The sequence below is a fragment of the Streptomyces cyaneofuscatus genome (assembly GCF_000718135.1).
Classification (GTDB): domain Bacteria; phylum Actinomycetota; class Actinomycetes; order Streptomycetales; family Streptomycetaceae; genus Streptomyces; species Streptomyces cyaneofuscatus.
Genome location: NZ_JOEM01000007.1, coordinates 113,295 through 168,209, shown reverse-complemented (window position 1 = coordinate 168,209; position 54,915 = coordinate 113,295). Strand labels below are relative to the sequence as shown.

57 protein-coding genes and 1 pseudogene (2 of these 58 running past the window's edge) are annotated in these 54,915 nt (G+C 73.3%); 25 read left to right on the top strand and 33 right to left on the bottom strand.

The annotated features are described in order from the left end of the window. Positions 1–1,485, bottom strand: partial view of a magnesium-translocating P-type ATPase gene (gene mgtA, locus IF17_RS0113300; RefSeq protein WP_425315167.1) — the 5' portion only. The gene continues 1,173 nt to the left of window position 1, outside the view; only the first 1,485 of its 2,658 coding nucleotides appear in the window; it begins with the start codon at positions 1,483–1,485; the stop codon falls past the left edge of the window. Next, complete coding sequence (locus IF17_RS0113295; protein ID WP_018512826.1) at positions 1,478–1,843, bottom strand: ArsR/SmtB family transcription factor; 366 nt, start codon at positions 1,841–1,843, stop codon at positions 1,478–1,480. The genes mgtA and IF17_RS0113295 overlap by 8 nt, the downstream gene beginning before the upstream one ends. Positions 1,844–2,098: 255 nt before the next feature. On the opposite strand from IF17_RS0113295, the gene IF17_RS0113290 reads away from it, so the two are divergent. Continuing rightward, on the top strand, positions 2,099–2,719 hold the full coding sequence (locus IF17_RS0113290) for a GTP-binding protein (protein WP_030565394.1): 621 nt from the start codon (positions 2,099–2,101) through the stop codon (positions 2,717–2,719). A gap of 25 nt (positions 2,720–2,744) precedes the next feature. On the opposite strand, the gene IF17_RS0113285 is transcribed toward IF17_RS0113290, so the two are convergent. Then, positions 2,745–3,173, bottom strand: coding sequence for a PPOX class F420-dependent oxidoreductase (locus IF17_RS0113285; RefSeq protein ID WP_030565392.1), 429 nt, complete (start codon positions 3,171–3,173; stop codon positions 2,745–2,747). Between the two features lie 140 nt (positions 3,174–3,313). Between IF17_RS0113285 and IF17_RS0113280 the strand changes: the two genes are divergently transcribed. The 4 genes from IF17_RS0113280 (at position 3,314) to IF17_RS0113265 (ending at position 6,127) form a co-directional block, all read left to right on the top strand. Next, positions 3,314–3,727 carry a roadblock/LC7 domain-containing protein gene (locus tag IF17_RS0113280; RefSeq protein ID WP_030565389.1) on the top strand — a complete coding sequence of 138 codons (414 nt, stop codon included), beginning with the start codon at positions 3,314–3,316 and terminating at the stop codon, positions 3,725–3,727. A 128-nt stretch (positions 3,728–3,855) separates the two neighbouring features. After that, positions 3,856–4,929: a DUF6397 family protein gene (locus tag IF17_RS0113275; protein WP_030565387.1), complete on the top strand. Its 1,074-nt coding sequence runs from the start codon at positions 3,856–3,858 to the stop codon at positions 4,927–4,929. Between the two features lie 40 nt (positions 4,930–4,969). Then, positions 4,970–5,458 carry a GNAT family N-acetyltransferase gene (locus IF17_RS0113270; protein WP_030565385.1) on the top strand — a complete coding sequence of 163 codons (489 nt, stop codon included), beginning with the start codon at positions 4,970–4,972 and terminating at the stop codon, positions 5,456–5,458. A 120-nt stretch (positions 5,459–5,578) separates the two neighbouring features. After that, positions 5,579–6,127 (top strand): LAETG motif-containing sortase-dependent surface protein, encoded by a 549-nt coding sequence (locus IF17_RS0113265; protein ID WP_425315164.1) that lies wholly within the window; start codon positions 5,579–5,581, stop codon positions 6,125–6,127. Between the two features lie 85 nt (positions 6,128–6,212). On the opposite strand, the gene IF17_RS0113260 is transcribed toward IF17_RS0113265, so the two are convergent. Beyond that, positions 6,213–8,366 carry a SpoIIE family protein phosphatase gene (locus IF17_RS0113260; protein ID WP_030565382.1) on the bottom strand — a complete coding sequence of 718 codons (2,154 nt, stop codon included), beginning with the start codon at positions 8,364–8,366 and terminating at the stop codon, positions 6,213–6,215. A 276-nt stretch (positions 8,367–8,642) separates the two neighbouring features. Here IF17_RS0113260 and IF17_RS0113255 point away from each other — a divergent pair, with 276 nt between their 5' ends. Then, entirely contained in the window at positions 8,643–9,737 is a 1,095-nt protein-coding gene (locus IF17_RS0113255; protein ID WP_030565380.1) for an enoyl-CoA hydratase/isomerase family protein, read from the top strand. Positions 9,738–9,778: 41 nt separating this feature from the next. Here the strand turns inward: IF17_RS0113255 and IF17_RS0113250 are convergent, their stop codons facing one another. From IF17_RS0113250 to IF17_RS0113220, 7 genes are all read right to left on the bottom strand, one after another. Beyond that, complete coding sequence (locus IF17_RS0113250) at positions 9,779–10,006, bottom strand: hypothetical protein (protein WP_015606445.1); 228 nt, start codon at positions 10,004–10,006, stop codon at positions 9,779–9,781. Positions 10,007–10,079: 73 nt separating this feature from the next. Further along, complete coding sequence (locus tag IF17_RS0113245; protein ID WP_030565377.1) at positions 10,080–10,568, bottom strand: hypothetical protein; 489 nt, start codon at positions 10,566–10,568, stop codon at positions 10,080–10,082. Between the two features lie 113 nt (positions 10,569–10,681). Next, positions 10,682–11,197, bottom strand: coding sequence for an SRPBCC family protein (locus IF17_RS0113240; RefSeq protein WP_030565375.1), 516 nt, complete (start codon positions 11,195–11,197; stop codon positions 10,682–10,684). Between the two features lie 140 nt (positions 11,198–11,337). After that, a complete protein-coding gene (locus tag IF17_RS0113235; protein ID WP_030565373.1) occupies positions 11,338–11,931 on the bottom strand; it encodes an Asp23/Gls24 family envelope stress response protein in 594 nt (197 codons plus the stop codon). 33 nt (positions 11,932–11,964) lie between these two features. After that, positions 11,965–13,065, bottom strand: a complete 1,101-nt coding sequence (locus IF17_RS0113230; RefSeq protein WP_244890473.1) for a DUF6286 domain-containing protein — start codon at positions 13,063–13,065, stop codon at positions 11,965–11,967. Next, the gene (locus IF17_RS0113225; RefSeq protein WP_030565369.1) at positions 13,062–13,289 is read right to left on the bottom strand and encodes a hypothetical protein; all 228 of its coding nucleotides are present in this window, start codon (positions 13,287–13,289) and stop codon (positions 13,062–13,064) included. The genes IF17_RS0113230 and IF17_RS0113225 overlap by 4 nt, the downstream gene beginning before the upstream one ends. A 4-nt stretch (positions 13,290–13,293) precedes the next feature. Next, the gene (locus IF17_RS0113220) at positions 13,294–13,818 is read right to left on the bottom strand and encodes an Asp23/Gls24 family envelope stress response protein (protein ID WP_018512813.1); all 525 of its coding nucleotides are present in this window, start codon (positions 13,816–13,818) and stop codon (positions 13,294–13,296) included. A gap of 246 nt (positions 13,819–14,064) precedes the next feature. Between IF17_RS0113220 and IF17_RS0113215 the strand changes: the two genes are divergently transcribed. Genes IF17_RS0113215 through IF17_RS0113205 form a run of 3 tightly spaced genes read left to right on the top strand, consistent with a single transcriptional unit; the run spans position 14,065 to position 15,667 of the window. Then, positions 14,065–14,631: an RNA polymerase sigma factor gene (locus IF17_RS0113215; protein ID WP_030565367.1), complete on the top strand. Its 567-nt coding sequence runs from the start codon at positions 14,065–14,067 to the stop codon at positions 14,629–14,631. Next, a complete protein-coding gene (locus IF17_RS0113210) occupies positions 14,622–15,320 on the top strand; it encodes a hypothetical protein (RefSeq protein WP_030565365.1) in 699 nt (232 codons plus the stop codon). The genes IF17_RS0113215 and IF17_RS0113210 overlap by 10 nt, the downstream gene beginning before the upstream one ends. Continuing rightward, positions 15,320–15,667, top strand: coding sequence for an Asp23/Gls24 family envelope stress response protein (locus IF17_RS0113205; RefSeq protein WP_030565363.1), 348 nt, complete (start codon positions 15,320–15,322; stop codon positions 15,665–15,667). Before IF17_RS0113210 ends, IF17_RS0113205 begins: the two co-directional genes overlap by 1 nt. Positions 15,668–15,772: 105 nt before the next feature. On the opposite strand, the gene IF17_RS0113200 is transcribed toward IF17_RS0113205, so the two are convergent. Next, positions 15,773–16,486 carry an NADPH-dependent F420 reductase gene (locus IF17_RS0113200; RefSeq protein WP_267880931.1) on the bottom strand — a complete coding sequence of 238 codons (714 nt, stop codon included), beginning with the start codon at positions 16,484–16,486 and terminating at the stop codon, positions 15,773–15,775. Between the two features lie 300 nt (positions 16,487–16,786). On the opposite strand from IF17_RS0113200, the pseudogene IF17_RS01000000136405 reads away from it, so the two are divergent. Together IF17_RS01000000136405 and IF17_RS0113190 are read left to right on the top strand one after the other, a co-directional pair. Next, positions 16,787–17,953 (top strand): annotated as a pseudogene (locus IF17_RS01000000136405) (cytochrome c oxidase subunit I); the annotation flags it as partial. Between the two features lie 43 nt (positions 17,954–17,996). Next, complete coding sequence (locus IF17_RS0113190) at positions 17,997–18,338, top strand: hypothetical protein (RefSeq protein WP_018512807.1); 342 nt, start codon at positions 17,997–17,999, stop codon at positions 18,336–18,338. A 118-nt stretch (positions 18,339–18,456) separates the two neighbouring features. Here IF17_RS0113190 and IF17_RS0113185 read toward each other — a convergent pair whose 3' ends face one another. The 5 genes from IF17_RS0113185 to IF17_RS0113165 all read right to left on the bottom strand — a co-directional run bounded on the left by IF17_RS0113185 (position 18,457) and on the right by IF17_RS0113165 (position 24,731). After that, positions 18,457–20,196, bottom strand: a complete 1,740-nt coding sequence (locus IF17_RS0113185) for an FUSC family protein (RefSeq protein WP_244890488.1) — start codon at positions 20,194–20,196, stop codon at positions 18,457–18,459. A gap of 323 nt (positions 20,197–20,519) precedes the next feature. Then, positions 20,520–22,136 (bottom strand): sigma-70 family RNA polymerase sigma factor, encoded by a 1,617-nt coding sequence (locus IF17_RS0113180; RefSeq protein WP_030565359.1) that lies wholly within the window; start codon positions 22,134–22,136, stop codon positions 20,520–20,522. 202 nt (positions 22,137–22,338) lie between these two features. Then, positions 22,339–22,533: an antitoxin gene (locus IF17_RS0113175; protein WP_030565357.1), complete on the bottom strand. Its 195-nt coding sequence runs from the start codon at positions 22,531–22,533 to the stop codon at positions 22,339–22,341. A 308-nt stretch (positions 22,534–22,841) separates the two neighbouring features. Then, positions 22,842–23,837 carry an MASE1 domain-containing protein gene (locus tag IF17_RS0113170; RefSeq protein ID WP_167344518.1) on the bottom strand — a complete coding sequence of 332 codons (996 nt, stop codon included), beginning with the start codon at positions 23,835–23,837 and terminating at the stop codon, positions 22,842–22,844. A 66-nt stretch (positions 23,838–23,903) separates the two neighbouring features. Next, positions 23,904–24,731, bottom strand: a complete 828-nt coding sequence (locus tag IF17_RS0113165) for a PP2C family protein-serine/threonine phosphatase (RefSeq protein ID WP_030565353.1) — start codon at positions 24,729–24,731, stop codon at positions 23,904–23,906. Positions 24,732–24,873: 142 nt separating this feature from the next. On the opposite strand from IF17_RS0113165, the gene IF17_RS0113160 reads away from it, so the two are divergent. From IF17_RS0113160 to IF17_RS1000000140480, 3 genes are all read left to right on the top strand, one after another. Continuing rightward, entirely contained in the window at positions 24,874–25,143 is a 270-nt protein-coding gene (locus IF17_RS0113160) for an MDR/zinc-dependent alcohol dehydrogenase-like family protein (RefSeq protein WP_018512801.1), read from the top strand. Positions 25,144–25,193: 50 nt separating this feature from the next. Further along, entirely contained in the window at positions 25,194–26,672 is a 1,479-nt protein-coding gene (gene mptB, locus IF17_RS0113155; RefSeq protein ID WP_030565351.1) for a polyprenol phosphomannose-dependent alpha 1,6 mannosyltransferase MptB, read from the top strand. Positions 26,673–26,982: 310 nt separating this feature from the next. Continuing rightward, positions 26,983–28,650, top strand: a complete 1,668-nt coding sequence (locus IF17_RS1000000140480) for an ABC-F family ATP-binding cassette domain-containing protein (protein ID WP_030565349.1) — start codon at positions 26,983–26,985, stop codon at positions 28,648–28,650. Here IF17_RS1000000140480 and IF17_RS0113145 read toward each other — a convergent pair. The 5 genes from IF17_RS0113145 to IF17_RS0113125 form a co-directional block, all read right to left on the bottom strand. Then, complete coding sequence (locus tag IF17_RS0113145; RefSeq protein WP_018512798.1) at positions 28,635–28,859, bottom strand: hypothetical protein; 225 nt, start codon at positions 28,857–28,859, stop codon at positions 28,635–28,637. The genes IF17_RS1000000140480 and IF17_RS0113145 overlap by 16 nt on opposite strands. A gap of 113 nt (positions 28,860–28,972) precedes the next feature. Beyond that, positions 28,973–29,605, bottom strand: a complete 633-nt coding sequence (locus IF17_RS0113140; protein WP_030565346.1) for a hypothetical protein — start codon at positions 29,603–29,605, stop codon at positions 28,973–28,975. A 6-nt stretch (positions 29,606–29,611) separates the two neighbouring features. Continuing rightward, positions 29,612–30,232 carry an L-threonylcarbamoyladenylate synthase gene (locus IF17_RS0113135; protein ID WP_018512796.1) on the bottom strand — a complete coding sequence of 207 codons (621 nt, stop codon included), beginning with the start codon at positions 30,230–30,232 and terminating at the stop codon, positions 29,612–29,614. Between the two features lie 105 nt (positions 30,233–30,337). Continuing rightward, positions 30,338–31,354: a hemolysin family protein gene (locus IF17_RS0113130; protein ID WP_030565343.1), complete on the bottom strand. Its 1,017-nt coding sequence runs from the start codon at positions 31,352–31,354 to the stop codon at positions 30,338–30,340. Further along, positions 31,351–32,688: a hemolysin family protein gene (locus tag IF17_RS0113125; RefSeq protein WP_030565341.1), complete on the bottom strand. Its 1,338-nt coding sequence runs from the start codon at positions 32,686–32,688 to the stop codon at positions 31,351–31,353. Before IF17_RS0113125 ends, IF17_RS0113130 begins: the two co-directional genes overlap by 4 nt. A 256-nt stretch (positions 32,689–32,944) precedes the next feature. On the opposite strand from IF17_RS0113125, the gene IF17_RS0113120 reads away from it, so the two are divergent. Continuing rightward, a complete protein-coding gene (locus IF17_RS0113120; RefSeq protein WP_030565338.1) occupies positions 32,945–33,928 on the top strand; it encodes a sporulation protein in 984 nt (327 codons plus the stop codon). A gap of 75 nt (positions 33,929–34,003) precedes the next feature. Here the strand turns inward: IF17_RS0113120 and IF17_RS0113115 are convergent, their stop codons facing one another. Then, the gene (locus IF17_RS0113115; protein ID WP_030565336.1) at positions 34,004–34,369 is read right to left on the bottom strand and encodes a DUF4180 domain-containing protein; all 366 of its coding nucleotides are present in this window, start codon (positions 34,367–34,369) and stop codon (positions 34,004–34,006) included. Beyond that, on the bottom strand, positions 34,362–34,835 hold the full coding sequence (locus IF17_RS0113110; RefSeq protein ID WP_030565334.1) for a helix-turn-helix domain-containing protein: 474 nt from the start codon (positions 34,833–34,835) through the stop codon (positions 34,362–34,364). Before IF17_RS0113110 ends, IF17_RS0113115 begins: the two co-directional genes overlap by 8 nt. A gap of 172 nt (positions 34,836–35,007) precedes the next feature. On the opposite strand from IF17_RS0113110, the gene IF17_RS0113100 reads away from it, so the two are divergent. The 4 genes from IF17_RS0113100 to IF17_RS0113085 all read left to right on the top strand — a co-directional run bounded on the left by IF17_RS0113100 (position 35,008) and on the right by IF17_RS0113085 (position 39,063). Next, positions 35,008–35,442: a hypothetical protein gene (locus IF17_RS0113100; protein WP_030565332.1), complete on the top strand. Its 435-nt coding sequence runs from the start codon at positions 35,008–35,010 to the stop codon at positions 35,440–35,442. Between the two features lie 122 nt (positions 35,443–35,564). Continuing rightward, complete coding sequence (locus IF17_RS0113095) at positions 35,565–36,785, top strand: lycopene cyclase family protein (RefSeq protein WP_030565330.1); 1,221 nt, start codon at positions 35,565–35,567, stop codon at positions 36,783–36,785. Continuing rightward, positions 36,782–37,498 carry a methyltransferase domain-containing protein gene (locus IF17_RS0113090; protein ID WP_030565328.1) on the top strand — a complete coding sequence of 239 codons (717 nt, stop codon included), beginning with the start codon at positions 36,782–36,784 and terminating at the stop codon, positions 37,496–37,498. Before IF17_RS0113095 ends, IF17_RS0113090 begins: the two co-directional genes overlap by 4 nt. Next, entirely contained in the window at positions 37,498–39,063 is a 1,566-nt protein-coding gene (locus IF17_RS0113085; protein ID WP_030565326.1) for an FAD-dependent oxidoreductase, read from the top strand. The genes IF17_RS0113090 and IF17_RS0113085 overlap by 1 nt, the downstream gene beginning before the upstream one ends. A gap of 38 nt (positions 39,064–39,101) precedes the next feature. Here IF17_RS0113085 and IF17_RS0113080 read toward each other — a convergent pair whose 3' ends face one another. From IF17_RS0113080 to IF17_RS0113060, 5 genes are all read right to left on the bottom strand, one after another. Next, complete coding sequence (locus IF17_RS0113080) at positions 39,102–40,124, bottom strand: Rieske (2Fe-2S) protein (RefSeq protein WP_030565325.1); 1,023 nt, start codon at positions 40,122–40,124, stop codon at positions 39,102–39,104. After that, positions 40,121–41,155, bottom strand: a complete 1,035-nt coding sequence (locus IF17_RS0113075) for a phytoene/squalene synthase family protein (protein ID WP_030565324.1) — start codon at positions 41,153–41,155, stop codon at positions 40,121–40,123. Before IF17_RS0113075 ends, IF17_RS0113080 begins: the two co-directional genes overlap by 4 nt. Further along, entirely contained in the window at positions 41,152–42,657 is a 1,506-nt protein-coding gene (locus IF17_RS0113070; RefSeq protein WP_030565323.1) for a phytoene desaturase, read from the bottom strand. The genes IF17_RS0113075 and IF17_RS0113070 overlap by 4 nt, the downstream gene beginning before the upstream one ends. Further along, positions 42,654–43,922 carry a polyprenyl synthetase family protein gene (locus tag IF17_RS0113065; RefSeq protein WP_030565322.1) on the bottom strand — a complete coding sequence of 423 codons (1,269 nt, stop codon included), beginning with the start codon at positions 43,920–43,922 and terminating at the stop codon, positions 42,654–42,656. The genes IF17_RS0113070 and IF17_RS0113065 overlap by 4 nt, the downstream gene beginning before the upstream one ends. A 380-nt stretch (positions 43,923–44,302) precedes the next feature. Continuing rightward, positions 44,303–46,231, bottom strand: a complete 1,929-nt coding sequence (locus IF17_RS0113060) for an HtaA domain-containing protein (RefSeq protein ID WP_030565321.1) — start codon at positions 46,229–46,231, stop codon at positions 44,303–44,305. Between the two features lie 231 nt (positions 46,232–46,462). On the opposite strand from IF17_RS0113060, the gene IF17_RS0113055 reads away from it, so the two are divergent. Further along, complete coding sequence (locus IF17_RS0113055) at positions 46,463–47,134, top strand: HEAT repeat domain-containing protein (protein ID WP_030565320.1); 672 nt, start codon at positions 46,463–46,465, stop codon at positions 47,132–47,134. A gap of 3 nt (positions 47,135–47,137) precedes the next feature. Continuing rightward, a complete protein-coding gene (locus IF17_RS0113050) occupies positions 47,138–48,178 on the top strand; it encodes a MerR family transcriptional regulator (RefSeq protein WP_030565319.1) in 1,041 nt (346 codons plus the stop codon). Positions 48,179–48,211: 33 nt separating this feature from the next. Here IF17_RS0113050 and IF17_RS0113045 read toward each other — a convergent pair whose 3' ends face one another. Genes IF17_RS0113045 through IF17_RS0113030 form a run of 4 tightly spaced genes read right to left on the bottom strand, consistent with a single transcriptional unit; the run spans position 48,212 to position 52,408 of the window. Further along, positions 48,212–49,123, bottom strand: coding sequence for a class I SAM-dependent methyltransferase (locus tag IF17_RS0113045; protein WP_030565318.1), 912 nt, complete (start codon positions 49,121–49,123; stop codon positions 48,212–48,214). Between the two features lie 35 nt (positions 49,124–49,158). Continuing rightward, on the bottom strand, positions 49,159–50,247 hold the full coding sequence (locus IF17_RS0113040) for an NAD(P)-dependent alcohol dehydrogenase (RefSeq protein ID WP_030565316.1): 1,089 nt from the start codon (positions 50,245–50,247) through the stop codon (positions 49,159–49,161). After that, complete coding sequence (locus tag IF17_RS0113035) at positions 50,244–51,647, bottom strand: aldehyde dehydrogenase family protein (RefSeq protein ID WP_030565315.1); 1,404 nt, start codon at positions 51,645–51,647, stop codon at positions 50,244–50,246. The genes IF17_RS0113040 and IF17_RS0113035 overlap by 4 nt, the downstream gene beginning before the upstream one ends. Before the next feature lie 8 nt (positions 51,648–51,655). Then, positions 51,656–52,408, bottom strand: a complete 753-nt coding sequence (locus IF17_RS0113030; protein WP_030565314.1) for a (5-formylfuran-3-yl)methyl phosphate synthase — start codon at positions 52,406–52,408, stop codon at positions 51,656–51,658. 232 nt (positions 52,409–52,640) lie between these two features. Between IF17_RS0113030 and IF17_RS0113025 the strand changes: the two genes are divergently transcribed. From IF17_RS0113025 to IF17_RS0113010, 4 genes are all read left to right on the top strand, one after another. Further along, entirely contained in the window at positions 52,641–52,820 is a 180-nt protein-coding gene (locus tag IF17_RS0113025; protein WP_030565313.1) for a hypothetical protein, read from the top strand. 236 nt (positions 52,821–53,056) lie between these two features. Further along, on the top strand, positions 53,057–53,788 hold the full coding sequence (locus IF17_RS0113020; protein WP_202592400.1) for a HemK2/MTQ2 family protein methyltransferase: 732 nt from the start codon (positions 53,057–53,059) through the stop codon (positions 53,786–53,788). Beyond that, on the top strand, positions 53,772–54,062 hold the full coding sequence (locus IF17_RS0113015; RefSeq protein ID WP_030565311.1) for a CDGSH iron-sulfur domain-containing protein: 291 nt from the start codon (positions 53,772–53,774) through the stop codon (positions 54,060–54,062). The genes IF17_RS0113020 and IF17_RS0113015 overlap by 17 nt, the downstream gene beginning before the upstream one ends. Further along, positions 54,062–54,915 carry the 5' portion of an iron-containing redox enzyme family protein gene (locus tag IF17_RS0113010; RefSeq protein WP_030565310.1) on the top strand. 154 nt of this gene lie beyond the right edge of the window, so 854 of the gene's 1,008 nt are visible here — the first part of the coding sequence; the start codon lies at positions 54,062–54,064; its stop codon lies beyond the right edge, outside the window. The genes IF17_RS0113015 and IF17_RS0113010 overlap by 1 nt, the downstream gene beginning before the upstream one ends.

The following is a 54,915-nucleotide window of genomic DNA, read 5'->3' as shown; positions in this document are numbered from 1 at the left end:
GCGCAGCCCCGACTCCGCCTTCCGGGCGGCGAGGGCGAGCAGCCGCTCCCGCTCTTCCCCGTCCAGCGCGCACCGTTCGAGAACCGCCTCCACGGCCCCCTTCGTCACCAGCGTGTGGACGCCGAGCCGGCCCGGCCGCCGGAGCACCGCGGTCGCCACCCGCCGCACCGGATCGAAGGGCAGCGCGGCCACCCCCTCGTACGCCGAATCCTCCGGATGCTCCGCAGCGTCCAGCACCGCCTCGTCCAGGGCGTCCGGCGCCGGCAGCTCCGCCAGCTGGAGCGTCCACAGCGCACTGAGCGCCGCCCACCGCAGAACACCGGGATCGGGCAGGTCCGAACCGTCGACCGCCGCCTCGACGACGGGCCGGTCCTCGGTCAGCGTTCCCGTCTTGTCCAGGCACAGCACATCGACGGCGCCCAGGTCGTGCAGGGCGGGCAGCCGTTTGACGATGACTCCGCTGGTACGGGCGAGCCGGGCCGCACCCCGCGCGAGCGCCGTCGTGACGATGACGGGCAGCATCTCGGGCGTGAGCCCCACCGCCACGGCGACGGCGAACGGCAGCGTCTCCAGCCCCCGGCCCCGCAGCGCCGCATTGGCCATCAGCACCAGCGGCGGGGTCAGCAGCATGAACCGGATCAGCGTCCACGAGATGCCCTGCACCGACCGGTCGAAGGCGCTGGCACCCCGCTGCCGGGCCCGGCCGTCGTGCGCGGCGGCGAACCGGGTCGCCCCTCCGGTGGCCGTGATCACCGCCGTACCGCTGCCGGACGTCACGCTGCTGCCCTGGAAACACAGCTGCGGCTGCGCGAACGGCCCGGCCCCGGCGAGCGCGGGGTCCGGTGCGTCGAGGGGATGTTTCGCCACCGGCGCCGACTCCCCGGTCAGGGCCGACTGATGCACCGTGAGCCCGCCGGCCCGCAGCACTCGCACATCCGCCGGTACGAGATCGCCCGGCCCCAGCCGGATCACATCGCCGGGCACGAGGTCGGCCACCGGAACTTCCCGCTCCCGGGACGGCGCGTCCGCCGAGGTCCGGCGTACGACGGTCGCCGTGGTGGCCACCAGCTCCCTGAGCGCCGCCGTCGAACGGTCGGCCCGGTGCTCCTCGGTCGAGCGCAGCAGGCAGCTGACCGCGACCAGGGCCAGGATCACGCAGGCCGTGCCCCAGGCGGAGACGACGGCGGAGACCAGCCCCAGGCAGAGGAGTACGGAGGTGAAGGGGTCCCGGAGACTGCGGACGAAACGCCGGGGCCAGGGAACCGGCCGCCAGGCGGGCAGCACGTTCTCGCCGAACCGGGCGAGCCGCTCCTCGGCATGCGCCTCCACCAGGCCGCGCGGTCCGCTGTCCAGCGAGCGCAGTATTTGGAGGGACGTTCCCACGGACCCCGGCACGGACGTGCCGACGGCCGGGAACGGTGTCACCGGGGCCGGTGTGCCGGGGATGGTCCGGCCGGATCCCGCGGCTGCGCTGCTCTCAGGCACCGAGCTCACGCAGGCGGACGGGCTCCTGGGCCGGGTGGCCGGCGCGCTCGGCGAGCTGGCCGACCATGAGCCGGACGACCGTCACCACGTCGGGGTCGTCGACCAGGTAGACCTGCCGGCGGCCCTCACGCCGCGAACGCACGAGACCGGCCAGCTTGAGCTTGGTCAGGTGCTGGCTGACCGAGGGGAGGGTGCCGCCCACCCGCTCGGCGAGGCCTGTCACATCGCTCTCGCCCTGGGCCAGTGCCCACACGATGTGCAGCCTCGCCGGTGTCGCCAGGAGCCCGAACGCGGCGGCGGCCTCGGCGAGCACCTCGGCGGGCGGATCCTGGAAACCGCCGCCGGTACCTGTCGACACGCTTGCTCTCTCCCTGCCGCGACCGAAAGAAACCAGTGTAGAGGCCGCGCCGTACAGCGACGAGATGCGGCAGGAGTGGGCAGGCGAGGTCCGCATCGATCAAGAACGATCAACCCTCTCGGACCGTACAGACGGTTGCCATGCTGTCCCGACGGCGAGGCCCGAACGATCGGAGGCGATGTCCGAACGACCGGACCGGGCTTCGCCGGAGTGTGCGGCTCATCCCAGGAGAATCTCTCGCAGGAGAAGTGATCGATGTCCTTTGAGCACGTCGGAAACGCGCACAGCACGCACGGCGCCCATGGGGACGACGCGATGGCTCTGAAGATCCTGGTGGCGGGTGGATTCGGAGCCGGGAAGACGACCCTGGTCGGCGCCGTCAGCGACATCCGGCCGCTGCGGACCGAGGAACCGCTCAGCGCGGCCGGGCGCGGCGTGGATGACACCGATGGGGTGGCGCGGAAGACCGCCTCGACCGTAGCGATGGATTTCGGCCGTATTACCATCCACGCCGGCCTGTCTCTGTACCTGTTCGGCACACCGGGGCAGGACCGCTTCTGGTTCCTCTGGGACGAGCTGTCCGAAGGCGCGCTGGCGGCGGTCGTCCTCGCCGACACCCGGCGTCTGGAGGACTGCTTCGCGGCCGTCGACTACTTCGAGCGCCGACGCATACCGTTCGTCGTCGCCGTCAACTGCTTCCCCGGGGCGCGCACCTACGCGGCGCACGACGTGTCGCACGCCCTCGACCTGGACCGGGGCACCCCCGTCGTGCTGTGCGACGCGCGCGACCGGGACTCCGGGAAAGACGTCCTGATCCGTACGGTCGAATACGCCGGGCGGGTGCACACCGCCCGGCTCCTCGACGCCGTCGGCTGACCGCTCGCCGTCGGCGAGCGGCCGTTCAGTCGGCCAGGCCGGCCAGGGCGATCACCTTGTCGATCCGCACACGCACCACCAGCTCACCGGCCACACCGTTGCGCCGGCCGAACTCCTGGGCGGCCTCCGGTCCCACGTAGCGCTCGGCGATCCGTGTCGCCCACCGCAGCAGTTCCCCGGGGTCCTCGCTCAGCTCCGCATGCCCCTGCACCACGGCGAACGCGTACGGCGGCCGTTCGTCGTCGACACACAGGGAGACCCGTGCGTCGCGCTCCAGGTTGCGGCCTTTCACACTCTTCCTGCCGGTGTTGAAGACCAGAGAGTCGCCGTCGAGCAGAAACCAGACGGGCGCGATGTGCGGACTGCCGTCGGCCCGCACGGTCGAAACCTTCGCGGTGCGGGTGCCCTCGGAAAGGAAGGCCCGCCACTCTTCATCGGTCATGTGATGTGCCATGGACCCATCCTGGGCCCGCTGCTCGCGTGGCGCGAAGCGGCGCCCCGGGAGACAGGGGGCGCTTGCCCGGACGGAGGCGGTGCGCAAGGCTTACGCGCGTAGCGGGGCACGGGGCACGAAGGCACGGGGAGGACGAGCAGATGGCGCTTGACCGGGGACTTGACTGGCTCCTTGACGATCTCACCAGCAGGGTGCAGTACATACGGCACGCCTTGGTGCTGTCGAACGACGGCCTGGTCACCGGGGCCAGTACGGGACTGGCCCGCGAGGACGCCGAGCACCTGGCCGCGGTCTCGTCCGGTCTGCACAGCCTGGCGCGCGGTTCGGGGCGGCACTTCCGGGCGGGGCGGGCCCGCCAGACCATGGTCGAGTTCGACGAGGCGTTGCTCTTCGTGACCGCCGCGGGCGACGGCAGCTGCCTGTGTGTGCTGACCGCCGCAGAAGCCGATGTCGGGCAGGTGGCCTACGAGATGACCCTGCTCGTCAACCGGGTCGGTGAGCACCTCGGCGTATCCGTCCGCCAGAGCGGCCCGGAGGACGCAAAACCTCTCTGACCCCTTCCGGCCTGCTCTGACCTGGCCTTTTCTCCGGCCGAGGAGAGTTATCCACAGGCTGGACCGGAAGTGACCCCGCCGGGCTACCGTGATCACGGAGAGTATTCGAGCTCACGGGGAGGACGGCCATGACGGTCAAGGAAGCGGTCCGCGCGCGGACCGGGAGCGCGTACGAAGTCCGGGGCGGCGACGAAAGCCTGGGCGAGGGCGAGCACACCCCGCCCGGCACCCCGCCCGGCACATCGGCGGACACGCCGGCCACACCGGCCACGGTGGCCGCCGGCCGTGCGGCGCAGGAACTGGGGCTCAAGCGCAGTGAATTCGAGCTGGCCGTGCACCTGGGGCTGATCGCCGTCACCGCCGGTTCCGGTGGCGGACGGCCGCGGGTGCACGAGCGGGAGATCGCGCGGCTGCGCGAAGACCCCGGGTTTCCCGACGGGCTGGCCGAGCGCGTCCGCACCGTCGGCACCGCGGAGGGTGCCGCGCTGCTCGGCATCGCCCCCGCCCGGTTCACCCGGCTGGCCCGGGCGGGCTGCGTCTCGCCGGTCACGTTCTACCTGAACCGCTACCGCGCGGTGGTGTGGCTCTATCTCGCGGACGAGCTCGCCTCGTTCGCCGTGCGGGAACCCGAGCTGCTCGCCGGCCGTACGCCCCTCAAGATGCGCACGATGCTGGAGGCGGGCGGCGACCGGCGGGCGCGGAACTGGCGCGGTCAGCGCATCGACCGACTGCTGAAGCGCACCGCCGACCCCTGGGCGCGGGCGGCGGTGGAGGCGTCCGCACTGGACTCCGCGCATCTGGCGGAGGTGGTGGAGGACCCGTACGAGCGCGCCTATCTGGCCCGGGTCAGGCCGGAGCCCGTCTTCGGGCGGCCGGGGTCCGTGGCGGCCAGGGAGACCATGGGAGAGCTGATGCTGGCGGACGATCCCGACGAGATCCTCTGGCGGCGGATCAACCTGACGCTCGGTCTGGACCTGGCCCGCGAGGAACGGCCGGCTCCACATCCGGGCGACGACCCCGGGACCCGGATGACACCGGCCCCGGAACCTACCTCCCGCGTGGCTCCACCACAGGCCCCGCCCGTCGCGGAGACGGCGCCGCCCCTGTCGCCTCCTGCCGGGGAAACGCACTCCGGTCTGCGGGAGCCTGGCGGAAAACGGCTGCTGGCCCGGCTGGGATGGCGCCGGCGGAGCGACGGATAGCCGTTCGCGGACGGGCGTTCGAGTCCTGCATCATGTCCGCATGTTGATCAGGGAAGCAACCACCGAGGACTGGCCCGCCATCTGGCCGTTCTTCCACGAAATCATCGCCGCGGGCGAGACCCTCACCTACCCGCCGGACCTCGGAAAGGAGGACGCGCAGGGGTGGTGGTACGTCGCCGCTCCCAACCGCGTGGTCGTCGCCGTCGACGAGGCGGGAGCGGTCCTCGGCACCGCGAAGATGAACCGGAACCACATGGGTAACGGCTCCCACGTGGCCAGTGCCACGTACATGGTCGACCCCGCCCACTCCGGCAAGGGAGTGGGGCGTGCCCTGTGCACGTACTCGGTCGAGTGGGCCCGCACGTCGGGTTTCCGGGCGATGCAGTTCAACGCGGTGGTCGAGACGAACACCCGCGCGGTCAAGCTGTACGAGTCCCTCGGCTTCGAGGTGATCGGCACCCTTCCCGAGGGGTTCAACCACCCGGCCGAGGGCTATGTGGGCCTGCACATCATGCACAAGGCCCTCTGACACCGCCGGGTCGCCGCTTCGGCCACCGGCCGGTCCGTCGTCGGCGGACGGTGGCCTGATGTCGATTCCGCCGTTCCGGCCGCGGCTCACACCCCCACCTGGGATGTGACCTGCTCCGGGGTGACCGTTCACCTCACCTACTACACGCCGGACGTCCCCAACACGGTGACCGTCACGGTGGACGGCATGGACCTCCTGCCCACCGAGACGGTCGGCAAGGAGTTGAGCACGAAGCTCACGCTTCCCGAGCACTCCGAGAAGCTGACCGTGCGACTGGTGGTCAAGGACGGCAGCAAGGGCGGCAACTACTCGTACGAGGATGAGAAGACGGCCGACGTGTGCGAGGGGGAGACCCCCACGCCGCCGCCGGCCGAGCCCACGCCGACCGAGCCGACCCCCAGCGAGCCGACTCCCACGGAGCCGACCCAGACCGAGCCGGCGCCGTCGGAGACCCCGGGCGCCGAGACGCCCGAGCCGAGCGACACCCCCAGCGGCGAGCCCTCGGAGTCCGCGCCGGCCGTGCCCGTCCCGAGCGGGAGCACGCCGCCGCTGGCCGAGACCGGTTCGTCGTCCGCCACGCCGGTCATCGGTGGCGCCGCCCTCGCGGTGCTGCTCGCCGGTGGCGGGATCCTGTGGGCCGTCCGTAAGCGGCGTACCACCCAGGCCTGACGCCCGTGTGCCCGGCGGCGCTCCCGCATGAGGCGGTGAGCGGCCGCCGGGTCGCGCGAGGTGCACGCCCCTCATCGCTGCCCGGTCAGCGCCGCCCGGCGGGCGGGACCCGCTCCACCGCGCCCGGGGGAGGGGCGGTGGCCGGAGGGGGAGCGGGACCGATCTCGCACCAGACGGCCTTGCCCTCGCCGCGGGGTTCGATCCCCCAGCGGGTGGCGACCGCGTCGAGCAGGAGCAGTCCCCGGCCCGACGTCGAGGTCTCGCCCGGGGTACGCCGCCGGGGCCAGGCGCTCGACCGGTCCTGCACCGAGAGCCGGATCCGCCGCACCGGCTCGGGCAGCACCTCCAGGGTCAGGACCGCCCCGCCCTCCGTGTGCAGCAGAACGTTCACCAGCAGCTCACCCGTGACCAGTTCGGCGTCGTCGGCGAACTCGGCCATGTCCCAGTCGGCGAGCGCCTGGCGCACGATGGCACGGGCGTCCGACAGCCCCTCCGGGTCCGCCTGATGGATGTACTGGTGCAGCCGGGGCGCGTGCGAGGACCCCACATCGGGGCTGCGCCGCAGGACCAGGAGCGCCACGTCGTCCCCCGACCCCCACCGCTCCCAGAGCCGGTCCGAGAGATGGTCGGCCAGCGCCTCGGCCCCGGCGGGCCCCGCGCTCACCTCGTTGCGCAGCGCGTCCACCCCCGCGTCCAGATCGGCGCCCGGCTCCTCCACCAGACCGTCCGTGTACAGCACGAACGTCTCCCCGGGCACCAGATCGAGCCGGGTCTCCGGGTACTCCTCGTCCTGGAAGTCCGTGGAGATGCCCAGCGGCAGACCACCGCGCACCTGCGGACTGCCGACCCGCCCGTCCGTGTGCCGGATCAGCGGCCCGAGGTGCCCGGCCCGGACCACCCGAGCCGCCCCCGTAGCCAGGTCGACCTGCGCGTAGGTGCAGGTCGCGAAGCGGTCGGTGTCCAACTCGGAGAGGAAGCGCGAGGCCCGGGCCAGCACGGTCGCCGGCGGGTGCCCCTCGGCGGCGTATGCACGCAGGGCGATGCGCAACTGGCCCATGATCGCGGCGGCATGGGTGTCGTGCCCCTGCACATCACCGACGACGAGCCCGTAACGGTTCTTGGGCAGGGCGATCACGTCGTACCAGTCGCCGCCGACCTGCCGTCCGCTCCACGCGGCGTGGTAGCGCACCGCGATCTCGCCGCCCTCGATGTCCTGTATGCGGGGAGGGAGCATCGCGGACTGGAGCTGGGTGGCGAACTCCCGCTCCTCGTCGAAGAGCATCGCCCGCTGGAGCGACTGCGCCACGATGGCCGCGAGACCCAGGCACAGGATCCGCTCGTCGGCGTTGAAGACGGTGCGCTCCCGGTAGAACAAAGCGAGTCCGCCGAGCGACCTGGCCTGGGCGACCAGGGGCAGATAGGCCGCGGCCCGGAACCGGAGCCTGCCCAGATGCGGCTCCAGCACCGGATAGCGCCGGGCCAGTGCCGCCAGGGACGTGATGAACCGGGGCCGCCCGCTGCGGATGGCGTCGGCCAGCGGAAGGTTGCGCTCCAGGTCGCCCGAGCCGAGCCCGTCGAGCGCCTCCAGCGACTCGCCGCTCAGCGCCACGATGTTCAGCGCGGAGTTCTCCACCAGCCCCAGGGCCAGCCCATCCGCCCCCAGCCTCGCCAGTCCGCCCGGACCGGTGAGCGCGGCCGTCACATCGTCCACGGTCACCGCGCGTGACATCGCGCTGGTCGTGCGCTCGACGATGTTGGTCTGACGCTGCCGGCGCTTTTCCAGATCGAGGACGAAGGCCGAATGGGTGACTTCCGCCGTCGCGTCGCGGACGACCCCCACGATCCGGTGGGCCTTCCCGTCCTTCGACCGCAGGATGCGGGCCTGGACATGGGTCCACTGGGTCGTCCCGTCGTCGAGCGGAACCCGGAAGTGGACGTTGTAGGAGTTGCTGCCGCCCGTGATGGCCTCGTCGATCGTGACGTCCAGCCGGGCCCGTTCCGCGGGCTCCAGCCGCTCCACCAGCGCACCGGGCCGTGAGTCGAACGTCGCCGGGTCCACGCCGAAGACCGCGAGCCCCGCGTCGTCGATGTCCAGAGTCCGCGCGTCGAGATCCCAGTCGAAGCTGCCGGTCCGGTTCATGGCGAGGCGTTCCGTCGGCCCGATCTCACCGTTGGTCCTCCGGTCGATCCGGCGGAGCGGAGCGGCTTCGGTGTCCTGCCGCCGTTCGTGGTCGGTCATGCATGCTCCGGAGGTCGTCCGGCGGGGCGCGCGGCGACGCGCCCCGTAGGCCTCAATTGTCGAGCCGCTCGCACCGGAGTGCCACAGCGGAGCACCACCGAAGTTTCTCCCGCCCCCAGGCCCGGACCCCAGGCCCGCACCCCGTGCCGGACCCCTGGCCCGACCCCCGCTCCGAAGGGCGGCCCGCGGGGTCGCAGAATGGGCGGGAACGGGCCGTCCGCCCGCGACGGACGGCCCCACCAGGTCTCCACCGTGTCCAGTGAGCGGAGTGCACACATGATCGACGACCGGCCCGTCCTGCTGGAGACCCGAGGGCGCTCCCTCCACATCACCCTCAACCGGCCCCGCGCCATCAACGCCCTCACCCACACCATGGTGCGGCTCCTCGACGAGGCGCTCGCCGGTGCCGAGCAGGACGAGGCGGTCACCTCGGTCGTTCTGACGGGAGCGGGCGACCGAGGGCTGTGCGCGGGCGGTGACATCCGGGCGCTCCACGACGACACCCGGGCGGGAGGCCGTGCGTCGCTGGACTTCTGGCGCGACGAGTACCGCCTGAACGCCCGCATCGCCCGGTTTCCCAAGCCGTACGTCGCGCTGATGGACGGCATCGTGATGGGCGGGGGGATCGGGGTCTCGGCCCACGGCTCGCTCCGGATCGTCACGGAGCGCACACGTGCGGCGATGCCCGAGACCGGAATCGGGTTCGTGCCCGATGTCGGCGGCACCCACCTGCTGGCCGCTGCCCCGGGCGAGCTGGGCACCCACCTGGCGCTCACCGGGCGTTCCGTCGGGGCGGCCGACGCCCTGCTCTGCGGCCTCGCCGACCACCACGTACCCACGCGGCGGCTGCCCGAGCTCACCGGGGCGCTGGCCGGGGCGGGGAGTGCCGACGAGGTGGCACGGACCGTGCAGGGGTTCGCCGAGGAGCCACCCGCCGGTGAACTCGCCGCGCAGCGCGACTGGATCGACGCCTGCTACGCCGCGGACACCGTCGAGGAGATCGTCCGCCGGCTCCGGGCGTGCTCCGCCCCCGCGGCGGCCGACGCGGCGGCGGAACTCGCGGGAAGGTCGCCCCTGGCGCTCAAGGTCACGCTCGCCGCCGTACGGAGGGCCGCCCGGCTCGGCAGCCTGGAAGCCGTTCTCGACCAGGAGTTCCGCGTCTCCGGCCGGATCCGAGAGGAACCGGACTTCGTGGAGGGCGTACGCGCCCGGATCATCGACAAGGACGGCAGCCCGCAGTGGAAACCGGCCACCCTCGCCGAGGTGGACGACAGTGCGGTCGCCCGCTTCTTCGCCCCCCTCGGACCGGATGAGCAGGAGCTCGGTCTCGCCCCCGACGCTCCTGCCGCCCCCGTCGGCGGTACGAGCTGAGACCGGGCCCCCGGCCGGTGTTCCCCCTGCCGGGGGCCCGGCTACCTGTCGCTGCCGGACAGGCTCGGCTGCAACTCCCGCACCAGAGCGAACAGCCGGTCCTCGTTCCCCGTCAGCCCGGCGCCGCGCAGGGCGCGGTCGGCCTCCCGCATCGGTGAGGTGAGCAACGGCAGGTACAGGGGCGCGTCTTCCGGGTCCGAGAGCGCGGCCCGGGTGGCCTCCAGCAGGCGGACATACGCCTGCGCCGCGGCGAGCTCGTCTTTGTCCATCTCAGCGTCTCCTGGTCGAAGGTGTCGGACCGTCAAGCATCTCGCACGGGTCTGACAACGCCCCTCCGAGCCGCTACCGCACCCCGGCAACTCCCGCCGGTGGCTCAACCTCCAGATACCGCCGCCTGCGAGGGCCCCGGTAGAGCAGCACGGTCCAGCCGAGCCGTCGCAGCACCTCGGCGCATTCGGCCAGCGCCTCCTCCTCGTGGTGCGCGGCGCCGCTGCCCGGCGGCCCGGCCCAGTCGACCCGCACCGACCCGGCCTGCTCGCCCGTACGCACCCGGTACCCGGCCGACACCGGGTGCCCCGAAGCGTCGACGGCGGACGGAGTGGCTCCGGAACTCTCCAGGGCCAACGCGACGGCCCGTACCGGCCGGTGAAGCTCCCACGGCGCCGGAGCGGCCTCCGCAGGGCCGACCCGTCCGACACCGGTCAGCCGGCGGATCTGCAGCAGCCCCTCGAAGGCGGTCCGCACCGAGGCGGCGCGCACCTCGGCGGCCTCGGTGGGCGGCGGCCCATCCCCGGTCGCGGGCTCGAAGCCGGCCCCTTCCTCGCTGCCCATACGTCCCCCTACGTGCCCTGAGCCCGGACCCCGCGCGTACGTGATCCAGTGTGCACCGGGGCACGGACACCGCCCGTCGCCCGGACCGGACGGTGTCGAGCGGCTCGACAGGCTCAGGCGGCCTTTCGGAGGTCCTCCTCCACGGCGGCCTTGAGGCGCTCCAGGGTGGTCCGGATGTTGCCGCGCTGGAACTGCCCGAAGGTCTTCCCGCGTGTCGCGACGCGATCGAAACCGTTGGCCAGGAAGTCCGGCCAGGAGCGCCGGTCGTCGGTCCAGGTCTCGGTCACCCGGGTCCCGCCGTCCACCGCTTCGAAGCGGTACTCCCAGGTCGCGATGGGTCCGGGAAGGCGCGGGCGCCGGACGCCGATGGCGTGGACCCGGAAGGCGAAGCGCTCGCCCGGATCGGCCGCCGTCACGGTGCACCGGGTCGTCCAGCTCACCGCGCCGCGCTTGTTGCGGCCCTCGAAGACCATGCCGACGTACGCGCCGCGCCGCTCTCCCCGGACGGTCGCCCCGCGGTTCTCCGGGCTCCAACGGCCCATCGCGGTCGGGTCGCTGAGCTGTTCGTACACGTGTGCCGGCGGGGCGTCGATGACGATGCTGTCCGCCACGGACATGGTGCGGGGCATGACGCAACTCCTTGTCCACGGTCGTCGTCGGGCCGGGTCCCGGGACCGGACGGACCGTGGCGCCGCATCCCGGGCCCACACCTTACTCGCGAGTAGGCGGCGTGTTGAGTGGCGGGCGCGGCCGGGAACCGGGACACGGTTCAGCGCGTGCGCCGCTCCCGCCGGTTCGCCACCCGCACCCGTACGTCGGTCGGCAGCCCGCGTACGCCCGCGCAACGGCGCGCGTCGGCCACCACCCCGGCGGCGACCCGGCGCACCACCTCCGCGGGCCGGGCCTCCGGCTCGACGACCAGCGTCACCGACGCCCTCAGCGGGCGGCCCGCCACGCGCACCCGGGCGTGCACCACCCCGTCGACCGCGGCCGCCTGCGCGGTCATCGCCCGTTCCCACGCCCGCCGCCGCAGCGTCAGACCGGCGCCCATCAAGCCGACCCATCGGGGCCGGGACGATGACACCTGTCCGGCGAACCACCGGAGGAACAGCGCCAGTACGAGAACGAGCCCCGCGATCACGGCAGGGGTCCACCAGCCGGTCTCCCGCACCCGGGCCAGTCCGTCGCGGTCCAGCAGCACCCCGTCTGCCGCACGCCCGGACCACCAGGCCGGCACTTCGCGCCCCATCCGGCCCAGCCCCGAACCGTCCCCGACGGCCAACAGGGTCCCGCCGCCCAGCAGGGCGAGGCCGACCGTCCCGAGCAGTACCCGGTTCACCGCGCCACGCCCGATCACCGCCACGCTCGCCACATCCTCATGCCGCCGTCCCTCACGTCACTCACGCCTCTCCGCCGTCCCGAAGACTGTCCCGGGCATCCCCGGGCATCCCCGGGCATCCCGAGCGCCCGGAGCGCCGTCCACGGCCGCATCCGATCCCCCGGCCGCGTCCTGCCCCGTCACCGCGTCCGCCCGCCCCGCCGCATCCGGCCGCTCCACCGACACCGGCACCGACTCCACCGGCTCCACCGACTTCTCCGGCTCCGGCGGCAGGCCCGACTCGCGCCGTACCCAAACCCGCAGCGCGGGCGGACGGGCCAGGCCCAGTTCCGGCAGGGCCGCGCCCAGCACCCGGACCGCCTCTGCGCGTACCTCCGCCGGATCGCCGTACCCCACACCGGCCCGAACCCCCGCCCGCCGACGGCGCACGGTCACCCGCGCCCGGACGACGCCGGGGACACCGAGGGCACGCTCCCGCAGGATCCGGGCCGCCGCCTCGCGGTCCAGCGCCGCCCGTACCTCCGGGCCGGGCGCCGCCATCCGCAGCCGTCGCCGCAGCCCCGGCAGGAGCGCGCACCCCAGCAGCCAGGCGCCCGCGAGCGCCGCGACCGCCCCACCGATCCGTACCGCGGAGTCCGCCGGACCATGGGTCGCCGCCCAGTCGAGCATCGCCGTACGCCAGCCGGCGGGGGCGTCGCCGAACCGGACCGCGACCACATCGGCCAGCACCAGCCCGCACGCCACGGCTCCCACGGCCGCCAGGACCGCCGCCGGAACACGCCGCTCCGCCCTGATCCGGGCGCCAGGACGACCGCCGTCCGGGCCCGGAGTCGCCTCCGCTGCCTCCGGAACCACCGGTGCAGGGCCCGCCGACAGCGCGTCGACCCGGACCTCGGCGCGGGGCACGGACAGCCCTGTCAGGGCCGCCGTCCGGGCCGCCGCCCGCTCCCTGATCCGCCGCGCGGCCTCGTCGGCCCGCACCGGATAGGGCAGCCGTACGCCGACGGAGATCCACGCGGAGGTCCCGCGCACCCCGGCCGAACCCCGGAGCACCGACCCGCCGTCGGGCAGCGCCTCGGCGGCGGCCCGCTCGGCGATCCGCCGGACCGCCCGCGGCGCCACCGTCGTCGTACCGCGCTCACCGGCCGGGACCGTCACGGCCGCCTCCCCGCCAACGAGTCGAGGAACTCGCGCAGACCGGTGCCCCGGTCCACGAGGTGACCGGCGAGCCATCCCAGCGCGCCGAGCGCGGCCACCACGAGGAACGCACCGAACCCGCCGAACCAGCCCGCGAACCCCAGCGCCATGCCCGCCGCCGCCCCGATCACGCCCCGGCCCGGCACACCCTCCGCCGGGCCGGGCCCGTCCACCCTCCGTGTCACGTCGTCACGCCACGCGGGTCTCGGTGACGGCGGCCTCGTCGTCGTCCTCGGGCAGGTGCACGTCGTTGACGGTCACGTTGACCTCGACGACCTCCAGGCCCGTCGTCCGCTCCACCGCCGCGATGACGTTCTCGCGCACGTCACGCGCCACATCGGTGATGGCGACGCCGTACTCGACGACGAGATCCAGGTCGATGGCCGTCTGACGCTCGCCCACCTCGACCTTGACGCCCCGTCCGACGTTCGGCCGGCCGCCCGGCACCCGGTCACGTACCGCGCCGAGCGTCCGGGAGAGACCGCCGCCCATGTCGTACACGCCGGGGATCTCCCGGGCCGCCATCCCCGCGATCTTCACGACGACGGTGTCCGCGATCGAGGTGCGGCCCCGCGTCGCCGCGGGCTCGGACGCGCCGGTGGCGCCGCGCCCCACGGTCGTCGTACCGCCGGCCGCGCCGCTCTGCTTCGGTCCGCCTACGCCCGGCCCCGTGCCCGTGGCGGGAACGGCTGCGGTGGTCTGGGTGGTGGTCATGGAAACTCCTCGCGTATCGCTCGGCCCGTATCGCCTGACATCTCGTTGGACACGCTGTCCGCCGATTCGTCACGCGGGTTCCCGGAAACTTTTCGCCGATCCCTGATCGGGCAGCGCGGTCCGCAGCACACCCGTGCGTGACGTTCTCCCGATCCAGGTGTCCAACGGGAAGAAGCGAGCAGACCGAGAGGGTGTCGTGCAACCGACTGAGGGAGGGGCTGGTCCGTGCCCGGCAACGGGAATCAGATGACGGAACGGGCGCCGGAGGGCGTCCGTTCCGACGAGGCGCTGCTGGTCGTACGGGCCGGGGAGGGCGACGAGGAGGCGTTCGAGGTGCTCGTACGGCGGCACAGCCCCGCCATGCTGCAACTCGCGATGCGGTTCCTGGGGGACCGGGCGGACGCGGAGGACGCCGTTCAGGACGCGTTCGTCAGCGCCTGGCGCAAGCTTCCCGAGTTCCGCCGGGACGCCTCCTTCCACACGTGGCTCCACCGCATCGTCACCAACCGCTGCCTCAACCGGCTCCGGTCCCGCAGACCGGCGGCGGACCTCGACTCGGTGCCCGAACAGGCCGCCCCGGAGCACCAGGCGTCCCCCGCCCGCGCCGTCGAGTCGCGGGCCGCGGCCGACGCACTGGCGGCGGCGATGGCGGGCCTGTCGCCCGAACAACGTGTCTGCTGGGTGCTCCGCGAGATGCAGGGGCTGTCGTACGAGAGCATCGCGGACACGGTCGGAATCAGTCTGCAGGCGGTCCGCGGCCGGGTCTTCCGGGCCCGCCGCTACCTGACGGAGGCGATGAGCGCATGGCGATGAGCGCCAACCCCGACCGGCCGGAAGAGAGCCGGTCGCAGGAGATTCAGCCGGAAGAGAGCCGGTACGAAGAGGAGGAGCGGCTCGCCTGCGGGCGCCTGCTGAGCGACGTCTGGGACGCGTGGGACGCCGGACGGACGGCCGACGACCCGCACCTGACGGCCTGCCCGCACTGCTCGGCGGCTTCGGCCGAACTCACCGGCCTGGGCGACGCCGTACGCCGTACCTGCGCCGAGGAGCCCGGAGTGCCCGAGGCAACTGCGGCCGCGGTCACGGCCCGTGTGATGGACCTCGTCCGGCTCGAACTGCGCCCCGGGCGCCCGCTTCCCCTGGGGGAACCGGAAGAGGACCACTGGATCGTCGAGGCGGCGGCCGCGCGGCTGCTGCGGGCGGCGGTCGACGCGCTGCCCGGGGTACGGGCCGGGAGCTGCCGGATCGCCCCGCTCGACCCGGCCGACCCGACGGGGCCCGTCCATGTACGCGTCGAGGTCGTGGCGAGCCTGGACCGGTCACTGCCGGATCTGGCCGACGCCGTACGCGCACGGATCGCCGAGGTCACCGACCGGGACATCGGCATCCGCCTCGGCGCGGCCGACGTCCTGGTCGTGGACATCCTCGACGACGAAGAAGAAGACGAAGAGGACGAGGACGGCGACGCGTACGGGCGCCACGGCACAGGAGGAGCAGCGTGATGGCCGCCGACACACCCCGGCTCCGGGACCGGCTCGCCGAAGCGGCGGCCGGGGCCGCTCAGGACGTACCCGGCGTCGCCTTCCTGCGCCCCGGCGTTGTCGACCTGCTGCGGACGCGGGTCGCCGACCGGGCCCCGCGTCTCGCGGCGGGGACCGGGGCGCGGGCGCAGGGGGTGCGGGTGAGCCGGGACGAGGCCACCGGTGCCTGGCATATCGACATCCGCCTCGTCGTGCACCGGGGCCACCGTGCCGTCGACGTCACCCGGGCCGTGCAGACCGCCACGCTGGCCGCGGTCCGCGACGAGCCGTCGGTCTCGGTGCGGGTGACGGTGACGGGGGTGGTCTGAGCGGCGGGCCACCGGCGGGGGAGAGAGGCCGTGCGCCGGGGGAAGGGCGAGGCCGGGCCGCCCGGGCTCACGTCCCGGACGGCCCGCCCTCCGCCACGGCACCGATCAGGCGCGCCACTCCGCCGTGCGCTCCGGCGACGCCTCCGCCAGCGCCTTCACGATGGCGTCCGCGTCGCCCTGGTTGCCGTACACCGGTGTCCCGGGCTGCTGGCGCCACGACTCGTCCAGGCCACCGGCGTCGACCGTGTCGAAGCCGAGCTCGTCGATCAGGTCGCGGACGGCCTGCTTGGCCGCCGGGTCGTCCCCGGCCACCGGCAGCGCCTGCCGCCCGGGGCTGCCCTGCGGAGCGCCCCGGTCCAGGATGTCCTGCGCGTACGTCCCGTTGAACGCCTTGATCACCGGGTGGCCGATCTGCTGCTCGGTCCACCGGCTCTCCGTCAGGCCGTCCTCGATGGCGGCGATCCGGCCGTCGCGCTGCTGCGGGTAGTAGTTCCCGGTGTCGATGACCGCGACGTCCTCCGCCGCCCCGTCCAGGAATCCCGCGGGCAGGTCGGGGACCGCCTTCAACGGGACGGTCACGACGACGATACGGGCGCCCCGCGCCGCCTCGGCGGCGGCCACCGGAGTGGCTCCCGTCTCCTCGGCCAGGGCGCTCAGAGTCTCAGGGCCACGGGAGTTGGCGACCGACACCTCATGCCCGAGTGCGGTCAGCCGCCTGGTGAGATTGCCGCCGATGTTGCCCGCTCCGATAATACCGATCTTCATGGATCCGACCTTCCGATTTCTGCCGCGTGGGAAGAAGTGGTTCTGCCGCTTCACCAACTCCGCCGCCCGGCGGGCTATTCCGAACCGTGTGGGCCATTTGAGTGTCCTTGCCGGGCGCTCGCGCGGGACGGGGAAGGATGTCCCACCGGACCGATCACCGCGGGTCCATCCTGGTCGCCGAGTCCATACGGGCCGTTGACCGAAGGAGCGTCGCAGTGACGACGAGGGGCATCTCGCAACCGGTGGAGACCGATGTCGCAGAGGGGGACGAACTGCCGGTACGGCTCAAGGAGCCGGGCAACGTCGTCATCAAGTGGATGACCACCACGGACCACAAGACGATCGGGACGCTCCTCGGTCAACTTCATCACCACGATCATCTGCATGCGCGCCCCCGGCATGACGATGTTCCGCATGCCGATCTTCACCTGGAACGTCCTGCTGACCGGTGTGCTCGTCCTGCTGGCCTTCCCGGTCCTGGCCGCCGCGCTGCTGGCCCTGGAGGCGGACCGCAAGTTCGGCGCCCATGTCTTCGACCCGGCCAACGGGGGAGCGCTGCTGTGGCAGCACCTCTTCTGGTTCTTCGGCCACCCCGAGGTCTACATCATCGCGTTGCCGTTCTTCGGCATCGTGACCGAGATCTTCCCGGTCTTCAGCCGTAAACCGGTTTTCGGCTACATCGGTCTGGTCGCCGCAACCATCGCCATCGCGGGGCTCTCCGCGACGGTCTGGGCGCACCACATGTTCGTCACCGGCGCGGTCCTGCTGCCGTTCTTCTCCTTCATGACGTTCCTCATCGCCGTGCCGACCGGGGTGAAATTCTTCAACTGGATCGGCACCATGTGGAAGGGGTCGATCTCCCTCGAAACCCCGATGCTCTGGTCGATCGGATTCCTGGTCACCTTCCTCTTCGGCGGTCTGACCGGCATCATCCTCGCCTCGCCGCCGATGGACTTCCACGTCTCCGACTCGTACTTCGTCGTCGCGCACTTCCACTACGTCGTCTTCGGCACCGTGGTCTTCGCGATGTTCGCCGGATTCCACTTCTGGTGGCCGAAGTTCACCGGGAAAATGCTGGACGAGCGGCTGGGAAAGGTCACGTTCTGGACGCTGTTCGTCGGCTTCCACGGCACGTTCCTGGTGCAGCACTGGCTCGGTGCCGAGGGAATGCCCCGCCGTTACGCGGACTATCTCGCCGCCGACGGCTTCACCGCGCTCAACACCATCTCCACCATTTCCTCCTTCGTGCTCGGCCTCTCCCTCCTGCCGTTCTTCTACAACGTCTGGAAGACCGCCAAGTACGGCAAGCAGATCGTGGAGGACGACCCGTGGGGCTACGGCCGTTCGCTGGAATGGGCGACCTCCTGCCCGCCGCCGCGCCACAACTTCGTCACCCTGCCGCGGATCCGCTCCGAATCCCCGGCGTTCGACCTGCACCACCCGTCGCTGCGGGCGATCGACGAGACCGCCAACCGGCCCGACGCCTCCGCCACCGTGGCACCGGGGGACAAGCAGGAGTGACCGTGGCCCGCCCACCCCGGAGAGCCCGACGAGAGGAGGACGTGTGAACCCCGACAAGGACAGCGCCCGCGGCCTGGCCCAGCTGGAGGGCTACCTGCTGTGGAACGCCGAGGTCGAGAGGGCGCGAGCACAGGCGCGCCGGTTCACCGGCGAACTGCCCTGGCTCACCACCGCCCAGCGCGAGGACGTCGAACGCGTCTACCTCGCCGACCGGGTCGCCGTCTCCCGCGAGTCGCTCACCCGCGTCCGGGACCGGGCGGCCGAACTGCGCGGGGAGTACACCGCCCGCTACGAGCGGCTCCGGGCCCGCTGTGTCGCGCTGTCGGTCGTGGCGGTGGGCGCGGTCACCGGCATCGGTACGTCCCTGACACTGCTGCTCCGCTGAACCGGCCGGGACCCGGTGCGGCCCGGCCGCGGCCGCACCGGGTCCCCGCCGTGCGAGCGCCCGCCGCGTGAGCGCCCGCCGCGTGAGCGCCCGCCGTGCGAGCGGTCGGCGGAACCCGTCAGACCAGCGCCCCGGAACGCGCGGACGCGCGGTGCGCCGCATCGAGAGCGGCCAGCTGCTCCGCGATCCGTTCGGCGTGCGACGGGGGCAGCGCGGCGCCGCGGTCGTTGAGGTGGACCGCACAGGCCGTCGTCGTGTCCACCAGACGCTCCAGAGCACCGGCCACCTCCTCGAACTCGGCGGTGCGCCCGGCGACCGGCGGGAGTTCGGCCGCCGAAAGGTCCAGCGCGGACCGCGCCACGGCGAGCGAGCGGTAGGCGTCGCGACGCAGCACCCCGCGCCCCGCGCCGTCCTGAGGGTGGGCCAGGACGTGCCGCAGATACCGGTGCGCCGCCGCCACCGCCGTGTCCACCGCGTCCCGCACCCGGTTGCCCCGCTGCCCGGGCAGCGGCAGATGCCCCACGAGCAGCACGATCGCGCAGGCCGTCAGCGACTCCACGACCCGGCCCCACGCGGCCTGCGGCTCGCCCGCCAGCAGGACGAGGGAGAGCACGAGTACGGTGACGACCGCGGTCTGGGCCGCGAAGTGCCGGGTGGCGACGGGGATCAGCGCCCCGCCCAGCGCGACGGCCGCGACCATGGGCAGCGGGCCGGCCACCAGCGCGACGAACCCGGCGAAGACGGCGGCCCCCACCACCGTCCCGGCAGCCCGGCTCAGCACCCGGGAGACGAGCGGCCCGAGATCCGGCTTCACCAGGAACACCGCCGTGGCGGGCATCCAGTACCAGTGCTCGTGGTCCAGGCCGAGAGCCACCGCCGCACTGACCCCGCAGCACAGCGCCACCCGGAACCCGTACTCACGCCCCGCCGGCCCGAAGGCCCTGCGCAGCAGCGCGAGGAGACCCGGACGCCCGCGGGCGGTCCGCAGCGACTGCCCCGGCCGGTGGTCGAACGCCTCCGCGGCCGCCAGGAGGGCGTCGTCCAGGGCGCGGAGCCCCGCCCCGGACCGCACCGGCGCAGGCAGCGGCCCGCAGGCGCTCCCCGTACGCACCGCGTGCGCCAGCCGCAGCGGCCCCTCCGCGACCCGGCCGGGCAACGGTTCACCGACCCACGCCAGCGCCGTCGCGGCCTCGGCCAGCGGCAGCGCAGCCGCGTACTGGGCGTGCAGCCGCCGCTCCGCCGCCGAACTCGCATACCGCCGCAGCCGGGGCCCGGACAGCGCGTCCTGCGCCTGGTCGAGTGCGGCCGTGAGCGCCGCCCGGCGGGCCGGAGCCCGGGTACCGCCCGCCGCGCTCAGCAGCCCGGCCACCGCCCCGTACGCGGAAGCCACCGCCTCGCGCTCACCGTCGTACCGGTACGGGCCGCCTGAGGTCCGGCGCCGCGACGGCAGCACCAGCCGTAGCACCAGCGCCCACCCCGCCCCCGCCAGGTACAGCAGCGCCCGCTCCCCGCCGGGCTCCGGCAGCGGCATGCCCGCCCCGACCACCGCCGCGACCAGCAACTGCGTACCGCACGCCGAGGCGACCGGGCCCGTCGAGCTGAGCGCCCCCGCGAGCAGCCCCAGCACACCCAGCAGCACCGGCAGGACGAGCATCGCGGCCCCCGGCGGACCGGCCGCGGGCAGCAGCGAGCCGATCAGCAGCCCGGCGGCGCCCGCGAGCGCCGGGACCCCCACCCGTGACACGGACGAGCGGCGGCCGCCCGGGCGGTCGTTGATCCCGGCGAACATCGCCCCCAGCGCCGCCGGAACACCTGCCGTCGGCCGGTCGGCGGCCACCGCCAGCAGCAGCGGGAGCATGGCGAGCGCCCCGCGCACCACCGCACCACCGTGGACAGGCCCGCGCTGGGTCCGCAGGACATGGCCGAGCCAGAGCGGCAACGGCCGGGCGGCGAGGGGGAAAGCGGGTGACACGACCGGGCTCCAGTCCGCAGGGGAAAGGGGATCCGCCGGCGGACACCATCGGCCTGGGCGCTGCCACCAGTCTGGAACACCGAGGTGGAGGGGGTGCTTCGCCCGCATTTCCACCAGGTGAAAGATCACCGCGCGATGCTCGGCGCAGGGTGCTCACCGAGCGGAGTTCAGCGCGCAGGGCTCACCGAGCGGTGCTCAGCGCGCAGTGCTCACCGTGCGCCGAACTTCTGCGTCCACACCGGCCCGCCGCCGGAGTCCACCTTCCCGATGCCCATCTCCTTGAAGGAGCAGTTCAGGATGTTCGCGCGGTGCCCCGGGCTGTCCATCCACGCCCGCATCACATCGGCCGGGGTCCGCTGCCCCTTGGCGATGTTCTCGCCGTAGGTGCTCCACCGGTATCCGGCCGCGGTGATCCGGTCGCCCGGGTCGGTGCCGTCGGGGGAGGTGTGGGAGAAGTAGTCCCGGGAGGCCATGTCGGCGGAGTGCCGCTGCGCCGCCGTCGCCAGCAGGTCGTTGGAGGTCACCGGACCGCAGCCCTCCTTCGCCCGCTCGGTGTTGACGATCTGGAGGACCTGGCCGCCCTCCGACGCCGGAGGTGCGGGCGCGGGAGCGGGCGGCGGCGGGGGCTTCGGGGCCGGGGCGGCCGTGCTCGGCGCGGGGGGCCGGGTGCTCTTCGTCGGCGAGGGCTTGGGCTTCGGCTTGCGCGAAGGGCTCTTCGACGGCGAGGCACTGGCCGACGGCGAGGCGGACGACGCCGAGGCCGACGGCGACGGTGCCGTCCTCGTGGGGGAGGGGGCGGCGCTCGTGGGGAGGGTCGCGCCATCGGTGGGCACCCCGGCGCTCAGGGTCGTCGCGTCCCGCTCCTCGCCGTCGGTGTACAGGTGCACGGCCGCGCCGCCGGTCCCCAACGCCGCGACGGCGACCACGGCGGCGATGGCCGAGTTGCGGCGCCGCCGCCGTACCTGACCGCGCCTGCGCTCGGCCCGCCCGGCCCCGGCCGCGGAGTCCACGGTGAGGTGCGCGGCCGTCGTCAGCAGCTCCGGCGCCACCGCCGCTCCCGCGGCCCCGGCCACCGGGACCAGCGCGAGACCGACCAGCAGCCCCTCCGCCGGTACGAGCCCCGATCCGTGGCCCGAGCAGACGGTGCACTCACGGGCGTGGCGGGCCAGCCGCTTGCGCCACAGGGCGGACGGCACCCCGTCCCAGCCGGCCAGGATGTCCTCCAGCAGCACGCACGGCGGGTCGGCCGCCAGTGCGCCCACCACGACCCGGGCCGCCTCCAGCTGCGCTTTCATCCGCTGGACGCGTACGGCCGTGTGCTGGGCGGAGAGCTCCAGGGCCGCCGCGACCTCGGCCCGCGACAGCTGCCCTGCCGTCTCCAGCCACCACAGTGACAGCAGCGCGCGGTCGTCCTCGTCCAGCCACCGCGTCGCCTCCGCCACCTGGCGCCGCTGCCCGGTCAGCCCGAGCCGCAGAATGGTCAGCTCGACGAAGTCGGCGCGCGGATCGGCCAGGTCCAACGCGTCGTCCAGCCGGCCGGCGGAGACCGTCCCCGACTGGCCCTCGCGCCAGTGCCGGCGTATCTCGTTCATGGCTATCGCCACCAGCCAGGACCGGAATCTCTCCGGGTCGCGCAGCTCCGGCAGGCTGCGCAGCATGCGCAGCACCGTCTCCTGCACCACGTCGTCGACGTCCGCGTGCCCGTTCAACGCCCGGCCGACGACGTTGTACAGCAACGGCAGATACGCCGCGACGAGCCGGTCCTTGGCCTCCTGGTCGCCGTTCCGCGCCGCCGCGATCAAGGCCGTCCCGTGATCCTTGCCCATGCTGTGCTCACTCTTCCGGGGTCCGGTGCTGTCACTTCCCACACTCGGGAGATGCGGTGCGGGCCGGACAATAACAAGAATCTGATAATCGCCCCGGATTTCTTCGGCGGCACGCACCGGGTCCGTGCCACAGGACGTGTCCCGTGGCACGGACCCGGTGCAACCGGTTACGGCCCGTCATGACGCGCTACGGCCGGTGGCATCAGGAGCGCGGCGGTCCGTCCTGGCCGCGCTCCCCACCGAACTGCTGCTTCAGCTTGTCCTGGGCGGTGTCGACCTGGCCGCTGTACTTGCCCTTGGTGCGGTCGTCGACCATGTCTCCCGCCTTGTCGACGCCCTTGCCCGCCTGGTCCTCGTGGCCCTTGAGCATCTTCTTGATCTTGTCCATCGCGGACATGCCTGATCCTCCTCGCATCGGCGCCGCCCCCACCCATCAAGAGTCACCGCACCCGGCCCGGCCCGCATCCGGGCGCCCGAGGAGTCCGCACGGTGGACGGGAAGTGTGAAGCCGAGCCGACTGGGCAGATACCGGTCACCTGGAGGAGGTGGTGGCCATGGGCCGCATCCGCATCGTTGTCCGTCGACCCCCGCCCCCGTCCGGGCCGCCCCCGCTCGACCTGCGGACCCCTTCCGGCCGGCCGTTGCCCTACTGAGCGAGCACGGGACCGGTGAGCGAGCACGGGACCGGGCGCGTACGGCGACCGGTCACCGACCGGAGTGCGGCGGATCGTCGTCGTACCGCGCCGAAGGCGGTCCCGGCAGCGGCGCGAGCTGTTCCACCAGCGCCTCCAGCTCCACCACCGCGTGCTCCGTCTCACGGCGGATGTTCTGGTGCTCGGCCACGATCGCCCCGAGCAGCAGCGCCGTGAGCGCCACGCATCCGTTGAGCACGGTCAGGTTGGCCATGATCTCCATGAGCGTATGGCCCGCGAACGGCCCCAGCCCGTCCGTGCCCGCGGTGATCGCCAGCACCGACACCACCAGGGCGCACGGCGCGCTGCCGGGCAGCTGGAACCGGAGCGCCGCCCAGATGATCACCGGGAACACCAGGTAGATCATCGAGAGCGAGCTCCGGGTGGAGAAGAACCCCGCCACCACCACGACGACCGCGAGCAGGCAGGCCTCCGGCCACCGGTCGGTCAGCCGCGGCCACCGCGCCCGGCTCAGCACCAGCAGTACGGGGGTGACCACGAGGACTCCCATGGCGTCCCCGGCCCACCACGACGACCAGACCAGCCAGAACCGCCCCGGCGGAACCTTGTCGTCGAGCATCAGTGTCACGCTGCCGACGGTGGCGCTGATCAGCATCCCGGCGAACGCGCCGAGGAACACCAGGCAGACCCCGTCCCGCAGCCGGGCCAGTTCGCTGCGGAACCCCACCCTGCGCAGCAGCGCGTAGGCGGCCAGCGGCGCGAGCGTGTTGCCGAGGACGATGCCCAGACGGGAGACGGTGAACGCGTCACCGATGGCGGAGACGGTGAAGAGCGCGCCCAGGGCGATGCCCGGCCAGATCCGGGCGCCGAAGTACAGCAGGGCGGCGAGCGAGATCCCGGTGGGCGGCCAGAGCGGGGTGACCACCGCGCCGTCCACCACCACCTGGCGCGTCAGCCCGAGCCGTCCCGAGAGGTAGTAGGCCCCGGTCACGCCGAGGACCTGCGCCACGTACACGGCCCGACGTCTGGCTTCCTTGCTGCGGATCACAGCACTCATCAGACACCGGCCAGGCGGAGGAGGCAGCCGGTGACACGCGCCCTGCCACCCCCGGCGTCACCGCGCCCGGGCCGAGGCGTGCCGCAGGACGAGTACGGCCGCGTCGTCCTCGTGGCCCGTCAGCTCCGCCGCCCCGAGCACCCCGTCGGCCAGCGCGTCCGCGCTCTCCCCGGCATGGGCGGCGACCAGCCGCCGCACCCGTTCGAGGCCGTCCTCGATCAGCAGCGACGGGCCCTCGATCACACCGTCGGTCAGCAGCACGATCGCGCCGTCCGCGTCCAGGGTCCGGCGGCTGACGGGGTACTTCTCACCCGTCTGGATGCCCAGCGGCAGGCCTCCCGGGTCCTCCGTGACGCCCGACCGCCCGTCCACGGTCGCCCAGACGCTGGCCACATGCCCGGCGCGCGCACTGTGCAGCTCCCAGGTGTGCGGGTCCAGCCGCAGGAACGTACAGGTCGCGAAGAGACCGGAGTCCACGGACAGCAGGAGGTCGTTGGTCCGGCCCATGACCTCACCCGGGTCGGACACCGTTCCCGCGATCGCCCGCATCGCGATGCGGACCTGTCCCATGAAGGCGGCCGCCTCCACGTCGTGCCCCTGCACGTCACCGATGGCGAACCCCAGGGCACCGTCGGCCAGCGCGAAGCCGTCGTACCAGTCACCGCCGATGTCCAGGCCGTCACGGGCGGGCGCGTACCGCGCCGCGGACCGGAGGCCGGGGAGCTCGGGAAGGGTCGCCGGAAGCATGTCGCGCTGAAGGGCCTGCGCGAGTTCCACTCTGGCCTGGTGGAATTCCACCTCCCGCCGAGCGCGGGCAGTGAGGCTCTGCAACGTGGTCAGCAGGTCCTCGGCGCTTACCGAGCGGGGAGTCCGACGCCGGTTCATGGGCTGCTCCGCGGTGCGTGAGTCCCTGAATCATATGGCGCCCTCCGCGCGGCGGCGACTTCGCCGAGGAACGGCGCACGCCGGTGGCCGGATGGCCCCGCACGCCGGGCCGTTGTCAGTGGCCGGTGGGATGCTGCCTTGCATGGACGAGCTGATGAGGCAGCGACGGGTGTACGGCGCCGACCACGACGATCCGCACCCCGGCCCCAGGCCGGGCCACGACTACCGGGAACTGGTCGGGGGCCCGCTCGACGGGCTGCTCCTGGACGTCACCGGCTGGAGCGAGACGGCCCTGCGCGAGGGGGCCGGGCTGGTGACGGAGATAGGCGCCTACGGACCGGGCGGCCGCGCCGAGTACGGGCCCCGCTCGATCGACGGCCACCAGTGGGACTGGCGCGGCGACGTGCGCTAGGAGCGGGGGAGAGGAGGGGGTCGGCACGCCGTCCGATAGGTTCTCCGGTCATGTGGGCTTTGAGTGTTGTCGGATACCGTCGGCTGGGTGCGGCGGCCGCCCTGGCGACCGCCGCGGGCGGCTGGTTCTCCGGAAAACTGCCGGCCCACGACCCCTGGGGCCTCTGGGTCGACCACGGCTCCACCGTGCGGACGGCGTCCGCCGTCCTCGCCTACGCCGGGCTCACCGTGCTCGTCGTCGCCTGGTGGCAGTACGGCAGAACCGCTCCCTCCGTACGCGAGACGCTCACCACTCTCGCCTGGTGGACCGCGCCGTTCCTGCTCACGCCCCCGCTCTACAGCGCCGACGTCTACAGCTACATCGCCCAGGGCGCCATGGTCATCGAGGGCCACGACGTCTACACCGTCGGCCCCTCCAGCCTGGATCCCGCCGGAATCGGCGGCGACGCGGCGGCGAGCGTCGGCAACCACTGGCGCGACACCCCGGCCCCGTACGGCCCGCTCTTCCTCCTGCTCTCCGCCGCCGTGGCGAAGACGACCGGCGGCACCATCGTCCCCGCCGTCCTGGCGATGCGGCTCATCGCGCTCGCCTCACTCGTCCTCATCGTCTGGGCCCTGCGCCGGCTGGCCCGGGAGCACGGCACCAGCGAGAGCCGCGCCCTGTGGCTGGGGGCGCTCAACCCGCTCCTGCTGATGCACGTCGTCGCGGGCATGCACAATGACGGCCTGATGATCGGCCTCATGCTGGCCGGGCTCGCGCTCGCGCTGCGCGGCCGATGGGTGGCCGGCAGCGCCCTCGTCGGGCTCGCGATGATGGTCAAGTCCCCGGCGGCCGTATCGCTGCTGTTCATCGGCGTGATGGTGCACGCCTCGGCGACCGGGCCGCAGCTACGGCGGTGGGCCAAGGGACTCCTCGCGCCCGGCCTCGTCGCGTGTGCCGTCGCCGGATCCGCGACAGTGGTCAGCGGTACCGGCTTCGGCTGGCTCAGGACCCAGGGCGTCGCCGGCAACATCCACACGGCGCTCTCCGTCGTCAGCGACCTCGGCCTGGGCCTGGGCGAGCTGGGCCGCCTGCTCCTGGGCACCGACCCCGAACCGGTCAAGTCCGCCGTGCAGACCCTCGGCCTGGCGGCGGCGGTCGTCCTGATCTTCGTCCTTGCACGACGGTCCATGAAGGGCCACCTGCCACCGGTCCACGCCCTGGGCCTGGGGCTGCTGGTACTGGTCGCGCTCTCGCCCATGGTGCAGCCGTGGTACCTGCTGTGGGGGCTCGTGGTCGTGGCCGCCACCCAGCAGCACGGCCGCATCCCCGCAGTCCTCATCGTGCTGTCGGCGGCGCTCGTCTACGAGACCCACCCCACCGGAGCCACCCCGCCCTACGGATTCGCCCTCGCCGGAATCGCGGCCCTCGCCGCCACCCTCGTCATCCGCCGCGCCCCGTTCCTCCCGGAAACCGCACGGGTGCCCGGGCCGCGCGGCGGCGACCTGGACGCCCCGCTGAGCACCGAGGCGCCGCGGGCCACCGCGTAGATAATCCCTCGACGCCCCCAGCGGGCCTCCGGTACGCTGATCACGTCCTGTTGTCTCCGATAGAGGTGGACGTTGCGTATCTGAGGTCCGCGATCATCACGCGGTACGGCCTGGCCCGTACACCGGTCACGACGCTGTCGGCATGTCTGCCGCCCGTGACTTCCGCGTGGACGCGACCTCGGTGCTGAGCCGTCCCTCACCTTCGCAGGACTTCTCTCCCACCACTCTCCGGCCCACCGAGCCGGGTCGCCGCGTGCTGTTCGCATACGAAGCCCCCCGTTCCCCACGCTTCCGACTGCGAGCTGTCACCATGAGCCATCCCACCGCGCCCAGCGCCTCCGTCGCCGTCTCCCACCTCACCTTCCGGTGGCCCGACGGCACCAGCCTCTTCGACGGGCTCTCCCTCACCGTCCCGCGGGGCCGCACCGGCCTGGTCGGCACCAACGGCACCGGGAAGTCGACCCTGCTGCGCCTGCTCGCCGGGCAGCTGCGCCCCGCGGAGGGGTCCGTCACCGTGAGCGGAAACCTCGCCTACCTGCCGCAGAACATCACCCTGGACACGGAGCTGCGGGTCGACGGGGCCCTCGGCATCGCCGAGCGGCGGGCCGCCCTGCGGGCCATCGAGTCCGGAGACGTACGGGAGGAACACTTCGAGACGGTCGGCGACGACTGGGACGTCGAGGAACGCGCCCTGGCCACCCTCGGCTCCCTCGGCCTCGGCGCCGTGGAACTGGACCGCACCGTCGGGCAGCTGTCCGGCGGGGAGACCGTCCTGCTGCGCCTGGCCGCGCTCCTGCTGGAGCGACCCGACGTCCTTCTCCTCGACGAGCCCACCAACAACCTGGACCTGTTCGCCCGCCGCAGGCTCTACGACGCCGTCGACTCCTGGCGCACCGGCATCCTCATCGTCGTCAGCCACGACCGGGACCTGCTGGAGCGGGTCGACCGCATCGCCGAGCTGCGATCGGGGGCGGTGAGCTGGTACGGAGGCGGCTGGTCCGCCTACCAGGACGCCCTCGCCACCCAGCAGGAGGCCGCCGGCCGGATGCTGCGCTCCGCCGAGGCCGACGTACGGCGCCAGCAGCGCGAGCTGGAGGAGACCCGCACCAAGGTGGCCCGCCGCCAGCGCCACGACAAGAAGCTCGACGGTCAGCGGAAGGCCCCGCGCATCGTCGCCGGGGAGCGCAAGCGCTCCGCCCAGGAGTCCGGGGACCGGCTGCGCGGGCTGCACGAGGACCGCCTCGACGAGGCCCGCGAGCGCCGGGAGGAGGCCGCCGAAGCCGTCCGCCGGGACGCCGAGATCAAGGTGAGCCTGCCCCACACCGCCGTACCGGCCGGGCGCACCGTCCTGACCGTCCGGGACCTGAGCCTGACCTACGGACGGCTGCGCGAGGGCAGCCTTCAGGTGAAGGGGCCCGAGCGTATCGCCCTGGCCGGCCGCAACGGGGCGGGCAAGACGACCCTGCTGCGCACGCTCACGGGAGAGCTCGCACCGAGCTCCGGCGAGGCGGTGGCGTCGGTACCGCTGAAGTTCCTCCCGCAGCGCCTCGACGTCCTCGACGACACCTTGAGCGTCGCCGCGAACGTCGCCCGCACGGCGCCCGGCACCACCGACAACCAGATCCGCTCCCAGCTCGCCCGGTTCCTCTTCAAGGGCGCCCGCGCCGAGCAGCAGGCGGGCACGCTCTCGGGCGGTGAACGCTTCCGGGCCGCGCTCGCGGCGACGATGCTCGCCGCCCCCGCCCCGCAGCTACTCCTGCTGGACGAGCCGACGAACAACCTCGACCTGGCCAGCGTGCGGCAGCTGACGAGCGCCCTGGAGTCCTACGAGGGCGCCCTCGTCATCGCCAGCCACGACCTGCCGTTCCTGGAGTCCGTGGGCATCACGCGCTGGATCCTGCTGGACGAGGAGCTGCGGGAGACCGACGCCGAGGAGGTGGGCGAACTGTTCGCCGGCTCCGGTCAGGCCGCTTCGTAGCGGTGGGCCCGCCCGCCCCGCCACTCCACCCAGACCGGGTTGTCGAGGATCCGGTCCGCTTCTTCGAGGCCGGCCTCGCTCAGGAACACGATCACGTCGTGGTCGCTGTGGGCCAGCCCGAGTATCTCGTCCCGGCCTTCGTAGTGCACGGTCACCCGGCGGCCGCCCGAGGGGGTCGGCCGGTGGATGACGATCGGGGGATTTGCCATGGGTCCACCCTGCGACGCGCCCTGCCCCCGCGCATCCGGTGCCCGCGCTCTCCGCGAGCGGGCCGTGGACCCGCCGGGGAGGGCCGAGGCCTGCCGGGGCCCGGGGGAGGGCCTCACCGCCGGGCGGCCCCGATTTCCACCGTTGTGGTGACGCGCACCAGAGCGGGGGTGCGTGGGGCGGAGCCGAACCCGAAGGCGACCGGCGGATCGAGCGGGGCGAGCGGGCCCAAGTCCGCTCCGTCCAGGACGGCGTCGGCGGCCAGGACCGGCCGCAGGTCCCGCGCCCCGTACCACTCCCGCCGCCCCGGGCCCGCCCGGCCCAGGGTGCGGACGCCGGGCATCAGGAGCCGGGCCGGGACGTCGCACAGCGCGGCCCAGAGCGGGCTGTGGACGAGCGGGGCCGGTACGGCGGACAGCAGCCGGCCGAGGGCGGTGCGGCGTCCCGCCCGCAGCCGCAGGCGCAGCGGCCCCGCCTCGACGACCCAGACGTGCCCGCTGCGGGAGACGGAACCGGTGACGGAGACCGGGACCACCTCGATCCGGTCGAAGCGGTACGTGGCGGCGACGAAGTCCGCGACCGGCCGGGTGGGCGCCAGCAGGACCCGCTCGCCGTCGGGATGCTCGATCATGACGTCGCTGAACGCCCCGAACGGGGAACGCGGCCAGTGCCCGACCACCAGCCGGGTCCCCGAGGACGTCCCCACACCGGCGATCCAGCCGTCGAACCGCAACCGCTCGCCCGCCACGGCCGCCTACTCGAAGCGCGACGGGTCGCCGGCGCCCCGTCGTACGATCTCCGGCTCGTCACCGGAGAAGTCGATCACCGTGGTCGGCTCGGTGCCGCAGTCGCCGGAGTCGATGACGGCGTCCACCTCGTGGTCGAGCCGCTCCTTGATCTCCCAGCCCTGCGTCAGCGGCTCCTCCTCGTCCGGCAGCAGCAGGGTGCTGGACAGCAGCGGCTCGCCCAGCTCGGCGACCAGCGCCTGGGTCACGACGTGGTCGGGGATACGGACGCCGACCGTCTTCTTCTTGGGGTGCAGCAGCTGGCGGGGCACCTCCTTCGTCGCCGGGAGGATGAAGGTGTAGCTGCCGGGCGTGGCCGCCTTGACCGCGCGGAACACGTCGTTGTCGACGCGGACGAACTGCGCGAGCTGCGCGAAGTCGTGGCACACCAGCGTGAAGTGGTGGCGGTCGTCCAGGTTGCGGATGGACCGGATCCGGGCGATGCCGTCACGGTTGCCCAGCTGACAGCCCAGCGCGTAGCAGGAATCGGTCGGATACGCGACGAGCGCACCGGAACGGATGCTGTCGACCACCGTGCTGATGGTGCGCGGCTGGGGATTCTCGGGGTGCACGTCGAAGTACTTGGCCATCCGCCGAGCTTACGTGGTCACCGGGCGGCCCGTCCGGACCGTGGGCACGATGAGGGGGAGGCGGCCCGGACCACCGGACCGCCTCCCCTGCGGGCTCTCGTACGGTCAGACCGTGGCGGGGCCGACCAGCTCCTCCAGGACGTCCTCCATCGTCACGAACCCGATGACCGTCCCCTTGTCCCCGGCGACGGCGGCGAGGTGCGTACCGGCGGCACGCATCGCCGTCAGGGTGTCGTCGAGCGGGGTGTCGATCTCGACCCGGATGACCGGGTGGATCGCGCTCGTGGGCAGCGGCTTGGTGCGCTCCGCGACCCCCAGGGCGTCCTTGATGTGCAGGTAGCCCAGCACCCCGTCGTCCGGCCCGGTCACCGGCAGCCGGGAGAAGCCCGAGGCGACCGCCGCCCGCTCCAGCTGCTGCGGGGTGATGCCGAGGTCGACGGTGACGGTCCGGTTCAGCGGGACCAGCACCTCGCCGACCGGCCGGGTGCCCAGCTCCAGGGCGTCCCGCAGCCGCTCGCCGTCGGCGGGGGCGAGGAGACCGGCGTCGCTGGAGTCCTTCACCAGACGGACCAGCTCGTCGTCGGTGAAGACCGAGGCGACCTCGTCCTTCGGTTCCACCTTCAGCAGCCGCAGCAGCATGTTGGCGAACGCGTTGATACCGAAGATGACCGGACGCAGCGCCCGGGTCAGCGCCACCAGGGACGGGCCCAGCGCCAGGGCCGTCGCGACGGGCGCGGCGAGCGCGATGTTCTTCGGGATCATCTCGCCGATGAGCATGTGGAGATAGGTCGCCAGGGTCAGGGCGATGACGAAGGCGATCGGGTGGACCAGCGCGTCCGGCACGCCGATCGCGTCGAACGGCGGCTCCAGCAGATGGGCGATGGCCGGTTCGGCGACCGCGCCGAGCACCAGGGAGGAGATCGTGATGCCGAGCTGGGCCGTGGCCATGGCGGCCGACAGGTGCTCGATACCCCACAGGGTGCTCTTCGCCCGCCGGCTGCCGCGCAGGGCATCCGGCTCGATCTGGCTGCGGCGTACGGAGATCAGGGCGAACTCCGCGCCGACGAAGAACGCGTTCGTGAGGAGCGTGAGCGCGCCGATGAGCAGCTGAACGGTGGTCATCGGGCGTCCTCCTCCACGAGGGTCAGGGCCGGGGCGGGCGCGGTGATCCGCACCCGGTCGGCCCGGTGGTGTTCGATGTCGAGGACGTCGAACTGCCAGCCGTCGACCTCCACCCGGTCCGTGCGGACGGGGATGCGGGCGAGCTGGGTGGCGAGCAGCCCGGCGAGCGTCTCGTACGGGCCGTCCGGCGCGCGGAAGCCGATCCGGTCGAGCTGGTCGAGCCGGATGCTGCCCTCGGCCTCCCAGACCTGACGCCCGTCGCCGAGCGGCTCGGCCGGTGCCAGGTCGGGGCGCTCGTGCGGGTCGTGCTCGTCGCGGACCTCTCCGACGACCTCCTCCACGATGTCCTCCACCGTGGCGACGCCCGCCGTACCGCCGTACTCGTCGATGACGACGGCCATGGTCCGGTGGCGGCGCATCTGCGCCAGCAGCCGGTCCACGGGCAGTGAGTCCGGTACGAGGAGGGGCTCGGTGGCCAGGGCCGTGACCGGGGTCCGGGGGCGCTCGGACTCCTCCAGGGCCAGCACGTCGCGGATGTGGACCGTGCCGATGACGTGGTCCAGGCTGTCGCGGTAGACCGGGAAGCGGGACAGGCCGGTGGCCAGCGTGAGGTTGGCGGCGTCGGCCGCGGTGGCGTGGGACTCCAGGGCCCGCACGTCCACGCGGGGCGTCATCACGTTCTCGGCGGACAGCTCCGCCAGGTTCAGGGTGCGGACGAAGAGCTCCGCCGAGTCCTGCTCGATGGCGCCCTGGCGGGCCGAGTGCTCGGCGAGGGCGATGAGCTCCTGCGGGGTACGGGCCGAGGCCAGCTCCTCGGCCGGCTCCAGGCCGAACCGGCGCAGGGCGCGGTTCGCCGTGTTGTTGAGGTGGCGGATCAGCGGGGCGAAGCAGGCCGTGAATGCGCGCTGCGGGCCGGACACGACCTTGGCGACGGCGAGCGGGCTGGAGATCGCCCAGTTCTTCGGGACAAGCTCACCGACGACCATGAGGACGACGGTCGACACCGCCACACCGAGCAGGGTCGCGACCGTGGACACCGCGCCGGCCGGGATGCCGACGGACTCCAGCGGCGAGCGCAGGAGCACGGCCAGCGACGGCTCGGCCAGCATGCCGATGACCAGGGAGGTCACGGTGATGCCGAGCTGGGCGCCGGACAGCTGGAACGTCAGCCGCTTGGCGGCCTTGAGCGCGCTTTCGGCGCCGTGTTCACCTGCCTGCGCGGCTCGTTCGAGCTCACTGCGCTCGATGGTGGTCAGCGAGAACTCGGCCGCGACGAAAACCGCGCACGCCAGAGTCAGACCGAGGGCGAGAAGGAGCAGGAGTACTTCGCTCACCGTGTCACCTCCGTCCCCTGGTGAGCAGGGGTGGGGATGACACGGTTCGTACTGGGAGGCTCACCCATTGCGGTACCGCAGCTCCTTCTCTGTTCGGTCGTCGGGTTCGACGTCTGGCGGCGGGTGGAAACCCGCCTTGTAGATAGTAAAGGGGGCGCAAAGCAAAGGGGAGTGGCGCGCATCACAGGTGTGGTCGGATGGGTAGGCAGGTGTTTTCACCACAGGAAGTCACACGAAGAAGGAGTGGACGCCGGACATGGTGTTCAAGAAGTTGCTCGGAGCCCTCGGGGTCGGCGGTCCCTCGGTCGACACCGTTCTGCAGCCCGGCCCCGCCCTTCCCGGCGGACCGCTCTCCGGTGAGGTCCGGCTGCGCGGCGGCGGAACGGATGTGACGGTCGAACAGATCTCCCTCCTCCTGGTCGCCCGGGTCGAGGTGGAGGGCCACGACGAGGAGCACGACTCCACGGTCGTCCTCGAACGGTTCACCGTCGGCGGCGGCTTCCGGCTCGCGCAGGACGCCGAACACACCGTGCCGTTCACCGTCACCCTCCCCTGGGAGACCCCGGTCACACAGCTCCACGGCCAGCCGCTGGGCCCCGTCCTCGGGATCCGTACGGAACTGGAGGTGGCCGGAGCGCGGGACAAGGGCGACCTCGACGCGCTCGCGGTGGGCCCGCTGCCCGCCCAGGAGGCGATCCTGGAAGCGTTCGGGCAGCTCGGACACGGCTTCAAGTCGGCGGATCTGGAGCTCGGCCACATCCGGGGGACCGGTCAGCGGCTGCCCTGCTACCAGGAGATCGAGATCGTGCCGCCCGCCGGCCAGGCCCACGCGGTGAACGAGATCGAGGTGACGTTCCTCGCCGCGCCGGACGCCCTGGAGGTCGTGATCGAGGCGGACAAGCGGGCCGGGCTCTTCTCCGGGGGCCAGGACACGGTGCACCGCTTCACGACCTCGCACCACGCCGTACCGCAGGCCGACCGCAACGCCGAGGTCGACGCCTGGCTGCAGCAGGTGATCGGCGCCCACGCGGCCCACGCGGCGCCGTACCCGTACGCACAGGGCGGCCACCACCACGACGACCACCACCGTTCCGGCCCCGGCACCGGGGCGGTGGTGGCCGGAGTCGCGGCGGGCGCCGCCGTCGGTGTCGTCGGCGGAATGGTCGCCGCCGAGGTGATCGACGAGATCGGTGACGCCTTCGAGGGCGACGACGAGGGGGAGGGCGCCGAGGAGGAGTGATTCACGGTGCGGCCCCGCGCCGGCGGCCCCGCAAGGGTGCCCGTCCGCGCGGGGCCGCCGCACCGGCAGGAAGCGCTACCTCGCGAGACGGGCGGCCAGGGCGTCCAGGTCGGCCACGAACCAGATGTCGCGCCCCTGATCGGCCTCGCGCACCAGATCGGGCAGGGCCGAGCTCGCCGCCAGATGACGGGTGATGTCCCCGACCACGACCAGCCGGAGCCGGTAGTTGGAGAACTTCTGGAGGATCGCGCCGGCCACCCCGGTGCTCAGGTCGAAGAAGCGGTCGTCCAGCCGCTCCGTCGGGACCGCGACCACCTCGGCGCCCTGAAAGGCGGGCCCGATCAGCTGGTCGAGCGCGTCCTGCACGGTGGCGATCGAGGGGCCGTCCGTGGAGCAGGCCAGCACCGCTGTGCCGTGGTGGTCCACCAGCAGGTCAGGCACGGTGCGCCTCCGGTCCGCCGCCGAGCAGCCCGTTCTCCGGGCCGAGCACGCCGTCGATCAGGTGCAGCAGCTCGGCGGTGGCCGCGGCGCCGCCGAGAATCACGATCTTCATCCGGGCTCGTTCCCTGTCGTGGACCGTCTGGACGCGCAGGGGATCCGGCGCGTCCCGGGAGGATCGGGCGCTCGCGGTGACGAAGGTGCTCAGCCGGTGCGCGGCCTCCGGGCCGATCGCGTCGATCTGCACGATGCTCGACACCTCCAGGTGTCCCCGCCCCGCGTCCGCTGGTGCGGTGCTCGAACTGCCGGTCAGCGCCTCGAAGTCCGCTCGGCTGATCCGGTACTGCTTGCCGATCCGGACGGCCTTGAGCCGCCCGTCACGCACGTAGTTCCGGACGGTCCGCACATGTAGACCCAGCCGTTCGGCCACTTCGCCGATCGAGTAGAGCTCAGGTTCACCACTCTCCATGGGGATGAATATTACTCCAACGTTCCCTCTGAAGGGAAAGATAAGGAGTGATAGAGGAAAATGAATACCCCTTGCTCCGGGTGGAGGTCACAGCAGGTGTGCCGACCCGCTGACGAGGAAGGTGGAGGGTGTGAACCGCCGCTCGGACGCGTCGACGTCGACGAGGAGATCCATGAACGCGCAGACCCGGCCTCCCGACCCGTCGCACCAGCGCCCCGACGGAGTCACCGACACGACCGTCGAGGCGCTCGGCGCCCTCTCGAAGGCGCTGGAGACCACTGAACGGGCCCGCGGCGCCCTCTACACGTTCCACCAGCTCACCGGCGGCGCCGACCTCAGCCTCGACGACGCCGTACGGCTGCTCCGTGAGGCGGGGCACGGGGAGCATGCCGACCGGGTCCAGCGGGAGATCCTCGGCCGCAACGTCATCCCCGGCCACTGGACCTTCCAGATCGTCGAGGAGTACAACGCCACGTACTACGACGTGTTCCGGACGGTCGAGCAGGAGATCCGGGGCGAACTCGCCGAGGGCCGTGACCATCTGTACGAGGCCGAGATGAAGGAAGCCCGCCGCACGCGGGGACACCCGGACCACAGCGCCACCTGAGGGGGTGTCGCGGCGCGTCGCACGCATCCGTCCGGCCCTCCGGTGCGGAAGGATTCCGTACCTGGCCGGCCGCGGGGATCCGCAACCGTCCGACCGAGGACCGTCCAATCGAGAGGGGAGCCGTGCCTGACCCCGACGTCGTCATCGTGGGCGCCGGAGCGGCCGGACTGAGCCTGGCGTACCACCTGTGCGCGCCGGGCGGCGCCGTGCCCCTGTCGGTCGTCCTCGTCGACGCCCCGCCGGGGCCCCTGAGGCCGCCGCCGCGCACCTGGTGCTACTGGGAACCGCCCGGCGGCGCCTACGACCCGGCCCTCGCCGCCTCCTGGCCCCGGCTGCGGGTGCGGGCGGCCGACGGGGCGGCCACGGTCACCGAACCGTCCCCCTACCGCTACAAGATGCTGCGGTCGGACGCCTTCGAGGCCCTGGTCGGCCGGCGGCTGTCCGACGCGCCGGCCTTCCGCCGGATCGAGGCCACGGTCACCGCCGTACGCGACGCACCCGACGGCGGAGGCGAAGTCCTGGCCCAGGACGGACGGGTTCTCGTCCGTGGCCGCCGGGTCTTCGACTCCCGCCCGCCCGGCCGTCTGCCGCCGGCCCGCACCACCCTGCTCCAGCACTTCATGGGCTGGTTCGTCCGCACCGAGCGCCCCGCCTTCGACCCGACGACCGCCGACCTCATGGACTTCCGGACGCCGCAGCCCGCGCGGGGACTCTCGTTCGGCTACGTCCTGCCGCTCGACCCGCAGACCGCCCTGGTCGAGTACACCGAGTTCTCGCCCGCCCCGCTGTCCACCGAGGCGTACCGGCGCGCCCTGCGCCACTACACCCAGGAGGTCCTGAAACTGGGGGAGTTCCGGGTCACCGCACAGGAGCGCGGCGTCATCCCCATGACGGACGGGCACTTCCCGCGCCGCGCCGGGCGCTCCGTGCACCGCATCGGCACCGCCGGAGGCGCGACCCGCCCCTCCACCGGGTACACCTTCGCGGCCGTGCAGCGGCAGAGCCGGTCCGTCGCCGACCGGCTCCGCGCCGGCCGCGAGCTGCGGATGCCCGCGCCGTACGGGGCCCGGCCCCGCGCGATGGACGCGGTCATGCTGCGGGCGCTGGACAGCGGCCGGGTGGACGGCTCCGACTTCTTCACCCGCCTCTTCCGCGGTGTCCCGGCCGCCCGGCTGCTCCGCTTCCTGGACGGCGGCTCACTCCTCCACGAGGACCTGCTGATCGGCCTGCGGACCCCGGTCGCCCCCATGCTGCGGACCGTCGCCGAACTCCCCTTCCTGACCAGACGCGAACCACCCCACCCCCTGCCTCCACCGACCGGCCACGAGAAGAGCACCCCATGACCCTGTTGCGTGACGACGACCTGTCCGCGGCCTTCGACCACGGCTCCGCCGCCTACGACCGGCTCGTCGCGGCCAGCCCCGGCTACCACGCCCATCTGCGCCGCTCCGCCCGCCGGCTGGGGCTGCCCGACGGCGGACGCCAGCTGCGCGTGCTGGACCTGGGGTGCGGTACGGGTGCCTCGACGGCCGCGCTCCTCGCCGCCGCCCCGTACGCCCGGATCACCGGCGTCGACGCCTCCGCCGGCATGCTGGACCGGGCGGCGGCGAAGAGCTGGCCGGAGGGCGTCGACTTCGTGCACGCCCCGGTCGAGGAGCTGGCAGCCAGGCTGCGGCCCGGCTCCTTCGACGCGGTGTTCGCCGGTTACCTCTTCCGCAACCTCGCCGACCCCGACAAGGCCCTCGACCTGGTACGCGGTCTGCTCGCCCCGGACGGCCGCCTCGCCGTGCACGAGTACACGCTCGGCGGATCGCCCGTCCACCGTGCCGTGTGGAACACGGTCTGCGCCACGGTCATCCAGCCCGCCGGGCGCCTCGCCGGGGACGCCGAGCTCTACCGCCATCTCCGGCGCAGCGTCGTCGAGTTCGACACGGCACCCGCGTTCGCCCGGCGGCTGCGCCGGGCCGGGTTCACCGACGTACGCGTCCTCCCGCTGCCCGGCTGGCAGACCGGCATCACCCACACCTTCGTCGGCCGCGCGGGGGAGGAGGCGTGATGTTCCCGTGCGACAGCGGCAGCGGCACAGGCCACCGGCGCGGCCGCGACCGGCAGGCCGCCGTGGTACCGGCCCCCGGCGGCCGCGCCCGCTTCACCGGACAGGGCGCCCCCACCGCGGCGGTCGTCGGCGGCGGCATCGCAGGCCTCGCAGCGGCCACTCTGCTGGCGGAACGGGGCGTACGCGTCACTCTCCACGAGCGCGAACCGGGCCTGGGCGGACGGCTGTCCGGCTGGCCCACCGAGCTCGCCGACGGCACGGACGTCACCATGAGCCGGGGCTTCCACGCCTTCTTCCGCCAGTACTACAACCTGCGCGGCCTGCTGCGCCGGGTCGACCCGGGCCTCGACTCGTTGACCCGGCTGCCCGACTACCCCCTGCGGCACAGCTCCGGCCTCCACGACAGCTTCGCCCGGGTGCCGCGCACCCCTCCCCTCAGCGCCCTGGGCTTCGTCGCCCTCAGCCCCACCTTCGGCCTGCGCGACCTGGCCCGGATGAACCCGCGCGCCGCCCTGCCGCTGCTGGACGTCCGCGTCCCCGAGGTCTACGACCGGCTCGACTCCATCAGCGCGCACGATTTCCTCACCCGCATCCGCTTCCCGGAAGCCGCCCACCACCTGGCGTTCGAGGTGTTCTCCCGCAGCTTCTTCGCCGACCCGCGCGAACTCTCGGCGGCGGAACTGGTGCTGATGTTCCACATCTACTTCCTCGGCTCCAGCGAGGGACTGCTCTTCGACGTCCCCGACGAGCCGTTCCCCACCGCCCTGTGGGACCCCCTCCAGCGCTATCTGGCAGGCCACGGCGTCGACGTACGGACCCGGACCCCGGTCCGGCAGGTGCGGCCGCTCCCCGACGGCGGCCTCGACGTCACCACGGACGACCGCACCACGCGGTACGACGCCCTCGTCCTGGCCCTGGACAGCGGCGGCCTGCGCCGCGTCGTCGGCGCCTCCCCGGAGCTGGGCGACGCCAGGTGGCGGGCCGGGATCGAACAGCTGCGCACCGCCCCGCCGTTCCTGGTCTCCCGGCTCTGGCTCGACCGGCCGGTGGCGTACGACCGGCCGGGCTTCCTCGGCACCAGCGGCTACGGGCCCCTGGACAACGTCAGCGTCCTGGACCGCTGGGAGGGCGAGGCCGCCCGCTGGGCCCGGCGCACCAGGGGCTCGGTCGTCGAACTGCACGCGTACGCCGTCGCACCGGACGCCGACCGGGGAGCCGTACAGGCCGAGGCGCTGCGGCAACTGCACCGGATCTACCCGGAGACGCAGAGCGCCCGCATCGTCGACGAACGGCACGAATGGCGGGCGGACTGCCCGATGTTCCCCGTGGGCGGCTACCGGGACCGGCCCGGCGTGCGCAGCCCCGACCCCGCCGTGATGGTGGCCGGTGACATGGTCCGCACCGGACTGCCGGTGGCGCTGATGGAACGCGCGGCCACCAGCGGATTCCTCGCCGCGAACGCCCTGTTGGAGCGGTGGGGCGTACGCGGGCAGACGCTCTGGACGGTTCCGCGCGCGGGACGGTCGGCGACCCTCCGCCGACTCGCGGCGCTGGGGGCCGACTGAGGGGGGCGTTGCGGGACGGGGTGTTGGGTCGGGGGCACTCAGCCCGGGAACCGCCCGCTGTCGCGGAGCTCCCAACGCCTCTCCGCGTACGCCAGGTCGTCCCGCCACAACCGGCCGGCCGAGGCCCGCATCAGCGGGCGCAGCAGTGGCGCGGCCGCCCGGGCCACCGCGAAACCGCGGCGGTCCGACGCCGCGACCAGCGCCTCCGTCACGGCGGTGCGGGGCCGCCCCCGCTCGTCCGGGGCCAGGGGAGTGGCATGCGTCTCCACCACGGACCCCGCGCCCTCGCCCTCGACGATGTGCATGACGACCGTACGGGGTTCGGGCGCCGTGAACCGGGCCCGGACCGGGACCACCAGCCGCCCGGCCACCTTGAAGGACACGTCGACCATGAACCCTTCGTCGCCATCCGGGGAGCCTGCCGGGCCGTCGGCGGGCGTTCCGGTCACCGTCAGATCCACGAAGGAGTACGGGTGGAACCACGCCCCGTGCCACGGGTCGAGCCGGTTGGCCACCACGTCCTCCGGCTCGCAGCGGCCCACGCCCGTGTAGACCGCCTCCACCGCGTCCCGGGCCCTCGGCCGGACCGGAACGTACGGCCGCTCCGAAGGCGTCTCGCCGCCCACCCGGTCCAGCCGCACCCAGAGCAGGACCCCGTCGTCGAAGGCCGGGTAGGGCTCCCACCCGGCGAACGGCCCGCCGTCCAGGGCCAGTCCGTGCCAGTGGCAGACCAGCGTGCCGCAGCGGACGGGGCTGTCGCGCAGCGGCGCCCCGAGATGCGGGCACGCTCCCGGTCCGGTGCGGAGCTTCCCCTCACCGTCCCGCCACGCGACGACCTCGGTGGAGCCGACCGTGATGCCGAGAGTCCGGCCCGGAGGAAGGTCACGGGAGGCGCCGATGACGTACCAGTTCCCGGACGGCCGGCTCTGCGCCCTCTTCAGGGCGTCCGCGATGAGCCCCGGTTTCGCCTCCCGCCAGGTCGGTGCCTGCCGGTCCCACGGGACGGGCGCGCGCCGCAGGCGCAACGGAATACGGCTCGGGCGTCCTGCCGAGGGGCTCACAGCGCCTCCTCGCGTACGGGGGCCACGTGCGGCCGGGGTGACGGGGAGGCGCAGGAGGGTTCCGCGACCGGGGCCTCCTCGCCCCGGCGGCTCACCGCGCGTGCGGCGACCGCCCGTACCAGCCCGTCCAGCGCCACCACCGCCCGCCGGCGGCGCGGGACGACCGACCGGCGGTGCAGCACCGCGTACCCGTCGGCCTCGATCGAGTCCAGGATGCCGCTGTACAGCACGAACGCCGTACGGATGCAGGGCCGCGACACCGGGGTGAGCATCGCGATCCCGGGCAGGGCGTCCCGGTACACGGCCCGGTTGTGGGCGGCGGCGGCCCGCAGGACGTCGGTGATCCGCGCGTCCCGCGCCCCCGTCCTCCGGCTCCACTCGAAGCGCTCCCGGTCCACCCCGTGCGCGGTCAGCAGTTCGGCCGGCAGATAGAGCCGGCCCCGGTCCAGGTCCTCGCCCACGTCCCGCAGGAAGTTCGTCAGCTGGAAGGCGACCCCGAGCGCGGCCGCGTGCGGAGCGGCCTCCTCGCGCGGCGTCACCGTCCCGAGCACCGGAAGCATCTGGAGGCCGATCACGGCGGCGGAGCCGTGCATGTACCGGCCGAGCTCCTCGTACGAGGCGTACCCGCCGACCGTCAGATCGCTGCGCATGGAGGCCAGGAAGTCGGTGAAGTGGACGCGGTCGATGCCGTACCGCCGAGCGGTGTCGGCGAGCGCGCGGATCACCGGCTCGGTGGCCCCCTCCCGCCGCAGCCCTGCCTCCAGCCCTGCCTCCAGCTGCGCCTCCAGGGCGAGCAGGGCGCGGCCACGCTCGACGGGGGTGGCCGAGGAGTCGAGATCGTCCACGATGTCGTCGGCCCAGCGGGCGAAGCCGTACAGGGCGTGGACGGCCGGGCGCCGGTCGACGGGCAGCAGCCGCGTCGCGAGGAAGTACGTCTTGCCGTGGCGGGCGTTGAGCCCGCGGCAGTGGGCGTACGCCGCCCGGAGGGCGGGATCGTGGATGCCGGCGGCGTCGAGTTCACGGACGGTCATGCAGCAGTGCCTCTCCAGTCGGTACGGGGGCCGGTGATCCTCTGAGCGGCCAGCTTTCCGGAGATCAGGACGGTCGGCACGCCGACGCCGGGCGTGGTGCCGCACCCCGCGAGGACGGCGTTGACCGTGCCCCGCACCAGGTTGCGCGGGCGGAACGGGCCGGTCTGCGGAAACGTGTGGGCCACGGAGAACGGGGTGCCCGCCGCATGCCCCTGGGCGGTCCAGTCGACCGGCGTGACCAGCCCCTCCTCCTCGATCGCCGCGCCGAGCCCGGGCATCTCGCGGCGCTCCAGCTCGGCCAGGAGCTCGTCCCGGTAGCGGGGGCCCAGCTCCCGCCACTCCCGTACGCCCGGCCCGACCTCGGTGTTCGGGCAGGGCGCCAGCACGTAGTGGAGGTGCTTGCCGGGCGGGGCGAGGGAGGGGTCGGTGGCGGTGGGCCGGGTGATGAGGAGGGAGGGGTCCGACATCAGCTGCCCGGTGCGGGTGAGTTCACGGAAGGTGCTCTTCCAGGCCGCGCCGAACGAGATGGTGTGGTGCGCCAGCTCCGGCCAGGTGCGGTCGGTGCCCGCGTGCAGGATCACCGCGGACGGCGAATGGCGCAGGCGCAGCGGCCGGTGGGGGCTGCGGCCGAGCAGCCGGTAGGTGACGGGAAGGTCGGGGGTGAGGACCACCGCGTCGCAGGGGATGCGCTCCCGGTCGGTGACGACCGCGGTGACCCGTTCCCCCGAACGCTCCAGCCGGGTCACGGTCTGCCCGTACCGGAACGCGGCCCCCGCCTCGGCGGCCGAGTCCGCCATCGCCCGGGGCAGCGCGTGCATCCCGCCCTTGGGGAAGTACACCCCGGCGATCGTGTCCATGTAGGCGATGACGGCGTACGCGGCGAGCGCCCGGGCCGGCGGGACACCGGCGTACAGCGCCTGGAACGAGAAGACCCTGCGCAGCCGTTCGTCCGAGACGAAGTGCCCGATCCGCGCGTCGAGCCGGCCGAAACCGCCGAGGGCGGCCAGCCGCGCGAGATCGGGGTGGGCGAGCTGGAGCGGCGAGTCGAAGTTGGCGTCGATGAAACGGCGCATCTGCACCCGGTAGAGGCGCTCCAGCCACACCCTCAGCCGCCGGTAGCCGACCGCCTGCCGGGCCCCCGCGAACTGCTCGACCGCGGCCTCCATCGCGGCCCCGTCGGTGTGCACGTCGAGCTGGGACCCGTCGGCGAACCTGGCCCGGTAGGCGGGGTCCAGCGGGATCAGCTCCAGCCGGTCGGCCAGCTTGTCCCCGACCGCGGCGAAGGCCTCCTCCACCAGGTCCGGCATGGTCAGCACGGTCGGACCGGTGTCGATGCGGAAACCGCCCGACTCCAGCAGCCCCGCCCGGCCACCGGGCCCGGACTCCCGCTCGACCACCGTGACCCGGCGGCCCGCGCCGAGGAGGTGCAACGTTGCGGAGAGCCCCGCCAGACCGGCACCGACCACCACCACATGGTCGACGCGCCCCTTGACCGTGATCACCGGACATGTCCTCCTTCGGCCGCGGACAGAACCCCTGCTGCTGCCGGGCTGTGGTGCCCGCCCGGGTCGTCGGGGGTGGCCGGGCCGAACCCGGACGGGTCCCCGGAGACCGTGCGCAGCAGGCCGAGCAGCTGTCGGCCGCCGTGCGCGTCCACGTCGACGGCCTCGCCCAGCCGGCGTACGGCGTGGTCGCGGAGGCGCTCCGCCTTCCGCTCCACATGGGCGCGCGCGCCGGTCGCCTCGAAGACCCCGCGTACATCGGCGAGATCCCCCTCGGTGACATCGGCGTTGCCCACGGCGTGGCCGAGGACGGCCAGCGCCCCTTCGTCACCCGCGGCCTCGGCACGTTCCCGGGCGACGGCGAGGAGGTAGGTCGGCTTGCCCTCGCGGATGTCGTCGCCGGACGGTTTCCCGGTCCGCGCCGGGTCCCCGAAGACCCCGAGCAGATCGTCCCGGAGCTGGAAGGCGATCCCGGCGCACCGGCCGGCCGAACGCAGTGCGGCCGTGGTGTGCTCATCGGCGTCGGCCAGGGCGGCCCCGATCGCCAGGGGCCGCTCGACGGAGTACAGGGCGCTCTTGAGGCAGGCGGTCCGTATCGCCCGCGCCGCCGAGGAGCCCCCGGTGGCCTGGCCGTGCAGGTCAAGGTACTGACCCGCGACCATCTCGGTCCGCAGGGAGCGCCAGATGGCCCCGATCCGCCGTCGTACGGGAGCGGGCAGCGCCGTCTCCGCCACGGTGTCGTCGGCCCAGGCCAGCGCGAGGTCCCCGGCCAGCACGGCGGCCGAGGTGCCGAACGCGGAGCCCCGCTCCGAGTCCGGGGACAGGCCCGCCCGGGCGGCGAGGCCGATGTGCACGGCGGGCTTCCCCCGGCGCAGCCGCGACCGGTCCATCACGTCGTCGTGGATCAGCGCGCAGGTCTGGATGAGCTCCAGCGCGACCCCCAGCCGCAGCGCGGCCGCCGTGGACCCGACGTCCACCGCACCGCAGGCCCGCATCCCCCACCACAGGAGGCGGGGGCGCATCCGCTTGCCCCCGTCCAGCGTGAAGTCGGCGACCCGCCCGGCCAGCTCCCCGGCGAACGAGGCGTCGATCTCGGACGCCTGAGCGACCCGTTCCGCGAGCACCGCCCGCGCGGTACGCAGGACGGCGCCGACCACGTCCGCGTCGACGGCCCCGGCCGCGGTGGACGCCGTGGCCGACGGGTCGGGGGAAGGCGGGAGCGGGCAGGCGGCGAAGGAGTGCTCCACGGCCGGGATGCGGGCCATCTCACGTCCTTCCGGTCAGGTGGGCGGCGAACCGTTCGCCACTCCTTCCGCACACGTACCCCGTTCGGATGCGGTGAGGCAGGACTGATCGGGCGCGTCGGCCGCGAGGGGAAGGAGGCGGTGGTCAGAGATGATCACGACAGCGGCACGCTCCCGGCGGAGAAACACCCGGGGAGGCGCCCCGGGAGGCGACGGCCCGCCCGTTCGGCCTACGGGAAGTGGCCTGCGGGAGGCGGGGGAGCGGGCTCGTGGCTCCCGTACGGGCCCGTCGGCGCGGGGCGGGGCGAACGGCCGGACGGCCGGTCACCTGCGGGCGAGTTGCCTGCGGTGACCGGCCGTCCGGGGAGGGCGTACGGGAAGGGTGTACGGGCCGGTGCGGGTCAGCGGACGTCGACGTAGTCGCCCGGTCCCGTGGTGCCCAGACGGGCGGCCGTGGCCTTGAACTCGGCCTTCCAGGTGCCGTCCTTCTCGGCGGTGAAGCCCTTGGTGAAGACGCCCTTGCCGTTCGTGCGCACGGTGGCCAGCTTGCTCCACTTCTTGGAGCCCTTGGCCTGGAACAGGATGTTCACGGACTGGCCCGAGGTGTTCTTCCAGGTGCCGTCCAGGCTGCGCAGGGTGCCCTTGACCGTGATGGTGCGGCCCTTGCGGACCGGCTCCGGGGAGGCGTTGAAGCCGGAGATGGAGGTCCGCAGCTTGACGTCCACGAAGTCGGTGCCGCTGACGGCCGCGGCGCGGTCGGCGGTCCCGGCGTAGCGGGCACGCCAGGTGCCGTCCGCCTTGGCGGTGACCGAGGTCGCGAGGGCGCCCTTGGCACTGGTGGTGACGGTGGCGGCCTTGCTCCAGGTCTTGGCGCCCTTCGCCTGGAACTCGATGACGACGGACGCCTTGGCCAGCGGGCTCCAGACGTTGCTCGTGGCGCCGGCGGTCTGGAGGGTGGCGGCGATCTTCAGCTTGCTCCCCTTGCCGATCGGCTCGGGGGAGGCGTTGAAGGAGATGATCCGGGCGGGCACCGCGGACACGGTGAGCGTGGCGGCCGAGGTGGCGGTCTCGCCGGAGGCGTTGACGAACACGGCGCGGTAGCGGTGCTTGTTCACCGCGGCGCTCGCCTTGACCGTCAGCTTGGTGGAAGTGGCGCCGGAGACGGTGCTCCAGGTCTTGCCGGCGTCGGCGCTGCGCTCCCAGCGGACCGAGTCGTAGCCGGTCGCGTCGGCGCTGAAGACGGCGTCGGCACCCGAGCGGGCGGTACGGGCGGTCGGCTGATGCGTCACGACGGCGGCCGGGACGGCGTCACCGAAATAGAGCTGCTGGGACACGTCCTGGGCGCGCGAGGGCATCCAGGTCGGGTCGGTGCGGTCGTGCGAGTTGAAGGTGGTGACGAAGCAGGCGGTGGTCCGGCAGTCGACGGTGGTGGTGCCGGAGGTGAACGTCTCGGTGAGCTTCGCCGTCACGGTGAAGGTGCCGTCGACGCCGACACTGCGTATCCAGGCGGCGTTGCCGTAGAGGCTGGGGTACGTGGTGCCGTCCAGGGCCACGGACTGCGCCAGGTAGACGCCGCGGCCGGGCTGGTAGCCCTTGCCCTCGACCGTGACCTCGGTCTCCGCGCCGAGCTTGGTGACCTGGCTGACGGTCAGGGTGGGGACGCTGGTGGTGCCGGCGATCGCGACGGGGTCCAGCGCGGAGCCGGGCTCGTACATGGGCTGGCCCTTGTTGGCGAAGATCTCCGCGCCCTTGGCGGTGAGCTTCGACGTGATCCCGGTCCAGTCGAGCGCGGCCCCGTTCAGGGCGCCGGCCGACGCCTTCAGCTCGGCGAGCTCCACTCCGGCCGTGGTGACCGGGTCCTGACCTTCGGTCAGGTCGGTCGTCACGTCCACGAAGAGCGACCCCACGCCGTTCTTGAGGACGATCCGGGGGTTGGCGAGGGTGATGGCGTTGATGTCGTGGACGGGCACCGCGTAGGTGACCGAGCCGCCGAAGTGGACATCGGCGTTGCGCTTGGCGGGGTCCACCGCACCGTGCTTGACGGGATAACCGATCACCCCGGCGGCGTCCTTGCCGGCGCCGTCGGCCACCGTCACCGAGCCGCCGAAGCGCGTGACGTAACCGAACCAGGACTTCTTGAGGCCCCAGGAGGACCCACCGGACACCAGGATCGGGGCGGCCGCCGACGTGGTCCCGGCCTGCGCGGCCTGGGCTGCGACGACGGCGCCCGGAGCGGCAGCGGCGGCGGGAACGGCGAGGACACCGGTGCCCAGGGAGACGACGGTGAGTGCGGCGAGAGCGGCGAGGTGGCCGCGGCGGGGCATGGACATGCGCTGCATGTCTCCTTCGGGGGAGGGCACGGCACAGCGGTTGGGGGCAGCCGTGCCTGGGCGAATGACAAAGAAGGGGGGATACCGGCTTCTCGCGTGGGGACCCGAAGACGACAATCGTCATATTAGGTGAGGCTTACCTAAATGTCACCGCCGGGTGCCCGATGTCCGCTCCGGCTTGACCTTGACACCGTGACAGGCTCTTCACTCCGGGGAGAGGAGGTGGTCTCGATGACGGTCACGGGACAGGACACAGATGCGGCACGGGCGCTCAGGGCACTGGAGGACGACCGTGCGTCCGTACGGCTGCGAGCCGCCCTGGCGATCGGGGCGGCGCCCGACCCGCGCTACGTCGACCGGCTCGTGGGGCGCTGTGCGGTCGAGGCCGAGTTCTTCGTACGCGACATGCTGACCTGGGCGCTCACCCGCCACCCGGTCCACCTGACGCTCCCGGCGCTGCTCCGCGAACTCCGCTCGGAGCGTGCCCAGGCACGGAGCCAGGCCCTGCACACGCTGTCGAAGGTCGGGGACCGGCGGGCGTGGCCGGCGGTCACCCGGTCGCTGCTGACCGACGCCGACGACGAGGTGGCCCGGAGCGCCTGGCGGGCCGCGGCCGTGCTCGTACCGGAGGGCGAGGAAGCCGCGTTGGCCACCGTGCTGACGACGCAGCTCGGGCGCGGTGAACGCGAGACACAGCTGAGCCTGAGCCGGGCACTGGTCGCGCTGGGGGAGACGATGGAGGCTGTACTGCTCGCCGCGACGACCTCTCCCGACCCACGCGTCCGCGTCCACGCGCTCGCCACGCAACGGCTGCTGCGCGACCCGGACGCCGGGTTCACCTTCGCGATCGAGGAGGCGAAGCGCGTCGTCGCCCTCGGTGGCACCGGCCAGGAGGGACGATAGGGCGTGCTGATCGGTGAGGTGGCGCGACGGTCCGGGGTCAGCGCCCGCATGCTCCGGCACTACGAGTCGCTCGGCCTGGTGCACCCTTCGGGCCGTACCGGCTCCGGCTACCGGGAGTACTCCGAGGAGGACATCCGGCGGATCTTCCACATCGAGAGCCTGCGGGCGCTGGGCCTCTCGCTGCGTGAGGTCAAGCGCGCGCTCGACGACGCGGACTTCACGCCCGCCGCGCTCGTCGACGACCTGATCCGCCGGACACGCGAACGCATCGCGGCGGAGACCGAGCTGCTCACGCGGCTGCGCCGGATCCACGCCGCCGATCCCGCCGGCTGGGAGGACGCCCTCCAGGTCGTCACGCTGCTCCAGGCGCTCGGGTCCAAGAGCGCCGACGCGCGCCAGCGTGCGGCCCTCGCCTCGGCCTCATCGGCCTTCCCGGGCTCCTCGGCCTCTTCGGGCGACGAGGTTCCGGTGCCGGTGGAGGCCCTGGTCGAGGCGGCGCTCGGCGAGAGCGATCCGAACGTCGCCGGGACCCTCCGCTGGGCGCTGGCACGATCGGGCGACGGCGCCCCGGCCCTGCTGGCGGAGGGGATCGGCTCATCGGTGGCCGCAGTGCGCGAACGCGCCGTCCGCTGCCTCGCCGTGATGCCCGGCGGTGAGGCCGCCGGGCATCTGCGGGACGCCCTCGCCCACCCCGACCCGGTGGTCCGGGGCCACGCGGCTCTGGCGATCGGGACCCGGGGCGACACCGACGCCGTCCCGGCCCTCGTCGACCTGCTGGAGGAGGGCCGGAACGACACCGACGCGGCCGACACACTGAGCGTGCTGGCGAGCGACACCGCCACGGCGGACCGGATCGCGCACCGGCTCGTCGAGCGCCTCGCCCGCAGCACCACCCGAGCGCCCGCACGCGGCCGGCTCACCCAGGCGCTGGCAGGCATTCCGGGCACACGCGCGTCACAGGCCCTCGCGGAGCTGTCGCACGACGCGGACCGGGCCGTCGCCCTGACCGCCACGTACCTCCTCCACCTGCGCGAGGCGCGCTGACGGATCACCTCGGGATGCCGCGCAGACCACCGGCTACGGCCGAGGCTTGTCCGCGAACACCCAGCGGTTGCCCGCCAGCGCGTCGTTCTCCTCGGGCAGCGGTCCGCGCCCGTGCAGGCGGGTGAAGTCGAACGGGGTGTGGACGGCCGTGGACCAGCCCCCGTCCGCCAGACGGCCCGCGGAGTCGGGGCGGGGAGACAGGTCGAAGAGGTCGAGCAGGTCGATGCCGATCTGTTCCCTCGTGGACGTGTAGAGCGGGCTGTCGCGGTACGCCAGGAGGTCCTTCTCCAGCTTGGCCTCGAAGGCCAGCGCGCTTCCTCCGGCGCTGAGCCGGTCGACGGTGTCGATGAGATACGTCTCGGCGGCCGGAGGCAGGTAGAACAGCAGCCCCTCGACCAGCCAGACGCTCGGCGCGGCCGGGTCGAAGCCCGCGCCGGGCAGGGCGCCCGCCCAGTCTGCGCGCAGATCCATCGGGACCGGCACGCGCGCCGCCTTCGGGACGGCCGAAAGACCGTCGAGCACCTGGTGTTTGAACGCCAGCACCTCCCCCCGGTCGATCTCGAAGATCACGCACCCGGGAGGCCAGTCGAGCCGGAACGCACGCGCGTCCAGCCCCGCCCCGAGCAGGACCACCTGGCGGACGTTCCCCGCGTGCACGGACTGGAGCAGGAAGTCGTCGAGGACGCGCGTCCGCAGCCCGAAGTACCGGGCGAACCGGCCCCACAACGGGTCCCGGTCCCCGCCCGGGGCCTTCCTCGGACGGACCGGCCAGCCCTCGGACGCCGGGGCGGCGAGCACGAAGTGCTCCGCGTAGGCGTCCTGGGCCAGGCTGTCGGGGCGGTGGGTCTCGATCGCCCGCGCCGCGGCGACCAGCAGAGCCGTCACGCCGACCCCTCCGGCCACGCCGCCTTCCGCGCCGGTGTTCCGGCGCGCTGTGTCGACCATGTGTGCACTCCCTCGGTACGTGGAATTCGCGGGCCTCACGGAATCAGCACCGGCTTGACCACCAGGCCCGCCTCGCAGTCACGTTCGGCCTCGTTGATGTCGGCGAGCGGATACGTACGGATCAGCCGGTCGAAGGGGAACCGCCCGGCCTGCCAGAGTCCGGTCAGCCGTGGGATGAGCAGCCCCGGAACCGCGTCCCCCTCGCAGATGTGGGAGATCTTCCGGCCCTGGTCCAGGGTCCCCACCTCCAGCGGCAGCGCGGTGTGCAGCCGCGCCACCAGGCCGAGATGGCCCCTCGGGCGCAGGGCCCGCAGCGCGTCGTTGATCAGCCGCGCGGAGCCCGTGGTGTCCAGCGCGTACTGCGCGCCGCCGTCCGTCAGCCGCCGGATGAGCCCCGGCAGATCGGCGGCGTCCGAGTGCACCGGGGCCGCGTCCAGCTTCTCGGCGAGCGCCAGCCGCTCCGGGTGCCGGTCGACCGCCACGGCCACCGCCCCGGCGGCGGTCGTCGCCATCACCGCGGCCAGCCCCACCGCTCCCGCGCCGAAGACCGCGACGGTGTCGCCGGGGCCCGCGCCGAAGGAGTTGAGGACCGCCCCGGCACCGGTGAGGAAGCCGCAGCCGAGCGGCCCGAGCAGGGCGAGCGGGAGCGAGGGATCGACCCGTACGGCGTTGCGGGCCGGGACCACCGCGTACGCCGCGAAGGAGGACTGGCCGAACCACCGGGGGGCCAGGGCGCCCCCGGCCGCGTCGGTGAACCGGGCCGCGTGCTCCGGGCGCCCGCCGAAGAGGTTGAGCGCGGCGAACCGGTCGCAGTAGGCGGGGGCCGCGCCCAGACAGCTCCGGCACATCCCGCAGGAGTCGAAGCTCAGCACGACATGCTCGCCGACGGCGAGGCCGGTGTCCGGTCCGCCCGTCTCCACCACCACCCCGGACCCCTCGTGGCCGAGCACCGCCGGCAGCGGGGAGCGGCCCGCCGAACGCCGGACGGCCAGATCGGTCCGGCACATCCCGCACCCCGCGATCCTGACCAGGATCTCGCCCTCGGCCGGCCCCGCGTTCATCATCACCTCCTCCACGGCGAACGGATCCTCGTACGACCGCAGTACCGCCGCACCGAACCTCATCGTCGGACCTCCTTCGGACGGTGGACGACGAACGGCCTGAGGTTCCCGTAGAGCCCCCACGCCCCGCCCGCGACGCCGACACCGCTGTCCTTGATACCGGCGAAGGGCTGGGCGAGGGACAGTTCGGCGTGGTGGTTGATCCACGCCGTCCCGCACTCCAGCCGGCCGGCCACCGCCCCGGCCCGGTCCAGATCGGTCCCCCACACCGAACCGCCAAGACCGAAGCGGGTGGAGTTGGCCGCCTCCACGGCTTCGTCGAGGCTCCGGTACGGCAGCACCGGCAGGACCGGGCCGAACTGCTCCTCCGTCACCACCTGGCTGTCGGGCGGGACATCGGCCAGGACGGTCGGGGCGTAGAAGTAGCCCGGCCGGTCCAGCCGGTGGCCACCGGCCACGGCGCGGGCCCCGTCCGCCAGGGCCCGGTCCGTGCACCGCTCCACCCGGGCCAGCTGGGCGGCGTTGTTGAGCGGCCCCAGCTCCGTGCCCGGGTCGAGACCGGCCCCGACGACGACGGTCTTCGCCCGTTCCGCGAGGGCCTCGACCACCTGGGAGTGGAGGCGGGCCGGGGCGTACACGCGCTTGACCGCCATGCACACCTGCCCGCAGTTGCGGAACGCCGCCCAGAACAGCCGGTCCGCGATCCGCTCCACATCCACGTCGTCCAGCAGGACGGCGGCGTCGTTGCCGCCCAGCTCCAGAGTGACCCGGGCGAGGCCGGGCGCCGCGGCCTCCGCGACGGCCCGCCCGGTGGGCACCGAACCGGTGAACGTGACATGGCGGATCCCCGGGTGTGAGGCCAGGAGGGCGCCGAGGGGCTCGCGGCCGGTGATCACGGTCAGCACGCCCTCGGGAAGGGCGGCGGACAGGACGGATCCCAGCAGCCGGGTGGCGAGCGGGGTGAAGGGGGAGGGCTTGAGCACCACCGTGTTGCCCGCCGCGAGCGCGGGCACGAACTTCGCCGAGGCGAGCTGGAGGGGAAAGTTCCACGGGACGATGGCGGCGACCGGCCCGAGCGACCGCCAGCGGATCTCGCTGTGCACCGGCCTCCCGTCGGCGATCGTCCGGAGCTCGGGGGTCATACCGGCGAAGTGGCGCAGCCGAGCCGCCGTACGGGCGACCTCGGCGTACGACTCGGCCAGGGGCTTGCCCTGCTCCCGGGTGAGCAGCGGAGCGAGCTCCGCCCCGGCCGCCTCCACGGCGTCGGCCGAGGCGAGCAGGGCGGTGGCCCGGGCGGCGGGGTCGGACCGCCACCCCCGCCACGCCTCATGCGCCCGGGCGACCACATCGTCCAGCTCGTCCGGCCGCTGGTCGGGCGCCTCGCCGAAGGCCTCGCCCGTCGCCGGATCGAGCACGGCGAAGCGCTCACCGGGGGGTCCGGCGCCTGGTTCACGGTGGGGCATGCCGGCGGTCAGAGCGCGGCCACGGTGGTCGCGTGCTCCTGGGCGTGCCGGTCCATCTCCGCCCGGAAGGCGGCCACCAGCCGCGGCTGGATCCGGCCGGCGTTGCGGTCGCCCCCCTCGCAGACCGCCCCGCGCACGCCCACGATGTCCGTCCCGATGCGGGTCAGCGTCGCGAGGTCCTCCGCCTTCACGCTGCCCGCCAGGGCGGCCAGCAGCCCCGCCTCGTGGGCCAGCCGGACGAACTCCGCGCACGCGGCCGGGGAGACGTGGTCGAACAGCCGTGTCCCGTCCTTGATCGCGGTGTCGAGCATCGCCGCGTCGGAGCCGGAGCGGCGGGCGATGTCGGGCAGCGCGAGCGGGCTGACGCAGCCGATCCGATGGGCGTCGGCGTACCCCGAGGCGACGACGAACGCGTCCGGCCGGTGGTCCTTCACGGCCCGCACGACCCCGCTCATGACCTCGATGGCCTGGTCGGGCGTCGTGCACCCGTAGAGGCCGACCTTGATGTACGTGGCACCCGAGACGGCCGCGCCGAGCGCCGCCTGGGCCACCGTGCCGGGCTTGTACGGTACGTCCCCCACGGTCGCGGAGACCGGCTTGTCCGCCGGGACCGCCCCGCGGATCTCCCTGATCACCCACGGGTAGTTCGCGCCGAGCGAGCCCTCGTCGGGCTTCTTGACGTCGACGATGTCGAGGTGCTCCGCCGCCTTCGCGCACTCGAGGGCCTCTTCGACACCGTCGGGGGAGATGAGAAGCAGCAACGTGGATTCCTTCCACCGCATGGCCACCCGCCGAAGGACGGGTGCGCGGAGTCGCCGGGATCTTGTGCGGTCGGCTCATCCTCGCCGCGCCCCGAGGGCCCCGGCAGGGCGCGAGGGATGGCGAACGGATCACTGCCGTGACGTGTTCACGCCCCCCTGGTGCGCCCTCGGCTGTCTGAAGCCGCGATTCATGGGCACATGGGTCTCACCACACTCCGGAAGGGAAACCATCATGCTCGGTATAGCCGCGGCAGTTCTGTTCTTCATCGCCTTCCTGATCAACGCGGCGGACATCTCGACGAACGATGTGTTCGCATCGACGAACGTCATGCTCATCGGTCTGACGCTGCTCGCCCTGCACGTGGCAGGGGTCGGCTCCGGCCTGCGCACCGGGGCGTCGCGCAGGCGCTGACGCAGGCTGACGTAGGAGGAACGCATGTCAGGGCGGGGCCCCGTACACAGTTGTACGGGGCCCCGCCCTGACATGCGCCGTGGCCTCTCCCACCGCCCTGCCACCGGCACCATTTCGCAGGTGTGAAGGGCTGCGGCAGGGGAACTCGCTACCTCGGCCGGGTCCGAGAACCGGTCACACTCTGCGAGCTCACGATTGGCGCCCCGGACTGGAGGAGCGGAGCCTTGACGGGTGGAATGACCCACGATTCACGCGTCCGGCGCGTGCAGGAGGTATCCGTGACCGCTGCTGTGAACACGTCGGCCGCTTTCCGGCGGCAGGGTGTCCGCACCCTGCCCGGTGTCTACGCGCCTCAGCACGACACCCACCTGCTGCTGCGGGCCCTGGCCCGCGAGACCGTCCGCCCCGGCTCCGAGGTGATCGACCTAGGCACCGGCAGCGGCCTCCTCGCGGTGGCCGCCGCCCGCCGGGGCGCACAGGTGACCGCCGTCGACGTCGGCCGCCGCGCCGTACTCACCGCCCGTCTGAACGCCCGGCTCGCCGGGCAGCGGGTCACCGTCCACCGCGGCGACCTCGCCGACCCGGTGCCGGGCCGGATGTACGACCTGGTGCTCAGCAACCCGCCGTACGTCCCCTCGCCGCTCGGCCCGCCGCCCAGGCGCGGGAGCGCCCGCGCCTGGGACGCGGGGCACGACGGGCGCGCGGTGGTGGACCGCATCTGCGACGCGGCCCCCTACCTCCTGCGCAGGGGAGGCGTCCTGCTCATGGTCCACTCCGACCTGACCGGTACGGAGGCGACCCTGCGGCACCTGTCACGCGGCGGGCTGAAGGCCGAGGTGAGCGACACGGCGAGCGTGCCGTTCGGACCCGTCCTGCGCTCCCGGCTCCCGTGGCTGCGGGGCCGGGGCCTCCTGGACGAGCACACCGACGAGGAGAAGCTGGTGGTCATCCGTGCCGAACAGCCCTGAACGATCCGGACGGCCCGCCCGCGTCACCCTCGGTGGAGACGGGCCGCTCCTGGTGGAGGGGCCCGTCGAGGTGGTCGGTGACGACGGCACCCTGTACACCTCCCGCCGCTTCACCGCCGCGATCTGCACCTGCCGTAAGACCCGTACGCACCCGTGGTGCGACACCAGCCACCGCCGCCGGGTGAAGCCGGAACCGCACCCGGACGACGCGACCGACCGTACCGATGGAACCGACCGCACCGATGGAACCGACCGCACCGATGGAGCCGCCTGATGCCCGCCTACCGTGAGCCGAGGCGCCGGAGCCCCGCGCTGCCCGCCCCGCGCGGACCGCTGTCCGGCGAGGTCATCGCCGCTCTGCGCACGGGCGAGGCTCCCCGGGCCCACGCGGCCGGGGACGCGGACCCCTTCGGCGACGACCTCCAGCTCGCCCTCTACGTCCTGTACGAACTGCACTACCAGGGCTTCGAGGACGTGGACGAGGAGCACGAGTGGGACCCCGCCCTGCTCGGACTGCGCCGCTCCCTGGAGCAGCCCTTCCTCGCCGCCCTCCGCGAGGGAACGGGCACGGACGGGGACGTGGAAGCGGCCCTGGCCGGTCTGCTCGTCGAGCCCGTCGGCGACGACGGCCACAGCGTCAGCCACTTCCTCCGACACGACGGCGAGCTGTGGCACCTGCGCGAGTACGCCGCCCTGCGCTCGCTCTACCACCTCAAGGAGGCCGATCCGCACGCCTGGGTGATCCCCCGGCTGTACGGACGGGCCAAGGCCGCCATGGTGGCAGTCGAGTTCGACGAGTTCGGCGCCGGACGGGAGGCGGACATCCACGCCCGCCTGTACGCCGACCTGATGGGCGACCTGTCTCTGGAGACGGCGTACGGGCACTACCTCGACGCCGCCCCCGCCGACGTGCTCGCCACCGTCAACCTGATGTCCCTGTTCGGGCTGCACCGCTCCCTCAGGGGCGCTCTCGTCGGCCACTTCGCCGCCGTCGAGGTCACCTCCTCACCCGGCTCGCGCCGGCTCGCCGCGGCGTTGAAACGCGTCGGCGCGGGACCGGCGGCCCAGCGGTTCTACGACGAACACGTGGAGGCCGACGCGGTGCACGAACAGGTGGTACGCCGCGA

Bases quoted from the DNA above. Each gene is read 5' to 3' on its own strand.
- IF17_RS0113045 (WP_030565318.1), bottom strand. From the start codon at position 49,123: ATGGTCGACACAGCGCGCCGGAACACCGGCGCGGAAGGCGGCGTGGCC.
- mptB (WP_030565351.1), top strand. From the start codon at position 25,194: ATGTGGGCTTTGAGTGTTGTCGGATACCGTCGGCTGGGTGCGGCGGCC.
- IF17_RS0113220 (WP_018512813.1), bottom strand. From the start codon at position 13,818: ATGACCACCACCCAGACCACCGCAGCCGTTCCCGCCACGGGCACGGGG.
- IF17_RS0113100 (WP_030565332.1), top strand. From the start codon at position 35,008: ATGAACGCGCAGACCCGGCCTCCCGACCCGTCGCACCAGCGCCCCGAC.
- IF17_RS0113280 (WP_030565389.1), top strand. From the start codon at position 3,314: ATGGCGCTTGACCGGGGACTTGACTGGCTCCTTGACGATCTCACCAGC.
- IF17_RS0113110 (WP_030565334.1), bottom strand. From the start codon at position 34,835: ATGGAGAGTGGTGAACCTGAGCTCTACTCGATCGGCGAAGTGGCCGAA.
- IF17_RS0113270 (WP_030565385.1), top strand. From the start codon at position 4,970: ATGTTGATCAGGGAAGCAACCACCGAGGACTGGCCCGCCATCTGGCCG.
- IF17_RS0113065 (WP_030565322.1), bottom strand. From the start codon at position 43,922: ATGGCCCGCATCCCGGCCGTGGAGCACTCCTTCGCCGCCTGCCCGCTC.
- IF17_RS0113215 (WP_030565367.1), top strand. From the start codon at position 14,065: ATGACGGAACGGGCGCCGGAGGGCGTCCGTTCCGACGAGGCGCTGCTG.
- IF17_RS0113055 (WP_030565320.1), top strand. From the start codon at position 46,463: ATGACGGTCACGGGACAGGACACAGATGCGGCACGGGCGCTCAGGGCA.
- IF17_RS0113160 (WP_018512801.1), top strand. From the start codon at position 24,874: ATGGACGAGCTGATGAGGCAGCGACGGGTGTACGGCGCCGACCACGAC.
- IF17_RS0113085 (WP_030565326.1), top strand. From the start codon at position 37,498: ATGTTCCCGTGCGACAGCGGCAGCGGCACAGGCCACCGGCGCGGCCGC.
- IF17_RS0113090 (WP_030565328.1), top strand. From the start codon at position 36,782: ATGACCCTGTTGCGTGACGACGACCTGTCCGCGGCCTTCGACCACGGC.
- IF17_RS0113060 (WP_030565321.1), bottom strand. From the start codon at position 46,231: ATGTCCATGCCCCGCCGCGGCCACCTCGCCGCTCTCGCCGCACTCACC.
- IF17_RS0113025 (WP_030565313.1), top strand. From the start codon at position 52,641: ATGCTCGGTATAGCCGCGGCAGTTCTGTTCTTCATCGCCTTCCTGATC.
- IF17_RS0113180 (WP_030565359.1), bottom strand. From the start codon at position 22,136: ATGGGCAAGGATCACGGGACGGCCTTGATCGCGGCGGCGCGGAACGGC.
- IF17_RS0113185 (WP_244890488.1), bottom strand. From the start codon at position 20,196: ATGCTCCCGCTGCTGCTGGCGGTGGCCGCCGACCGGCCGACGGCAGGT.
- IF17_RS0113040 (WP_030565316.1), bottom strand. From the start codon at position 50,247: ATGAGGTTCGGTGCGGCGGTACTGCGGTCGTACGAGGATCCGTTCGCC.
- IF17_RS0113035 (WP_030565315.1), bottom strand. From the start codon at position 51,647: ATGCCCCACCGTGAACCAGGCGCCGGACCCCCCGGTGAGCGCTTCGCC.
- IF17_RS0113120 (WP_030565338.1), top strand. From the start codon at position 32,945: ATGGTGTTCAAGAAGTTGCTCGGAGCCCTCGGGGTCGGCGGTCCCTCG.
- IF17_RS0113275 (WP_030565387.1), top strand. From the start codon at position 3,856: ATGACGGTCAAGGAAGCGGTCCGCGCGCGGACCGGGAGCGCGTACGAA.
- IF17_RS0113210 (WP_030565365.1), top strand. From the start codon at position 14,622: ATGGCGATGAGCGCCAACCCCGACCGGCCGGAAGAGAGCCGGTCGCAG.
- IF17_RS0113130 (WP_030565343.1), bottom strand. From the start codon at position 31,354: ATGACCACCGTTCAGCTGCTCATCGGCGCGCTCACGCTCCTCACGAAC.
- IF17_RS0113255 (WP_030565380.1), top strand. From the start codon at position 8,643: ATGATCGACGACCGGCCCGTCCTGCTGGAGACCCGAGGGCGCTCCCTC.
- IF17_RS0113175 (WP_030565357.1), bottom strand. From the start codon at position 22,533: ATGTCCGCGATGGACAAGATCAAGAAGATGCTCAAGGGCCACGAGGAC.
- IF17_RS0113075 (WP_030565324.1), bottom strand. From the start codon at position 41,155: ATGACCGTCCGTGAACTCGACGCCGCCGGCATCCACGATCCCGCCCTC.
- IF17_RS0113260 (WP_030565382.1), bottom strand. From the start codon at position 8,366: ATGACCGACCACGAACGGCGGCAGGACACCGAAGCCGCTCCGCTCCGC.
- IF17_RS1000000140480 (WP_030565349.1), top strand. From the start codon at position 26,983: ATGAGCCATCCCACCGCGCCCAGCGCCTCCGTCGCCGTCTCCCACCTC.
- IF17_RS0113020 (WP_202592400.1), top strand. From the start codon at position 53,057: ATGACCCACGATTCACGCGTCCGGCGCGTGCAGGAGGTATCCGTGACC.
- IF17_RS0113285 (WP_030565392.1), bottom strand. From the start codon at position 3,173: ATGGCACATCACATGACCGATGAAGAGTGGCGGGCCTTCCTTTCCGAG.
- IF17_RS0113250 (WP_015606445.1), bottom strand. From the start codon at position 10,006: ATGGACAAAGACGAGCTCGCCGCGGCGCAGGCGTATGTCCGCCTGCTG.
- IF17_RS0113145 (WP_018512798.1), bottom strand. From the start codon at position 28,859: ATGGCAAATCCCCCGATCGTCATCCACCGGCCGACCCCCTCGGGCGGC.
- IF17_RS0113245 (WP_030565377.1), bottom strand. From the start codon at position 10,568: ATGGGCAGCGAGGAAGGGGCCGGCTTCGAGCCCGCGACCGGGGATGGG.
- IF17_RS0113135 (WP_018512796.1), bottom strand. From the start codon at position 30,232: ATGGCCAAGTACTTCGACGTGCACCCCGAGAATCCCCAGCCGCGCACC.
- IF17_RS0113290 (WP_030565394.1), top strand. From the start codon at position 2,099: ATGTCCTTTGAGCACGTCGGAAACGCGCACAGCACGCACGGCGCCCAT.
- IF17_RS0113165 (WP_030565353.1), bottom strand. From the start codon at position 24,731: ATGAACCGGCGTCGGACTCCCCGCTCGGTAAGCGCCGAGGACCTGCTG.
- IF17_RS0113240 (WP_030565375.1), bottom strand. From the start codon at position 11,197: ATGCCCCGCACCATGTCCGTGGCGGACAGCATCGTCATCGACGCCCCG.
- IF17_RS0113205 (WP_030565363.1), top strand. From the start codon at position 15,320: ATGGCCGCCGACACACCCCGGCTCCGGGACCGGCTCGCCGAAGCGGCG.